Source organism: Paenibacillus cisolokensis, from assembly GCF_050481165.1.
Lineage (GTDB): Bacteria > Bacillota > Bacilli > Paenibacillales > Paenibacillaceae > Paenibacillus_AH > Paenibacillus_AH cisolokensis.
Genome location: NZ_JBCNFP010000041.1, coordinates 1 through 57,671, shown reverse-complemented (window position 1 = coordinate 57,671; position 57,671 = coordinate 1). Strand labels below are relative to the sequence as shown.

Annotated in this window: 51 protein-coding genes and 1 riboswitch (1 of these 52 running past the window's edge); of the genes, 3 read left to right on the top strand and 48 right to left on the bottom strand. The window is 57.9% G+C overall.

Features of this window, described 5'->3' with window-relative positions:
* The 12 genes from atpG to ABEV74_RS07725 form a co-directional block, all read right to left on the bottom strand.
* Positions 1 to 301: the 5' end (the start) of an ATP synthase F1 subunit gamma gene (atpG, locus tag ABEV74_RS07780; protein WP_062490203.1), read on the bottom strand. 569 nt of this gene lie to the left of the window's left edge; 301 of the gene's 870 nt are visible here — the first part of the coding sequence; it begins with the start codon at positions 299 to 301; its stop codon lies off the left edge, out of view.
* Between the two features lie 148 nt (positions 302 to 449).
* Complete coding sequence (gene atpA, locus ABEV74_RS07775; protein ID WP_062490200.1) at positions 450 to 1,964, bottom strand: F0F1 ATP synthase subunit alpha; 1,515 nt, start codon at positions 1,962 to 1,964, stop codon at positions 450 to 452.
* 15 nt (positions 1,965 to 1,979) lie between these two features.
* Positions 1,980 to 2,528, bottom strand: coding sequence for a F0F1 ATP synthase subunit delta (locus ABEV74_RS07770; protein WP_062490198.1), 549 nt, complete (start codon positions 2,526 to 2,528; stop codon positions 1,980 to 1,982).
* Positions 2,525 to 3,007 carry a F0F1 ATP synthase subunit B gene (atpF, locus tag ABEV74_RS07765; RefSeq protein ID WP_062490196.1) on the bottom strand — a complete coding sequence of 161 codons (483 nt, stop codon included), beginning with the start codon at positions 3,005 to 3,007 and terminating at the stop codon, positions 2,525 to 2,527. The genes ABEV74_RS07770 and atpF overlap by 4 nt, the downstream gene beginning before the upstream one ends.
* Positions 3,008 to 3,103: 96 nt before the next feature.
* On the bottom strand, positions 3,104 to 3,316 hold the full coding sequence (atpE, locus tag ABEV74_RS07760; RefSeq protein WP_062490194.1) for a F0F1 ATP synthase subunit C: 213 nt from the start codon (positions 3,314 to 3,316) through the stop codon (positions 3,104 to 3,106).
* Positions 3,317 to 3,443: 127 nt separating this feature from the next.
* Positions 3,444 to 4,205, bottom strand: coding sequence for a F0F1 ATP synthase subunit A (atpB, locus tag ABEV74_RS07755; protein WP_213527211.1), 762 nt, complete (start codon positions 4,203 to 4,205; stop codon positions 3,444 to 3,446).
* A gap of 10 nt (positions 4,206 to 4,215) precedes the next feature.
* A complete protein-coding gene (locus tag ABEV74_RS07750) occupies positions 4,216 to 4,596 on the bottom strand; it encodes an ATP synthase subunit I (protein ID WP_062490190.1) in 381 nt (126 codons plus the stop codon).
* Positions 4,589 to 4,810, bottom strand: coding sequence for a hypothetical protein (locus tag ABEV74_RS07745; protein ID WP_062490187.1), 222 nt, complete (start codon positions 4,808 to 4,810; stop codon positions 4,589 to 4,591). The genes ABEV74_RS07750 and ABEV74_RS07745 overlap by 8 nt, the downstream gene beginning before the upstream one ends.
* Before the next feature lie 202 nt (positions 4,811 to 5,012).
* Positions 5,013 to 6,161 carry a non-hydrolyzing UDP-N-acetylglucosamine 2-epimerase gene (wecB, locus tag ABEV74_RS07740; RefSeq protein ID WP_062490185.1) on the bottom strand — a complete coding sequence of 383 codons (1,149 nt, stop codon included), beginning with the start codon at positions 6,159 to 6,161 and terminating at the stop codon, positions 5,013 to 5,015.
* Positions 6,162 to 6,181: 20 nt separating this feature from the next.
* On the bottom strand, positions 6,182 to 6,811 hold the full coding sequence (upp, locus tag ABEV74_RS07735; RefSeq protein ID WP_062490182.1) for a uracil phosphoribosyltransferase: 630 nt from the start codon (positions 6,809 to 6,811) through the stop codon (positions 6,182 to 6,184).
* A 120-nt stretch (positions 6,812 to 6,931) separates the two neighbouring features.
* On the bottom strand, positions 6,932 to 7,936 hold the full coding sequence (locus ABEV74_RS07730; RefSeq protein ID WP_062490180.1) for a glycine-rich domain-containing protein: 1,005 nt from the start codon (positions 7,934 to 7,936) through the stop codon (positions 6,932 to 6,934).
* A gap of 56 nt (positions 7,937 to 7,992) precedes the next feature.
* The gene (locus ABEV74_RS07725) at positions 7,993 to 8,958 is read right to left on the bottom strand and encodes a ferredoxin family protein (protein ID WP_430144890.1); all 966 of its coding nucleotides are present in this window, start codon (positions 8,956 to 8,958) and stop codon (positions 7,993 to 7,995) included.
* A 241-nt stretch (positions 8,959 to 9,199) separates the two neighbouring features.
* On the opposite strand from ABEV74_RS07725, the gene ABEV74_RS07720 reads away from it, so the two are divergent.
* Complete coding sequence (locus ABEV74_RS07720) at positions 9,200 to 11,599, top strand: glycoside hydrolase family 95 protein (RefSeq protein ID WP_430144887.1); 2,400 nt, start codon at positions 9,200 to 9,202, stop codon at positions 11,597 to 11,599.
* Positions 11,600 to 12,292: 693 nt separating this feature from the next.
* Here ABEV74_RS07720 and ABEV74_RS07715 read toward each other — a convergent pair.
* The 36 genes from ABEV74_RS07715 to ABEV74_RS07540 all read right to left on the bottom strand — a co-directional run bounded on the left by ABEV74_RS07715 (position 12,293) and on the right by ABEV74_RS07540 (position 56,736).
* Entirely contained in the window at positions 12,293 to 13,690 is a 1,398-nt protein-coding gene (locus tag ABEV74_RS07715) for a glycoside hydrolase family 32 protein (protein ID WP_430144884.1), read from the bottom strand.
* Positions 13,691 to 13,734: 44 nt separating this feature from the next.
* Positions 13,735 to 13,926: a hypothetical protein gene (locus ABEV74_RS07710; RefSeq protein ID WP_430144882.1), complete on the bottom strand. Its 192-nt coding sequence runs from the start codon at positions 13,924 to 13,926 to the stop codon at positions 13,735 to 13,737.
* Positions 13,927 to 13,998: 72 nt separating this feature from the next.
* Positions 13,999 to 15,762 (bottom strand): glycoside hydrolase family 2 protein, encoded by a 1,764-nt coding sequence (locus ABEV74_RS07705; RefSeq protein WP_430144880.1) that lies wholly within the window; start codon positions 15,760 to 15,762, stop codon positions 13,999 to 14,001.
* A 33-nt stretch (positions 15,763 to 15,795) separates the two neighbouring features.
* Positions 15,796 to 18,162: a family 43 glycosylhydrolase gene (locus tag ABEV74_RS07700; RefSeq protein ID WP_430144877.1), complete on the bottom strand. Its 2,367-nt coding sequence runs from the start codon at positions 18,160 to 18,162 to the stop codon at positions 15,796 to 15,798.
* Positions 18,163 to 18,167: 5 nt separating this feature from the next.
* Positions 18,168 to 19,007: a carbohydrate ABC transporter permease gene (locus ABEV74_RS07695; RefSeq protein WP_062490163.1), complete on the bottom strand. Its 840-nt coding sequence runs from the start codon at positions 19,005 to 19,007 to the stop codon at positions 18,168 to 18,170.
* Positions 19,008 to 19,022: 15 nt separating this feature from the next.
* Complete coding sequence (locus ABEV74_RS07690) at positions 19,023 to 19,919, bottom strand: carbohydrate ABC transporter permease (RefSeq protein WP_062490161.1); 897 nt, start codon at positions 19,917 to 19,919, stop codon at positions 19,023 to 19,025.
* Between the two features lie 99 nt (positions 19,920 to 20,018).
* A complete protein-coding gene (locus tag ABEV74_RS07685; protein WP_430144874.1) occupies positions 20,019 to 21,434 on the bottom strand; it encodes an ABC transporter substrate-binding protein in 1,416 nt (471 codons plus the stop codon).
* A gap of 250 nt (positions 21,435 to 21,684) precedes the next feature.
* Positions 21,685 to 22,632 (bottom strand): ArsR/SmtB family transcription factor, encoded by a 948-nt coding sequence (locus tag ABEV74_RS07680; RefSeq protein WP_430144871.1) that lies wholly within the window; start codon positions 22,630 to 22,632, stop codon positions 21,685 to 21,687.
* Positions 22,633 to 23,997: 1,365 nt separating this feature from the next.
* Positions 23,998 to 24,339 carry an MmcQ/YjbR family DNA-binding protein gene (locus tag ABEV74_RS07675; RefSeq protein WP_430144868.1) on the bottom strand — a complete coding sequence of 114 codons (342 nt, stop codon included), beginning with the start codon at positions 24,337 to 24,339 and terminating at the stop codon, positions 23,998 to 24,000.
* A gap of 109 nt (positions 24,340 to 24,448) precedes the next feature.
* Positions 24,449 to 25,696, bottom strand: coding sequence for a serine hydroxymethyltransferase (locus ABEV74_RS07670; RefSeq protein ID WP_213528444.1), 1,248 nt, complete (start codon positions 25,694 to 25,696; stop codon positions 24,449 to 24,451).
* A gap of 288 nt (positions 25,697 to 25,984) precedes the next feature.
* Positions 25,985 to 26,581 (bottom strand): TIGR01440 family protein, encoded by a 597-nt coding sequence (locus ABEV74_RS07665; RefSeq protein WP_082655025.1) that lies wholly within the window; start codon positions 26,579 to 26,581, stop codon positions 25,985 to 25,987.
* A 16-nt stretch (positions 26,582 to 26,597) separates the two neighbouring features.
* Positions 26,598 to 27,056: a ribose 5-phosphate isomerase B gene (gene rpiB, locus ABEV74_RS07660; RefSeq protein WP_062490149.1), complete on the bottom strand. Its 459-nt coding sequence runs from the start codon at positions 27,054 to 27,056 to the stop codon at positions 26,598 to 26,600.
* A 129-nt stretch (positions 27,057 to 27,185) separates the two neighbouring features.
* Positions 27,186 to 27,267, bottom strand: a riboswitch (ZMP/ZTP riboswitch).
* A gap of 43 nt (positions 27,268 to 27,310) precedes the next feature.
* A complete protein-coding gene (locus tag ABEV74_RS07655) occupies positions 27,311 to 28,063 on the bottom strand; it encodes a low molecular weight protein arginine phosphatase (protein WP_430144865.1) in 753 nt (250 codons plus the stop codon).
* Between the two features lie 93 nt (positions 28,064 to 28,156).
* Complete coding sequence (locus tag ABEV74_RS07650; RefSeq protein WP_372447078.1) at positions 28,157 to 28,672, bottom strand: manganese efflux pump MntP; 516 nt, start codon at positions 28,670 to 28,672, stop codon at positions 28,157 to 28,159.
* A 203-nt stretch (positions 28,673 to 28,875) separates the two neighbouring features.
* A complete protein-coding gene (locus ABEV74_RS07645; RefSeq protein WP_430144862.1) occupies positions 28,876 to 30,006 on the bottom strand; it encodes an L-threonylcarbamoyladenylate synthase in 1,131 nt (376 codons plus the stop codon).
* A gap of 208 nt (positions 30,007 to 30,214) precedes the next feature.
* Entirely contained in the window at positions 30,215 to 31,210 is a 996-nt protein-coding gene (locus tag ABEV74_RS07640) for a zinc-dependent alcohol dehydrogenase family protein (protein WP_430144859.1), read from the bottom strand.
* Between the two features lie 70 nt (positions 31,211 to 31,280).
* Positions 31,281 to 32,780 carry a xylulokinase gene (xylB, locus tag ABEV74_RS07635; protein WP_430144856.1) on the bottom strand — a complete coding sequence of 500 codons (1,500 nt, stop codon included), beginning with the start codon at positions 32,778 to 32,780 and terminating at the stop codon, positions 31,281 to 31,283.
* Between the two features lie 59 nt (positions 32,781 to 32,839).
* Positions 32,840 to 33,913 carry an NAD(P)-dependent alcohol dehydrogenase gene (locus ABEV74_RS07630; protein WP_244863343.1) on the bottom strand — a complete coding sequence of 358 codons (1,074 nt, stop codon included), beginning with the start codon at positions 33,911 to 33,913 and terminating at the stop codon, positions 32,840 to 32,842.
* A gap of 134 nt (positions 33,914 to 34,047) precedes the next feature.
* Positions 34,048 to 35,781 carry a sensor histidine kinase gene (locus ABEV74_RS07625; RefSeq protein WP_430144854.1) on the bottom strand — a complete coding sequence of 578 codons (1,734 nt, stop codon included), beginning with the start codon at positions 35,779 to 35,781 and terminating at the stop codon, positions 34,048 to 34,050.
* A 30-nt stretch (positions 35,782 to 35,811) separates the two neighbouring features.
* Positions 35,812 to 37,293 (bottom strand): response regulator transcription factor, encoded by a 1,482-nt coding sequence (locus ABEV74_RS07620; RefSeq protein WP_430144851.1) that lies wholly within the window; start codon positions 37,291 to 37,293, stop codon positions 35,812 to 35,814.
* A gap of 94 nt (positions 37,294 to 37,387) precedes the next feature.
* Positions 37,388 to 38,176, bottom strand: a complete 789-nt coding sequence (locus ABEV74_RS07615) for a DeoR/GlpR family DNA-binding transcription regulator (RefSeq protein ID WP_430144848.1) — start codon at positions 38,174 to 38,176, stop codon at positions 37,388 to 37,390.
* Positions 38,177 to 38,280: 104 nt separating this feature from the next.
* Entirely contained in the window at positions 38,281 to 39,324 is a 1,044-nt protein-coding gene (locus ABEV74_RS07610) for a galactitol-1-phosphate 5-dehydrogenase (protein ID WP_430144846.1), read from the bottom strand.
* 5 nt (positions 39,325 to 39,329) lie between these two features.
* Positions 39,330 to 40,832 (bottom strand): xylulokinase, encoded by a 1,503-nt coding sequence (locus ABEV74_RS07605; protein ID WP_430144844.1) that lies wholly within the window; start codon positions 40,830 to 40,832, stop codon positions 39,330 to 39,332.
* A gap of 27 nt (positions 40,833 to 40,859) precedes the next feature.
* Entirely contained in the window at positions 40,860 to 41,714 is an 855-nt protein-coding gene (locus ABEV74_RS07600; RefSeq protein ID WP_430144843.1) for a class II fructose-bisphosphate aldolase, read from the bottom strand.
* A gap of 32 nt (positions 41,715 to 41,746) precedes the next feature.
* Entirely contained in the window at positions 41,747 to 42,679 is a 933-nt protein-coding gene (locus ABEV74_RS07595) for a carbohydrate kinase family protein (RefSeq protein WP_430144841.1), read from the bottom strand.
* Between the two features lie 309 nt (positions 42,680 to 42,988).
* Entirely contained in the window at positions 42,989 to 44,152 is a 1,164-nt protein-coding gene (mmsB, locus tag ABEV74_RS07590) for a multiple monosaccharide ABC transporter permease (RefSeq protein WP_430144937.1), read from the bottom strand.
* Positions 44,152 to 45,684 (bottom strand): multiple monosaccharide ABC transporter ATP-binding protein, encoded by a 1,533-nt coding sequence (mmsA, locus tag ABEV74_RS07585; protein ID WP_430144838.1) that lies wholly within the window; start codon positions 45,682 to 45,684, stop codon positions 44,152 to 44,154. The genes mmsB and mmsA overlap by 1 nt, the downstream gene beginning before the upstream one ends.
* 78 nt (positions 45,685 to 45,762) lie before the next feature.
* Complete coding sequence (gene chvE / locus ABEV74_RS07580; RefSeq protein WP_430144835.1) at positions 45,763 to 46,884, bottom strand: multiple monosaccharide ABC transporter substrate-binding protein; 1,122 nt, start codon at positions 46,882 to 46,884, stop codon at positions 45,763 to 45,765.
* A gap of 102 nt (positions 46,885 to 46,986) precedes the next feature.
* The gene (locus ABEV74_RS07575) at positions 46,987 to 48,207 is read right to left on the bottom strand and encodes a response regulator (RefSeq protein WP_430144832.1); all 1,221 of its coding nucleotides are present in this window, start codon (positions 48,205 to 48,207) and stop codon (positions 46,987 to 46,989) included.
* A 3-nt stretch (positions 48,208 to 48,210) separates the two neighbouring features.
* Positions 48,211 to 49,959: a cache domain-containing sensor histidine kinase gene (locus tag ABEV74_RS07570; protein ID WP_430144829.1), complete on the bottom strand. Its 1,749-nt coding sequence runs from the start codon at positions 49,957 to 49,959 to the stop codon at positions 48,211 to 48,213.
* Positions 49,960 to 50,030: 71 nt separating this feature from the next.
* Positions 50,031 to 51,050 (bottom strand): substrate-binding domain-containing protein, encoded by a 1,020-nt coding sequence (locus tag ABEV74_RS07565; RefSeq protein WP_430144828.1) that lies wholly within the window; start codon positions 51,048 to 51,050, stop codon positions 50,031 to 50,033.
* A 324-nt stretch (positions 51,051 to 51,374) separates the two neighbouring features.
* Positions 51,375 to 52,106: a stage II sporulation protein R gene (spoIIR, locus tag ABEV74_RS07560; protein WP_430144826.1), complete on the bottom strand. Its 732-nt coding sequence runs from the start codon at positions 52,104 to 52,106 to the stop codon at positions 51,375 to 51,377.
* Positions 52,107 to 52,293: 187 nt separating this feature from the next.
* Positions 52,294 to 53,286: a peptide chain release factor N(5)-glutamine methyltransferase gene (gene prmC, locus ABEV74_RS07555; protein WP_062490085.1), complete on the bottom strand. Its 993-nt coding sequence runs from the start codon at positions 53,284 to 53,286 to the stop codon at positions 52,294 to 52,296.
* A 67-nt stretch (positions 53,287 to 53,353) separates the two neighbouring features.
* Positions 53,354 to 54,421 (bottom strand): peptide chain release factor 1, encoded by a 1,068-nt coding sequence (gene prfA / locus ABEV74_RS07550; protein ID WP_062490083.1) that lies wholly within the window; start codon positions 54,419 to 54,421, stop codon positions 53,354 to 53,356.
* A 129-nt stretch (positions 54,422 to 54,550) separates the two neighbouring features.
* On the bottom strand, positions 54,551 to 55,651 hold the full coding sequence (ychF, locus tag ABEV74_RS07545) for a redox-regulated ATPase YchF (RefSeq protein ID WP_430144822.1): 1,101 nt from the start codon (positions 55,649 to 55,651) through the stop codon (positions 54,551 to 54,553).
* A gap of 140 nt (positions 55,652 to 55,791) precedes the next feature.
* Positions 55,792 to 56,736 carry a DUF6612 family protein gene (locus ABEV74_RS07540; protein WP_430144820.1) on the bottom strand — a complete coding sequence of 315 codons (945 nt, stop codon included), beginning with the start codon at positions 56,734 to 56,736 and terminating at the stop codon, positions 55,792 to 55,794.
* 93 nt (positions 56,737 to 56,829) lie between these two features.
* Here ABEV74_RS07540 and ABEV74_RS07535 point away from each other — a divergent pair, with 93 nt between their 5' ends.
* Complete coding sequence (locus ABEV74_RS07535) at positions 56,830 to 56,991, top strand: hypothetical protein (protein ID WP_430144817.1); 162 nt, start codon at positions 56,830 to 56,832, stop codon at positions 56,989 to 56,991.
* Between the two features lie 124 nt (positions 56,992 to 57,115).
* Positions 57,116 to 57,607, top strand: coding sequence for an NUDIX hydrolase (locus ABEV74_RS07530; protein WP_430144815.1), 492 nt, complete (start codon positions 57,116 to 57,118; stop codon positions 57,605 to 57,607).
* The last annotated feature ends 64 nt before the right edge of the window (positions 57,608 to 57,671 follow it).

Sequence of the window (57,671 nt, the reverse complement as noted above, 5' to 3'; positions counted from 1 at the left end):
TCACTTTGCGCAGCAGGTTGGCGTTGTAGCCGCCCGCCAAACCGCGGTCGGACGTGATGACGAGATAGCCGGTACGCTTGATCGGGCGGGATTCCAGCATCGGATGCTTGACGTCCTTCGTGCCGGCCGCGATGTTTTGCACCACTTCCAGCAGCTTATCCGCATACGGACGGGCTGCCTTGGCGGCCTCTTCGGCACGGCGCAGATTAGCCGCCGCGACCATCTCCATCGCTTTCGTGATCTGCTTGGTGTTCTGCGTGCTTTTGATTTTCGATTTGATTTCGCGCATGCCTTTAGCCAATTTGATTCACCCGCCTTTGCTGCTCCGCATATCAGGCGGACGCCGGGTCCGCGCTTAGGCGGCACCCGGCGCGCCGCGATCCGAAGCCTGGTGTTGGTCCGTGCAAGGCCGATCCGCGCACGGGGACGGACGGCCGTTATAACGATATTTAAGCCGTGACGGCAAAGCTTTTCTTGAATTTGTTGATCGCTTCGACAAGCGCCTTCTCGTTTTCGGGAGTCAGGTCCTTCGTATCGCGGATCGAAGCGCCGATTTCCGGATGGTTCGAATCCATGAACGACAGGAACTCCTTCTCGAAACGGCCGACATCCGCAAGCGGGATATCGTCGAGGAAGCCTTTGACCGCCGTATAAATCGACATGACCTGCTTCTCGACCGGCATCGGCTGGTTGACGCCCTGCTTCAAAATTTCCATCGTGCGCGCGCCGCGGTTCAGGCGGGCTTGCGTCGATTTGTCGAGATCGGAGCCGAACTGCGCGAACGCCTGCAGCTCACGGTAGGAAGCAAGGTCCAGACGGAGCGTACCGGCAACCTTCTTCATCGCCTTGATCTGGGCGTTGCCGCCGACCCGGGATACGGAGATACCGACGTTGATAGCCGGACGCTGGCCGGCATAGAACAGATCGGCCTCAAGGAAGATCTGTCCGTCCGTAATCGAGATGACGTTCGTCGGAATATAGGCCGACACGTCGGACGCCTGCGTCTCGATGAACGGCAGCGCCGTCAGCGAACCGCCGCCGCGCGCGTCGCTAAGCTTCGCCGCACGCTCCAGCAAGCGGGAGTGCAGGTAGAAGACGTCGCCCGGATAGGCCTCCCGGCCCGGAGGACGGCGGAGCAGCAGGGACAGCTCGCGGTAAGCGGCAGCCTGCTTCGACAGGTCGTCGTAAATGACAAGCACGTGCTCGCCTTTATACATGAAATATTCGCCCATTGCACAGCCCGCATAAGGCGCGAGATAGAGCAGCGGCGAAGGCTCGGAAGCGGAAGCCGTCACGACGATCGTGTAGTCGAGCGCGCCATGTTTGCGGAGCGTCTCCACGACGTTCGCAACCGTCGACTGCTTCTGACCGATCGCGACGTAAATGCACTTCACGCCGTTGCCTTTCTGGTTGATGATGGCGTCGATCGCGATCGCCGTTTTACCGGTTTGGCGGTCGCCGATAATCAGCTCGCGCTGGCCGCGGCCGATCGGCACCATCGAGTCGATCGCCTTGATGCCGGTCTGCATCGGCTCATGTACCGATTTCCGGTCGATAACACCCGGAGCCGGCGATTCCACAGGGCGGAACTCCGTCGTTTCGATCGGGCCCTTGCCGTCCAGCGGCTGGCCGAGCGTATTGACGACACGGCCGAGAAGCGCCTCGCCGACCGGAACTTCCATGATGCGTCCGGTGCGCTTCACTTGATCGCCTTCGCGGATTTCCGTGTAAGGTCCGAGGATAACGACACCGACGTTGCTTTCTTCGAGGTTAAGCGCCATCCCGACGACACCGTTGGCGAATTCGAGCAGCTCGCCCTGCATCGCGTTCTCCAGGCCGTGCACGCGGGCGATACCGTCGCTAACTTGAATGACCGTGCCGACTTCAACCACTTCGATTTCCGACTTGTATTTTTCGATCTGCTGTTTCAGCAGCGTACTGATTTCATCAGGTCTGATAGCCAATCCGCTCACCCCTATCTACAGTGCTTGTATTCCCATCGATTTAGCCAAACGGTCCAGCTTGCCGGACAGGCTGCCGTCGTACAGCGTGTCGCCAATGCGGACTTTCACGCCGCCGATCAGCGCAGGCTCTACGACTTGCTCGGCCGTAATGCTCTTTCCCGTAACCTGAGCAAAATGCGCCGTCAGCGCATTCAGCTCGTCATTCGACAGTTGCCGCGCCGTATAAACGATCGCTTGCGCCTTGTTCAGCTTCTCGCCCGCAATGCGCACGAACGACTCGTACACTTCCGGAATCAGATGCTGGCGTCCGCGCGCGATGAGCAGCTCCAGCGTATTCATGACGATAGCCGACACGCTGTCCGCGAACGCGCCGCGCAGCAGCTCGACTTTGTTTGCCGACGCAATGCCGGGAGACGCCAGAACTTTCTGCACGTCGGCGTTTTCTCTCAGCGTCTCTGCGATCAGCTTCAACTGTTCTTCCACTTCGGAAACGATGCCTTGCTGCTGCGCGACATCGAACAGCGCCTTGGCGTACCGCTTCGCTGTGACGAGATCCCGGCTCATTTGCTACCAACCTCTTTCAGGTACTGATTAACCAGCTGCTCCTGGGATTTCTCGTCGATCTGCTTTTCGATAATTTTCGATGCGATTTTCACCGACATGCCGCCGACTTCGTTCCGCAGCGCCGCAATCGCCTTGTTCTTCTCGCTCTCGATATCCTTGAGCGCTTCTTCCTTGAGGCGCGCCGCTTCCGCTTTCGCGCTCTGTACAATCTCTTCGGCCTGCTTCGAACTCGTCAAGCGGGACTGCTCGATAATCTCGTATGCTTCCTTCCGCGCCTGCTCAAGCGCTGCTTTCTGTTCCGCCATTTGCGATTCCGCCTGCTTGCGGCTCGCTTCGGCCGCATTCATTTGTTCCAGTACCAGCTGGCGGCGCTTCTCCATAATGCCGAACAACGGGCCGAACGCATACTTATTCAACAGCCAGTAAAGAATGCCGAATGCAACGATTGCGAAAACGAACGTTTCCCAATGCCATGACATCGTTGCCACTCCCTTCTTCTCGCAATTTCCTCAGCAATCAAAACGAAGGCGTGGAGGGCTAAGGCCTTCCCCGCCATGTAATGGGTGACGCTCGTATTAGCTAAAGAACGCCAGGAAGCCGATAACGACGCCGATGATCGGCACGACTTCGACGATACCTACGCCGATGAACATCGTCGTTTGGAGCTTGCCTTGCAGTTCCGGTTGACGGGAGATGCCCTCAACCGTCTTGCTGACGATCAGACCGTTACCGATACCGGCGCCGAGAGCGCCCAGACCTACTGCCAATGCTGCTGCCAATTCTGTCATTGTAATAAATCCTCCTCAAAATGAGTTGTTTAGATTTGGGATATTGCTTATATGGAACCCCGAACAACGCAACCCCCGCAATTCAAGGGCAGGCCGCACGGAATTTAGCCCTGAGAGGAAACAACGATCAATGCTCGGCTCCCTCGTCGTGAATCGTCGCCTGCGAAATATACACCATCGTCAGAATCGTAAAGAGGAACGCCTGGATCGCGCCGACGAAAATACTGAAGCCCTGCCAGACGATCAGGAACGGAATCCCCCAGACGCTGAGCATCAGAATGGTCGCGATCAGAACCTCGCCCGCAAAGATGTTGGCGAAAAGACGAAGCGCGAGCGTAACCGGCTTTGCCAGCTCTTTAATAATGTTGAGCGGCAGGAAATACCAGTACGGTTCGAAGTAGTGTTTCAGATAGTGCTTCGTGTTCTGCTTCAGGCCCAGGTAGTGAACGAGAATGAACACAACCAGCGCCAGGCCGGACGTAACCGACAAATCAGCGGTCGGCGACTTCCACCAAGCCAGCGCATAGTGCTCCTCTTCCTGGATGTCTTCGGACGTGATGCCGAGCCACCCGATCGGATCGTGAACCTCTGTTACAATACCGAACGGAAGACCGAGCAGATTGGAGATGAAGATAAACATGATCAGAGTCATGCCAAGTGCCAGATAAGGCCTTACTTTATTTAGCGGCATCGTGCTGGCGATGACCGAATGGACGAATTCAACGGTCCACTCCAAGAAGTTTTGCAGTTTGCCCGGATTGGTAAGTGACAGGTTGCGCACCGCCAGCCGCGCCAGCACGAACGTAATGACGCAGGAAATGATGATGGCCAAAAACGCCGAAATATCGATGTTCAGGCCTTGCCAGTGAACGATAGGAAAATGATGCATGCGGTTAATTTCACCCCTTTCCGCTGTTGTCTCGTTTATGCTGGAAATACGCTGTTACCAAAATGACAAAGGGCATGATAAAGCAAGCGGACAAAGTCGATACCAGATCAAACTTCTCCGGATAGCGGTAGGCGATCATCACCGCAAGCAGCACCGTCGCAAGACGGCTTGCCAGTCCCACGCCTCTGCGTACGGGTCCTTGTCCCGCCGCGGCGTATCCAATATATTCGGTTCGCCTTCGCAGCAAAAGCGCATTCACGACACTCGCCCCGAGCCCCAGCATACATCCGGCGAATACGGGCTTCCATGCTGGAAGTATTCCCCACAGGAGCAAAAATAAAGCCATGAAGAAGTATGAAACGCGCAGCGAGGCGTTCCACAGTCTATCCATCGGAGTCCTCCAATATGCGCTTGAGCAGGAAGATGCAAGAGAGGATGCCGACAGCAAGTCCCATGACGATGCCGAAGGCGCCCCACCCTCGCGAACCGCCAAGCCAGTCGCCCAGGTAGTAACCCAAAACGGTGCAAATCGCGATATCCAATCCCATGACGCCGACCAGAGCGGCCGCGCGCCACGGATTATCCCCATTGCCTTTCTGTTTCATGATCGGTTACCCCTGTCAATCCTCATATATTTTATCGAAGCGCCGCAAGGTTTGTCAATTGAAATCACTGCAAATTTTTAGCAGTAAAAACGCCCCGAACCCTTGATTCTACAAGCGTTTTTTTCTTACGGAACCGTACAGTGCCACTGTATGCTGTAGTCTTTGGGAAGCGCTGCCCGGCGATGGCGAAACGATGGCGAATCTATGAACGTTCTGTGAACGGCTCCGGCCTTTGCTCCCGGCGTCCGAAAAAGTGCAAAATCGCATCGACAATTCGCACGGAGGCTTGTCCGTCGCCGTACGGATTGGCCGCCTGGCTCATCCGGCTGTAAAGCGCGTCGTCCGACAGCAGCGCCCGCGCGCGGTCGTAAACGCGCTCCTCGGAGGTGCCGACCAGCTCGAGGGTGCCCGCTTCGATGCCTTCCGGCCGTTCGGTCGTATCGCGCAGCACGAGCGTCGGGACGCCGAACGAAGGAGCTTCCTCCTGCAGACCGCCGGAGTCGGTCATAATCATATAGGCATGCGGGTAGAAATTGTGAAATTCGAACACATCGAGCGGTTCGATCAGCTTGACGCGCGGATGCCCGCCGAGAATTTCCCGGGCCGGCTCGCGCACAGCCGGGTTCGGGTGTACGGCATAGACGAAAGCGACGTCGTCGAACTCGTCGGCAATCCGTCTGACCGCCCGGAAAATGTTGCGATGCGGCTCGCCGAGCGCTTCGCGCCGATGAGCGGTCATCAGCACCAGCCGTTTCCCTTTCGCCCAATCGAGCACCGGATGGGAGAACGCCGGATCTACGGTATATTGAAACACGTCCGTTGCCGTGTTGCCGGTGACATAGATCGACGATTCCGGCTTGTTCTCCCGGCGAAGATTGCTTGCGGACCATTCGGTCGGTGCAAAGTGAATGTCGGACAGCACGCCGGTCAGCTGCCGGTTCATCTCTTCCGGATAAGGCGACAGCTTGTTCCATGTGCGCAGGCCCGCTTCCACATGCCCGACCGGAATTTGCTGCAGAAACGCGGCATAGCTGGCCAAAAAGGTCGTCTGCGTATCGCCGTGTACGAGCACGATATCCGGCTTCGCCTCGCGGAGCACCGGCTCCAGCCCTTCCAGTACGCGGACGGTCGTTCCGGTCAGCGTCTGGCGCTCCTTCATGACATTCAAATCGTAATCCGGCCGGATGCGGAAAAACGCAAGCACCTGGTCGAGAATTTGACGATGCTGCGCGGTAACGCACACGATCGATTCGATCTCGTCCTTCCGTTTTTGCAGTTCGAGCACGAGAGGCGCCATCTTGACCGCTTCCGGACGGGTACCGAACACGGTCATCACTTTCAATTTCGCCACTTCAATTCCGCTCCTTTACGTTATTTCGTTCCGAACATCCGGTCTCCGGCATCGCCGAGACCCGGCACGATATAACCGTGTTCGTTCAGACGCTCGTCTACTGCAGCGGTATAAATATCGACGTCGGGATGCGCCGTCTGTACCGCCTTCACGCCTTCCGGCGCGGCGATGAGACACATCAGCTTGATATTGTGGCAGTCGCGTTTTTTCAACGCCGCGATCGCGGCGTTGGCCGAACCACCGGTAGCCAGCATCGGATCGATGACGATCAGCAGCCGATCCTGGGCATCGGACGGCAAATTGATGTAGTACTCCACCGGCTTCAGCGTCTCCGGATCGCGAAACAGGCCGATATGTCCGACCTTCGCGGCCGGAATCAGCTTCAGCATGCCGTCGACCATACCGAGCCCCGCCCGCAGAATCGGAACGAGCCCGAGCATCCGACCGGAAATGACATAGGATTCCGCGTCGCATACCGGCGTGGATACCGTAATTTTTTCCAGCGGAATGCTGCGGGTGATTTCGTAGGCCATCAGCGTGGCTACTTCGTCGACGAGTTCACGGAAGTCTTTGGTATTCGTATTTTTGTCCCGGATATACGTCAATTTGTGCTGAATAAGCGGATGGTCGCAAATGACCAGTTGACTCATAGGGTGTTGTCCCTCCCTGGATGCGGTTGGTTTGGCGCTATGTCCGAACAATAATGAACGCAATCCTGTCTATTATACAACGGTTAAACGGCGATTGCACTTCTTTTGAACCGGTATGGGTCACGAGCTGCAGCCGGATCCGCACGACGAACCGCAGCTGCTGCCGCCGTCCCCGCCGCCGTGATCCCCATTGCCGCCGGCGCCCTTGTCCCCGCCGTGGGCTTTTCCGCCTTCGCCGACGACGGGACCGCTCCAGCTTCCGCAACCGCCCGTTCCGTCGCTGCGGCGGTCATGCAGCCGTTCGTTCATCCGCTCCTGAAACCCGTCGTAATCGACAAGCGAGGCATAGACAAGGAAGCCGGACATCGCACCGACCGTCCACGCGTCACCCGATGCGGGCTCGCTGCGCCTTTCGGCATTGCGCCTGGCTGCAGCGGCCTGCTCCTTGAACCGGCCGATCAAATAGTCGATCACGGCCGCGATATCTTCATGCCGCGCGGCCGTATCGCCGCGAAACCGTTCGGCAAGCCATTCGGTCCGATCCGCCGCCTCCAGCCGCCCGATCAATTCGGGACGCAACGCTGTCCGGAAGAAAGGCCCCCACAACCGGGCGCTGGCCGGAGACGGCGGAAACAGCTCGCCGTAGATCCAATCGAACCAGGCCCGTTCGCTGCGATCCGGCTCCGTCCCGGCGGTATGGGGTGCATGATGGATCATCGCGCCGCAGAAGTTTTGGCAGAACTGTTCGTATTCCCGGGTAAACATCAGCATTTCGTGCCACGCTTCGTCGATCCGTCCGCTATACATCGGCACGCTTCGCGCGATGCCGCTCATCAGAAAGAAACGCTTCAGCTCGAACCATATCCAGTCCCACTCGCCGTCCTTCAGCCCGGGACGGCTGCGGACAACGCGCTCTTTCACCCGGCTTTCGAAATCGCCGCCGAGAGACGCTTCCAGACGTTCCGCAACCGTCCGGGCGGGGTGGTCTGATGGCACTCCGAGCGCTTCCGGCGGCCGTCCCCGGAATGCGGATTTCCCGTCCGCCGCGTTGCGTCTTGCGGCTGCGACCGCTCCGCATACGCCCAATGCGGCGACAATGATACCTGCGATGATGGCTGAAGTCATTCTGGTCTCTCCTTTCCTTTCATCCGCCTGGCCGATCCCTGGCCCATCGATAAACGTCAATTTGCCGCCGGCCGTCTCACGATCTCTTCGACGCGGTACTGCGGCACCCATTCGGGCTCATGATAATCGCAGCCGATAATGGCGACGGGAGCGGTCTCCCGTACGATGCCTTCGTATGCCCCGGATACGGAGCCGTCCGCCGACCGGAATTCGACCGTGGCGCGCACGCCGCCGGACGGCAGAGGTTCGGACGAGCCGGTCTTCAAATAATCCGCCCAGCCGGCCCCTTCCCTCAGCCACGCTTCGCGCTCCAGCAGCTGTTCCGGCGGCCTGAGGCCGCCCCATCCGCGGTAATGCGCCGCCAGATCGGACAGATGGGCTCCCGGCTCCAGCACCGCCTCCAATCGTTCCGGACGGACATGCGCCCAAAAGCGGCCGGACGGGAAATCGATCAGCGTCGGCGCGAGCCGGTGTCCGCCGATATGGCTTACCCGCCATACCCGGATGCCGCTTTCCGACAGTTCGCCGCATCGGCGATCGAGCGCTTCGTACACGGCGTAACCGTGCAGTCCGCAGCAGCGGTCCCGTCTGCCGTGCGTACAGACGAACACGTTTCGACCGGCGCCGGCGACGCGGTATTCCGCAAATTCGGCCGGGCGCGGCTGCGCCAGCACGGCGGCCGCCAGCGCGGCCAGCCGATCATGCGGCACGACGTATTCTTCTTGCTCGAATCGGGCGAATGGCCCGTCAGGCCGCCGGTATACGATCATGCGCCGCATGCCTTGCGGCGAGGCGTGCCTGGCCGAAGCGATGCCGAGCACGCGGCAGCCGGCGCCAGCCGCAAGGACGGCCTCGCCGAGCGCCGGCGGAAAATGCGGCGACTTCATGATATCCCGCTCCCAGGGAAACGGCGTTTCCACCAGAAGATAAATGCCGTACGCTCCTGCGGTGCCGCCGGGATCTTCCCCTGCCGCCATCGACGCAAGCGAGCACATGCCGCGCCGCTCTGCCTGCTGTTCCATACGCAATTCGCTCCTATCCACTCTTTTTCTTTCTACTATACACGATACCGGAGCGAAATGCCTGTATTTCGCCGCGACAAACCGCATGATATTCCGTCTGGAAATGTTGTGCCGGATCAAACAGGAAATACCGGATAAGGCGGCGAACTTTTCTATCTTATAAGGATGTCTCGTTTCAGATCGAACGATTACGCCGGCTCATGCCGCTGTACCGATGCTGCAACTCGAAGGAGGCTGCCAAATGAAGCTGTATTACAAGATGCCCGCGCGCGTATGGACCGAAGCGCTGCCTGTCGGCAACGGCCGGTTGGGCGCGATGGTTCACGGGGGCATTGAAGTCGAAAGGCTGGAACTGAACGAGGATACGCTATGGTCCGGCTGCCCGAAGGACGGCAGCAACCCGCAGGCGCTTTCCGTTCTCCCCGAAGTGCGCAGGCTGCTTGCCGCGAAGCGATACGCCGAAGCCGACAAGGCGGCTCGCGGAATGCTCGGCCCCTATACGCAATCCTATCTGCCGCTGGGCGAGCTGAAGCTGCGGTTCGGCCACGACGGCGATACAAGCGATTACAGCCGGACGCTCGATTTGGCGACCGGCATTGCCCGCACAGTCTATACGGTCGGCGGCACGCGCTATATCCGCGAGACGTTCTGCTCTTATCCCGATCAGGTCATCGTCACGCATATTCAAGCCGAAGGACCCGGCACCGTCGAGCTGGAGGCTTCGTTCGGCTGCCAGCTGCGGCATGAGGTGAAAGCGGAAGACGGGCGTCTCGTCCTGAGAGGACGTTGCCCGGATCATGTCGACCCGAATTATTACAACACGGAACGGCCGGTCGTCTATCGCGAAGACGGAGAAGCGGACGGAATGCCGTTCGAAGGCAGGCTTGCCGCTTCCGTCGATGGCGGCAGCTGCCGCGTCGAAGGGGAACGGCTGCTGATCGAAGGCGCGAAGTCGGCGACGCTGATTTTCGGTGCGGCTACCGGTTTTGCCGGATTCGACCGTTCGCCCGGACGACATGGACGCGATCCGGCGCCCATCGTCGAGCGAACCGTCGGCGCGGCTTTGACGAAAGCGTATGCCGAGCTTCTGGCCGCGCATACGGCCGATCACAAGGCCCTGTTCGACCGGGTGGAGCTAAGGCTCGGCAGCGACAAGGCTGAAGCCGGCATCCCGGACGGCTTGACGACCGATCGCCGGATCGCCGAGTTCGGCGCCCGGGATACCGGACTCGTGGAGCTGCTGTTCCAGTACGGCCGCTATCTGATGATCGCCAGCTCCCGGCCGGGGACGCAGCCGGCCAATTTGCAGGGCATATGGAACCGGGACATGCGTCCGCCATGGAGCAGCAACTATACGCTCAACATCAATACCGAGATGAACTACTGGCCGGTCGAGACCTGCAATTTGGCGGAATGCCACGGCCCACTGCTCGACTATATCGACGCCCTGGCCGTCACCGGCCGGCGGATCGCCCGCGTCAACTACGGATGCGGCGGGTGGGTTGCGCATCATAACGGCGACATTTGGGCGCATGCGGCGCCGGCCGGCGATTTCGGCCACGGCGATCCCGTCTGGGCGCTCTGGCCGATGGGCGGCATCTGGCTGTGCCAGCATTTGTGGGAGCATTACCAGTTTGGCCGCGACGAACAGTTTTTGCGGGACAAGGCGTTTCCGATCATGAAGGAAGCGGCGCGGTTCGCTCTCGACTTCCTGATCGAAGACGATCAGGGCCGGCTGATCACCTCGCCTTCGACTTCGCCCGAACATAAATTCCGCACGCCGGACGGAGAGCTTGCGGCCGTCGGCACAGCCAGCACGATGGATATGCAGCTGCTGTGGGAATTGTTCAGCAACTGTCTGGAAGCGATTGAAGTGCTGGGCGGCGAGGAGCAACTGCGCAAGGAAATTGCGGATGCCCGCGAGCGGCTCCTGCCGATGCGCATCGGCAAATACGGGCAGTTGCAGGAATGGCCGAATGATTATGAAGACGAGGACGTCCACCACCGCCATGTCTCCCATCTGTTCGGCGTCTACCCGGGACGGCAGCTGACCCCGGAGGCGACACCCGAGCTGTTCGCCGCGGCGAAGAAGTCGCTGGAACGGCGCGGCGACGACGGAACGGGCTGGAGCCTCGGCTGGAAAGTCGGCTTGTGGGCGCGCTTCCGCGACGGCAACCGGGCGCTGGCGCTGATCGGCAATTTGCTGCGCCTTGTGGATGAAGCGGCTGAAACCAATTACCATCACGGCGGCGTGTATCCGAATCTGTTCGACGCTCACCCGCCATTCCAGATTGACGGCAATTTCGGCGTGACGGCCGGCATTGCGGAGATGCTGCTGCAGTCGCATGACGGCATCCTGCGGCTGCTTCCGGCGCTGCCGGACGCCTGGCCGGAAGGACGCGTAAGCGGGCTGCGCGCCCGCGGCGGATACGAGGTGTCGATCCGCTGGAGCGGCGGCGCGCTGGCGGCGGCCTCGGTCTTGTCGGCGCATGGCGGACCTTGCGTCGTGCACGCCGGTACGCCGGTTGCCGTCACATGCGGCGGCCGCGAGATCAGAACCGAGCGGCGCGAAGACGGCTCGATCGCGTTTGCGGCCGAGGCCGGTCGGCTATACGATATCTCGCCCGGCGCCGTGTTCTAACGGCGGCCGTGGAAGCCGGACTGCCGCGTATGACTCGGCAGCCCAGCTTTTCCGCGGCCGCGCAGCCCTCTCCGCCGCCCTATAACGACAAATTAAAGGGGCTGTCCCAAAAGGTCTTGAATGACCCAGGGACAACCCTTCTTTTTTGTCTTATAGCGGTCGTCCGCCACCGGACATTGAGGCAGAAGAGCAGCCGTCGCGATTATGTTGCTGTCGGGCCACTCCAGCGGGGCACTGATGTCGCTGGCGATAGCCGAGGATGGCTATGCCCGCGGGCCGCAATGTTACCGGCGATAGCCGAGGATAGCTATATCAGCGGGGCACGATGTCGCCGGCGATAGCCGATCGCCCCTTTTCCGACGGGGCAGGGGCGCCGGTAACAGCTGAAGAACGGTGAATACTGCAAAAGTGCAGGATTTTTGCCCCCGACAGATGTCTTTGGCTCTAATTACTGCGAAAGTGCAGGATTTTTTGATCATTTTCGCCTTTCACGTCACTTGGAGGCAAAAATACTGTATTATCGCAGGAACTTTAGCGTTCGGGCTGTCAATATCAGGAAAAAACTGCACTTTTGCAGTATTGGTTTTGAACCGGGAAAACTTTTCGAATACCCCTCGCACACCAAGCTGATAAATGAGCCATGAATATGTGAGACAGCCTCATTTTCGAATCCGTTGACAGAAGAAAGCGTCCCTACTCGGTACGGATTTCCGCCGCCTTCATCTCCCATATTTTCATACTGGAGACGACCGCTTCGCCGCTCGAACGCAGCTCAATGCCGTTGCTGTCTTCCAAGGAAGGATACACCCTCGCCGTGAGGCAAGTTTCGTCATCCGCAAACACTTCGATGATCGACCGGTCCGCGAAAATCCGCAGTCTCAGCAGCCCGGCGCCGCCCGCAGGCGGCAAGTCCCCCTTGATCGGAGATTTATGGACGTTCGGGAACAAGCTCGAATTCGAACGATCGATGACGATCGAATTCGTCGCCAAATCCAGGCGCACGTCGGTACGTTCCCGGCCGCACGGCGAAGCGAAAACGGAAACGGTCAGCTCGCCGGTCTTCAAGGTCCGTCTGTCGATTTCCAGCGAGCATTCGAAGGACGTCGAACGAACCCCCGTATTCATAGGAACTGGCCCGACGCGCACATCCGCAAAGCTTCGCTCCTCGCCCCGCAGCGTCTCCAGCTCGGGAACCGGCGACATCGCGAGCGCGCCGCTTGGCTTCAGATCGACAAGACGCGGCAGCGCCAGCGCCCCCGACCAGTCCAGGCTTGCCGGGAAGTCCTTGCCTCTTCCTTCGGGCACCCATCCGAGCAGCACGCGCCGCCCCTTCTCGTCGACGAAGCCGGTCGAGACGTAGAAGCCTTCCAAGCCGCTGTAGTCGACGGTGCCGTGCCGCAGAACGTCCGTCAATCTGTCCCCCTCGATCGTGCCGGAGACATAGCGAACCGGCCCGCTCGGGGAGTAGAACAGAACGGCTTTATCGCCGAAGCGGAACAGATGCGGACACTCCCAGATCCATTCGTCGCCGCGGTGGAAAATCCCTTTGAAACTCCACTGTTCCAAATCGTCGGATCGATAAATCATGCCGCAGCCTTTGCCGTTGACTCTCCCTCCGAGCAGCATGCGCCATCCGTCTTGCTCTTTCCAGGCGTAAGGGTCTCTCCATTCCGTTATCCGAAGCTCCCCGTGCAGCTCGGCGGTCAACACGGGATTGATGTCCGGCTTGCGCCAGGTGCGCAGATCGTTCCCTTTGGCCATCCACTGCTGGGCTCCGCTCGTCGCGTTCCGTTCTCCTTCGCCGATGCTCGTATAAAACAACGTCACCTCGCCGCCGTTTACGACCGAGCAACCCGAGTAGCAATGGCGCTCCCCGAGCTCGCGGGAAGGGGCAAGCGCGACCGGCAGATGCGTCCAGTTCACCAGATCGAGACTTTTGGCGTGTCCCCAGTGGATATCGCCCCATTCCGTAGCCGAAGGATTATGCTGGTAGAACAAATGATATTCGCCGCCCGACTGGAAGGGGCCGTTCGGATCGTTCATCCAGTTGCGCGGCGGCGTAAAGTGATACCTCGGTCTGTAGCGATCCATCCGATCACTCCTAGTTTGTTCTGATCCATTCGACGTTGTCGATGTCAATCGCCGTTGTTCAGCTTCAGAAGCCTCGGGTACCACACGCCCCCGGAAGAAGGCGCGTAAGCCGTGATCGAATCGGTCGGCCAAGCCATGCCCGCGGTCGAAGCGGCAGCGAAACCCGCGGGAAGAATTCCCGCGATCAAGGCGACAAGCAACAGAATGCGCGTGACGGTTTGAACGCTTTTCCCCATCCTTTTCCCCTCTCCCCTGCTTATATGGAAGCCGACCTTCCGGGAGACCGGCTTCCGGTTTTCCGAACGGCTTTACCCCAAATTGATGTCCCGGATTTTCTCCGGCGGCACCTTCGGTTTGCGGTCTTCCGTCAGCAGCCCGTTCACCTCTTGCTGCACGTCGGTCAACTGGGTATAACAGTAGCCTACAATATAGTCCGTTTCCTTGATCGCCTCGTGGATGCCGCGAAAACGCGCGAGATACTCCTCTTCCGAAGCGACCTGGTTGCCATAACCCCAGCCTTTGTCCGACCGGAAGGCGATGCCGCCGAATTCGCTGACGATGATCGGCTGCCCGGCGTACGAATAACCTTTTGCGAAAGCGTACTTCCATCTGTTGAACGCTTTTTCGTTATTTACGATTTCGTCTTTGTTCGCGTAGTTTCGAAGGAACTCTTCCTTCGTCTCGACATAATCATGCAAGGTCAAAATGTCGGAAACGGTATGCTCCCACCCGTCGTTCGCGATGACCGGACGGGTCGGATCGAATGCCTTGGTCAAATGGTACACCGCTTCCGTCAGCTTCTGCTGCCTGCGGTCGTGCATGATGTTCATGACGCCCCACGACTCGTTGAACGGGACCCACGTGATGATGCATGGATGGTTGTACTGCTGCCGGACGACTTCCATCCACTCCGACGTGAACTTCTGGATCGCGTTGTCGTTGAACTCGAACGTCGCGGCCATCTCCGACCAGACGAGCACCCCTTTGACGTCGCACCAGTACAGGAAGCGCGCGTCCTCTACCTTCATATGCTTGCGGACCCCGTTATAGCCCATCTCCAGCAGCTTGTCGATGTCTTCGATGATGGCCGCGTCCGACGGAGGCGTCAGATGGCTGTCCGGCCAGTAGCCTTGGTCGAGTACGAGCCGCTGGTAGATCGGCACGTTGTTCAGCAGCACTTTGCCTTTTTCGATCGAAATTTTCCGCATCCCGAAGTAAGAGTACACGCGGTCGACCTCTTCGTCGCCGTGATAAAGAACGAACTCCACATCGTATAAATTCGGGTGGGCCGGCGACCAGAGACAATGCTTCCAGGGGCCGTTCATCTCGTGTACGAGATCGACGTCGAGTTGAAGCCACCGCCGGTCGATCGCGAGGCTCGCTTGCTTGACCTGGCGCCCCTTCAGCGTAATGAGCGTCTCGAGCCGATATCTTCCGCCTGCATGCTCGCCTCCATTGACCTGATATTCGAAACGGACGGATTGAGCGTCGACGTCCGGCGTAATTTTCACGGAATCGATGTGGACCGGCGAGACGAATTCCAGCCATACCGATTGCCAAATGCCGGTCGTCTGCACATAAAAACATTCGAAGTTGTCCGGCACCCATCTTTGCTTCCCGCGCGGCTGCGTCGCATCCGTGCTGTCCTCGGCCTTCACCGTCAGCTCGTTGGTGCCGCCGAATGTCACGTGCGGCGTAATATCGAACGAGAACGCCGTATAGCCTCCGTCGTGGCGTCCGACATAACTGCCATTGATCCACACCTTCGCGGTATAGTCGACCGCCTGGAAATGGAGCAGAACGCGCTTGCCTTCCTCGGCGGCCGGCACGACGAACGAACGATTGTACCAGACGCTCCGATGATGGGCTTCCTCCCCGATGCCGCTCGCCTTCGTCTCGTAGGTGAACGGTACGACGATCTTCCGGTCGCCGCCGAAATTGTACGGCCACCCATCCGCCTCCCCCCGATCATTATCGTCGAAGCCGAAGCGCCATTCCCCGTTCAAGTCGACCCACCGCTCCCGCACGAATTGGGGCCTCGGGTAGCCCGGGGTGTACATCTTTGTTGTCATCTTTTTTCTCCCGCTCCTCTTGTCTTCACTTTTCTATTTAAAAGATGAAATCGTTAACGGCGAAACCGTCCAAGCTTCCGATAAGCCGCGCTTTCCGACGCGGCCGTGAAGAAAGGCGTTCGGATCCGTCCACGTAAGGATCGGCTCCTCGCCGCCGTCCGCGAACACCGACAGCGCCGCGCCGCGAAGCTTCGCAACGACGCGCTTCGTCTCGCCAGGGGCGATCGCAAGTATGCCCGATTCGACTTCTTCCACGTTTTCGTAGCTCACCCGGTACAGAACGACCCTGCCGTTGCGGAACGTCAATTGATAGCCCATGAACGAATCCGCCACCTGGTCCGGAAATTCCGACTCGTTCGTCGTGCGCAGCAGCACGCTCGTCTCGTCAATCGTCTCTTCGTTCAGAGTCACGTCGAACGAGACGTCATAATCGGTCCAGCCGGCATCGCCGCCGAACCGCTTGTCGGTGCCGACTTCCGTCGGCTCGACGATCACATTGTCCGGCACGGCGGCCGCTTCGGCCGCTTCGACGTAACGAAGAGCTACTTCCCCGCCGCCGCCGGCGAGCCGCACGGTAATCCGCCGGGTTCCCGCCTCCAGCTCGAACAAGCCGAGGGGTACTTTGGTCCACTCCCCGTCGTCCGCGAATAAGGAAGGCTCCAGCTTGCGCTTTACCGTCTTCCCTCCCGCTTCGATCGCAAGCAGAGAGCCCGCGGAAGCGTTCGAGACGGAAGCCGACAGCAAGTAATCGCCGGAACGCGCGACGTGAACCGGGAACGAGACTCCGTCCCCTTTGTGCGCAAGCACGAGCGCGCCGCTGCCGTCCGGCGTTATGCCGAAACGCTCCTCCGGTCTGCCGATCGGCGTCCCGTGCACGGCTTCCATCGAGCCGGGAACGGGCTTGATCGCCTTGCGGTCGCTGCTGCCCCCCGCTTCGTTCGAGAAAGCCGTATAGCGCAGCCGCGGATTCGCCCCTGCGTTCCATGCGTAACCGATTTTTCCGCCGCGCGCCTGAAATCCCTTCCGCTCGATTCGCAGCAATCCGTCCCAATACAGCTTGACGGAATCGCCGTCCGATTCGGCCCGAACCGTATGCAGCTTCGTCAAATCCATGCCGTCCGGCAGCGGTCCGCTCGCCTCGATCTTCTCGATGCCGTCTTCGACTTCGACCAGCGACAGCGTCATACTCGCTTCGTCCAGCCGCGCCGCGCGATATTCGCCTTCGTTCTCGTAGGCGAATATCATATCGAGCGTAGCCTCTTCCCGCGCGCCGTCGCCCGCTTCCCCGCGGAGCACGAAATTAAATTCCGCCGTATGGCGTTCTTCCGCAGCAGATCGGGACAGCCAGCCCCGGCCGTCGCCGACTTGCTCCCACTTGTCCGCAGGCGGCGCGTATTCGGGAATGTCGGCGAAAGCCGGCGGCGCGGGCGCTTGCACGGGCGTTCCGTGCGTCGGTCCGAGCACGCTCAGCTTGTCGCCGTTGAACGCCAGCCGGTCGATGTTCAGCCGGCGAACGGGAGGGCCTTCCGCCGACCTTCCGGCCAAGTCGTGATAGACCAAATAATAAGAGTCCATATCCGGTCCCATGACCGTCGAGCTGTGGCCGAGTCCGTTAAAACCGTCGGCGGTCGAGATCAGCAGCGGATTATTCTCCGGAATCGCGTACACGCCGTCCGGCGCTTCGCGGCTCACCCCATAGTTCACGCGGTAGCCTTTGCTGAAGACGTGATTGCCCGTATACGTAATGAAGTAACGTCCGTTCCGCTTGACGATCATCGAGCCTTCCGTCCAATGGCCGAGCGACGTGTTCAGCTTCTTCCCCGGTTCGATCGTGAACGGATCGGTCATCGGGGCAGCCATGATGCCGCCCGATTCCGCGTGGGTAAACAGCCACTTCCCGTCATCGTCGATGAACACCGAGCCGTCGATCGTCAGGCCCAGGTTCTCCGTCTTGACGACGAACGGCCCCGTCGGCTTGTCGCTCTGCAGGACGTAATGTCCTTTGCCCGCGGGAGACGTGTACATGTAGAACGAGCCGTTCCAATAGACGACCTCGGGCGCGTAAGCCCCTTCGGTCAGCGGCTCTTCCGTCACCAGGCCCTCGTAGCGCCAGGTGACGAGATCGTCCGAGCTCCAGGCTTTGACGCCGACGCGCCAGTCCTTTGTGCTGCAATACAAATAATACTTCCCGTCGTGCCGAAGCACGAACGGATCTCCGATGCCGTAATCCTCCCATTCCTGCTCCAAGACGAGCGGATTTTGCATCGTCTGTCCGATGGCGATCGTCATATTGTCCGCTCCTTCTTTCTTCGCGGGCCCCCACAGGGCGGCGGCTGCGGCGATGATGACCGCGAGCGCGCCGGCCGAGAGCAAGATCCCGATGCTTGTGCGCCTGTTCATTCGGTTCATCCTTTAATGCCGCTGATGGCCATCGATTCGATGAAGTACCGTTGGGCGAAGAAAAAGACGATAAGAACCGGAAGCAGCGCAATCAAAGATGCCGCCATCATCGATGGGTAATTGGAAGTCGAAATGTAGTTGGATTGCATGCTCGCGATCAGCACCTGGATCGTTTGCTTTTCCGGCGTGTGCAGGTAGATGAGCGGCCCGAGGAAATCGTTCCAGATGCCCATGAAGCCGAGCGCCGCCTGCGCCGCGATTGCAGGCTTCGCGATCGGAAGCGCCACCGTGACGAAGGTGCGGAAGTAGCCCGCTCCGTCGATTTTCGCCGCGTCGATCAGATCGCTTGGAATGGAGCCCTGCATGAATTGGCGGAAAAAGAAAATGGTGACGATGTTTCCGAACAATCCGGGAACGATCAGAGGCAGCAGCGTGTCGACCCAGCCGAGCTCGGAGAAGCCGATGTACTGCGGGATCATGACGACGGAGTACGGGATCATCATCGTGCCGAGCAGCGACATGAAGATCGCATTTTTAAACGGGAATTCGAATTTGGAAAAGGCGTAGGCGGCCATCGCGGAGACGAACAGGCCGACCGACAGCACCGTGACGACGATAATGCCGCTGTTCATAAAGCCGTGCAACAGCGGCGCTTTCGTCCAAACGTCGATATAGTTCGCCCAAGTCAGCGGATCGGGGATCCACTTCGGCGGAATATCGAATACGTGCTGCTGCAGCTTGAGCGAGGTGGATACCGTCCAAGCCAGCGGCCCGAGCATGACGAACGAGCCGGCGATCAGCAGCGCGTAAATCAATACGTTCATGATCGTCCTTTCTCTTGCCATCCCTGCGGCTCCTCTCTAGTCCTGGTAGACCCACCGCCTGGAGAAGCGGAATTGGATCAGCGTGATGATAAAAATAATAACTCCAAGCACCCACGCCACGGCGCTGGCATATCCCATGCTGAAATATTTGAACGCTTCCTGGAAAATGTAGAACACGATCGTCGCTCCGCTGTACTCGGGTCCGCCGTCCGTGGCCATGATGTACATTTGGCTGAACGATTGGAACGTGCCGATGATGCCCATGACGATTACGAAGAAGTGAATCGGCGTCAGCAGCGGAAGCACGATATGTCTGAACTGGTGCCATCGGTTGGCGCCGTCGACCTGCGCGGCCTCGTAGTAAACCGACGAGATGCCCTGCAAACCCGCCAAATAGAGCACCATCGTCCCCCCGATCCCGCTCCAAAGCCCCATAATGACAAAGGAAGGCTTCACCCAGTTCGGGTCGCCGAGCCAGTTCGGTCCCTGCACGCCGAAAATGGTCCAAATGAATTCGTTAATCAAGCCGTAATCGTAATTCAGCATCCACTGCCAAAGCAGCGATACCGCGATGATCGGACTGATGACCGGAATATAGTAAATCGTCCGGAACACGGAGATGCCCTTGAGCGGACGGTTCATCATAATGGCGAGCAGCAGCGAAATGACCATGCCGATCGGGATGCCGATGAGCAGATAGAACGTATTATAGATCGACTTGTAAAATTTTTCGTCCTGAAGCATCTTTTTGAAGTTTTCCGTACCGACGAATGTTGCCGGCGTCAGCATATCCCAAGACGTAAAGCTCAGCCCGAGCGACGTCAGAAGAGGCGCAAGCCCGAAAATCAAAAAGCCGAGGACCGGAGGCGTGACGAACAACAGCGACCACGCGATCTCCTTGCGACGGTATCCCGTCGTTTTATTCCGTTTCATCCGCAATTCCTCCCGGCCGCAAGCGGCGAAAAGGCAAAAGACGAATCGCGGTTGCCCGCCGCCTTTCGCCTTCCCGCCCGCGGGGCGTTTCCTAAGCGATTACTTGTTGCCTTCGTCGTACAACTTTTGAAGTTTCGGCTGTTCTTCTTTCAAGAAATCCGCGGCAGACTTTTTACCCGTCCACACTTGGCTGACATCTTGCCAGAACGTATCGAGCCATTTCGTGTTTTTGGAGCCGACTTCGATCGGCGGACGGCCGTAGTCTTCGATGATATCGAGAAATACTTGCCGGTTCTGCGGCGCTTTTTCCATTTGGAGAAACTCGCCTTTCGCCATGTCGATCAAGTTCGGCACCGCTTGGCCGAGCTCGTAGTTTTGCTTTTGCGAATCGCGGTCCAAGCTGAGGTACGCCGCGAGGGAGAACGCGTCGTCCGGATATTTCGTGTCCTTGGAGACGACGAAGCCGAGAGAGCCGAGCCAAGTCGCCGTTTTCCCCGTGTTCGGGCTCGCCGGCCATGCCGCGATGTCCCAATTGAACGGAAGATCCCAGAAGGCAGGCTGGTCCCAGGGTCCCATCGGGAACATCGCGACTTTGCCCGCCACGAATCTCGAATAACCGTTTTGCGCTTTTTCATCGTCCGGCGAAGGGCTTACTTTGTGGACGAGGCTGAGGTCCGCGACGAATTGAAGCGCTTGCGCGAACTCCGGCGTGTCGATCGTGATCGTGCCTGTGGAGTAGTCGATCCAGTCGCCGCCGTTGGCCCATACCGCGGATTCGAGGCTGTAGCCCGCGACGCCGAACGTGTCGATTTTGCCGCGGTCGTTCACGACCGTCAGCTTTTTGGCGTCGGCGAGCATGTCGTCCCACGTATATTCGCCGGCTTTGGCGCTCGGATAGGACAAGCCCGCCCGATCGAACAAATCCTTGTTGTACGCCATCGCCCACGGACCGACATCCTTCGGCAAGCCGTACAAGTCTCCGCTGCCGACCAGCTTGCCGTCAAAACGGTACCGGTCCAGCGCCGCCTGCCAGACGTTGTCCGGATCGACGATATCGCCGCTGTCGAGCATCGGCTGCAAGTTCATCAGAATGCCGCTGCTTACGAATTTGTTGAATTGAGCGCCGCCTGCATAGAAAACGTCCGGCGTCTTCTTGGCCGCGATCAGCGTGTCGAGCTTCTGATAGTACTCGCCCGGAGGCACAACCGTATATTTGACCTTTTTGTTCGGGTACTTCTGCATGTACGAGTCGATCAGCTTTTGGAATACGGCTTTTTCGCTGTCGCCGCCCCAGCCCATGAACTCGATTTCGGCTTTCGCTTCCGGATCGAAGCCGCCCGTCGCTTCCGCAGACGGTGATTCGGATGACTCAGGCTCTTTTGTCGATACCGTCGGCGGGGCGTTTGACTCGCCCGTTCCGTTATCATTGTTCGATCCGCATCCCGAAAGCACGAATGAAAATGAAAAAAACAACGCGATCATGCCGACGGCCCACTTGTTCTTCCAACCTTTCATCGCTTTCCCCCCAAATTTGGAATAAGCAAACCCTGTAACTCCAAACGAATACTGAACAATACAACGCTTACATCTCCAGCTTGCCGAAGGACATTCTGCGCCGGACAAACGTTCCATATGATGCAAAATCGTTGTTTTGTTACAAATATTCTGTTTATGATCAAAATATAAATTCTTATCGTTCGAATGTCAACGTTTTCTTTCATTTTTATTGAATAATTCAACAAAATTTACGGATATTCTGTTTTTATTACATGAAAACTGTAACATTTCCTTGCTCGTACCGTATTCTCATGATGATGCCCTGCGGATAATCTCCGAAGTTTTTGCCGAACAGATTGATTCCGCCTTGATGCTTCGCATCCGGCTTCAGCCCGATTCTCAGCGTAATGTATGGCTTCTCCTCCAGACGAAGATCGGCCAGCGTCACAGACGAGCACTTTTCGTTGTCGACGGCGCTTCGGTCGTGATTGATCGACCATGTTTTGAGCAGGCCGTGCTGCGTGCTCGAATCGGCCCACCAATCGGGGTTCAGCTTGCCGCGATGGTCGCCGAAATCGCCGGGGGAGATCCATGAGCCGACCTCGACATCGTTGACCCAAACCGTAATTTCCGATGGCCAGTCGTTGTTGTAATTCGGCGCTTCCGAGCATAGCTCCATCGAGAACTCAAGCGATTTCACCTTTGCGTCTTGCGGCAGCTTTTTGGGAAAGCGGTATTCGATCCAGCCTTTGCGGAACCAAATGATTTCCGCCGTCCGGCAGTCCGGGTGATAGAAGCTTTCAGGTTCGTCCTCGGGAATGACCATCTGCGTCGAATTGGCGATGCCGCACGTCGGTTGGATGTCGAATTGAATGAAGTGGCCGATCGGCATTTCGATTTCGAACGTCTTGTCACGGTTCTGGTAGTAGGCAATCGGATTCAGGATGAAGCGGACGTCGTCGAAATTGCGGCTGCACACCTTCATGGCTCCCCGCGTCGCGGGCTGCAGCTCGGTCAGGATCAGCTCCGCCTCCTCGAGCACCTTTACGTTCGTCGCGGCCGTCGAAACCGGGATATCCAGCGCTTCGGCGATTTCGATGATGTTTACGTTAGGCTTGGTCAACAACAGCTTGATAATCCCGATTCTCGTATGCGTGCTTAAGGCATGGGCGACCTTCACGAGACGGTCAGGTTCATTGATCGATAATTCCAGCATGAAGACGGCACCTCCGGATAATCGTGAATACAGTAACTTGATTTAATCATGATTTGTTGATTCCGTCCATCATTTTTGTAATAAAACAGATCATCCATGCAATATCCGATCTCCATCTATCCGATTCGCAGGATCGCCGTCCCGCGGAAGGCCGGTGTGCTGAGATGCCGCCCCGCGGAAGGCAGGCGTGCTGAAGATGCAGCCCCGCTCGGCCACTTGTGCACATGCATTGCTTTATTCGCTATCGCTTTTTCGCGGCTGGCTTGGCCATTTGTGTACTGCAGGGCCCTATTCGCTTTCGCCTCCACGGCCACACGGCCACTTGTGCACCTGCATTGCTTTATTCGCTATCGCTTTTTCGCGGCTGGCTTGGCCATTTGTGTACTGCAGGGCCCTATTCGTCCTCGCCTGCGCGGCCACACGGCCACTTGTGCACCTGCAGGGCCCTACTCGCTTTCGCCTGCGCGGCCACACGGCCACTTATGCACCTGCAGGGCTCTATTCGTCCTCGCCTACTACGCGGCTGCTTTGCCTTTTGCGCACCTGCAGGGCCCTATTCGTCCTCGCCTGCGCGGCCACACGGCCACTTATGCACCTGCAGGGCTCTATTCGTCCTCGCCTGCGCGGCCACACGGCCACTTGCGCACCTGCAGGGCCCTACTCGCTTTCGCCTGCGCGGCGTTGTCGGCGCAACGACCAGCGGCATGTTGAAAAACGACTGGCATCGTATTTGACGAAGCAGTCGAACGCAACCATGGCATTCAAGTGTACTCTGTGCAATGAAATACTTCTATACCGCCTTTCTCGGGCTCATTCATTGCACTCCGTACAGTCAAATGCCCCCATTTCAAGCGATTTGAGCGATTCCGACGAGTTTCATTGTACGTTTTGCAATAAAATGCCTTAGTATCGCCTTTTTTCTGCCACATAACTGTACAATGTACAATTCACTCCAAAATCCGCTTACGTCGGAAACCGAAAAGACCACCCTTTCGTAAACGGAGCTTCCGTCTGCCATTACGAACCGAGTGGTCTCTGTACATTTTTTTGAAAAAATATTGTCGATCTCGGGAGCAATCGCCGGTCTGTTGAACGATGGCCGTTTTTTTGAGGATTAGTCGCCCTTCGGGCAATCGCCGCTTTTTGAAGAACCGCCTGTCTTTTGAGCAAATTGCAGCTTTTTTGAGGATTTGTCGCCTTTTGCGCAATGACCGCTATTTTGAACAATTGACGGTCTTTTGAGCGATCGCCACCTATGGAGCAGTCACCGCTTTGAGGAGTCGCCGCCTTTTGCCCCAATCGCCGCTTTTATGAACAATCGTCGATCCTTTGAGCAACGCCGCCGCTTTTAAAGCAAATCGCCGCTTATTTCAGTTTGGCCCGTTCGGCCTTGGGCAGTCCGCTTACGACGAGGTCGTACGAGTGGCGCACCATATCTGTCAGCTCGGACAGCGTGAAGGTGCCGTCGAGCGCGATCGTGTTCCAGTGCTTTTTGTTCAGATGATAGCCGGGCTTCACCGCGGCGTGCTGCTCCCGCAAACGTTCGGCGATGGCCGGATCGCATTTCAGCGAGATAGCATCTCCGTCGCCGGATAAAAGCGCGAACATTTTGCCCCCGACCTTCATGACCTTCGGGTCCGGTCCGAACGGGAACTCCGCCCGAGCACCGGGCAAGGACAAGCAATAGTCTTCCAGTCTGGAAATCAATCAGCGCCGCCTCCCCATACTTCACGCGAATTGTTACGTTCATGGGAAAGCAGCCCCGGCGATCCGGCGCATACGCGCGGAAACGGTTGCCGAGGCTGCCTGTCCCTGTTTAATAGGTCAAATTCGGATACAACGGGTATTGTGCCGTCAGCTCACGCACCAAACCTCTGGCTTTGGCGAGCGTCGCTTCGTCCTTCGGATTTTTCAGCGTCATGGCGATGATATCGGCGATCGTCTTCATTGCCGTCTCATCCATACCGCGGGAAGTCACCGCCGGCGTGCCGATCCGGATGCCGCTCGTCACAAACGGGCTCGTCGGATCGAACGGAATAGCGTTTTTGTTAACCGTAATGCCGACCGAATCGAGCACATGCTCGGCGTCTTTGCCGGTAATGTTCAAGTTGCGCGTATCGACAAGCATCAGATGGTTGTCGGTGCCGCCGGAAACGAGGTTCAGACCGTGACCGAGCAGCGCGTCTGCCAACGTCTTGGCATTGTTCACCACATTTTGGGCATATTCCTTGAAGGAAGGTTCAAGCGCTTCTCCGAACGCCACCGCCTTGGCCGCGATAATATGCATAAGCGGGCCGCCTTGCGTGCCGGGGAAAACCGCCTTGTCGATGGCGGCGGCCCATGGCTTGGTGCACAGAATCATGCCTCCGCGCGGACCGCGAAGCGTCTTGTGGGTCGTCGTCGTGACAAAATGGGCGTGCGGGACCGGATTCGGATGGAGACCAGCCGCCACAAGACCCGCAATATGCGCCATGTCGACCATGAACAGCGCGCCGACGTCCTGTGCGATGCGGCCGAGCTTCTCGAAATCGATAATGCGCGGATACGCGCTCGCCCCTGCGACGATCAGACGCGGACGATGCTTGAACGCCGCTTTGCGGACTTCTTCATAATCGATCGTAAACGTGTCTTCGCTTACGCCGTACGCGACAAAATTGTAAAGCAGGCCGGACGCGTTAACCGGACTTCCATGCGTCAAATGTCCGCCATGCGCGAGATTCATGCCGAGGACCGTATCGCCCGGTTTGAGCGTCGCGAGGTATACGGCCATATTGGCCTGAGCGCCCGAGTGCGGCTGCACGTTGGCATGCTCGGCGCCGAACAGCTTTTTGGCCCGTTCGCGCGCGATGTCCTCGGCGGTGTCGACATGCTCGCAACCGCCATAATACCGCTTGCCCGGATAGCCTTCCGCATATTTGTTCGTCAGCACGGTGCCCATCGCTTCCAGAACGGCCTCGCTCACGATGTTCTCGGACGCGATCAGCTCGATGTTGTCACGCTGGCGCTGCAGTTCGAGGCCGAGCGCGCGAACCAGTTCGGGATCTTGCTTGCGCAAATGTTCCATTCTCTTCTCCTCCTCCGAATTGAATACTCAACGGTCAGCAATCTGCTTGTCGCCCGTTAGAGCGCTACGGTAAGCGAATGCCCGTTAGAGCGCTACGGTTGACAACCTGTGAGACCGTCCGCTCGCGGTGCTACGGTTAACAACCTGTGCGCACGCCCGCCAGAGCGCTACGGCTCCGCAACCAGTTGGTGCCCGCCCGCTAGGACGTTACGGTTAACAACTTTGTTGGTGCCTGCCCGCCAAAGCGCTACGGCTCCCTGCTTGGCGCACGCCCGCTCGCGGCGCCCGTCATTCACACGCTTCACCGGCACGTTCCGCCGCATCCGCCGCTTCGAGCGAATAGACGGCGCGTGCGCCGCCGATCAGCTTCGGGCGCGTCAGCGCCATCGTCACATGCGCACTTCCGATCGCGCGCACCGTCGGCCGCACCGGCACCGCAACGCGGCGCAGATGCATCCCGATCAGCGTGTCGCCGATGTCGATGCCGGCATGCGCCGATACCGTCTCCACCAGCACGGCGTCGGGCAAATGCCGGTACGCATAGGCGGCCATCGAACCGCCGGCCTTCCGTACCGGAATAGCGGCAACCGGCTCCAGGCCGTAACGTTCGGCCGCCTCGCGCTCGATCACGAGCGCCCGGTTCAGATGCTCGCAGCACTGGTATACCGGATAGAAGCCAAAGTCGCGCCGCGCCGCTTCCACCCCGGCGAAGACCGCAGCCGCCGCCTCCATCGTTCCGGCCGTGCCGATTCTCGCTCCTATCAGTTCGCTCGTACTGACGCCCAGCACAAGCAGTTGACCCGGCCGCAGCTTTGCCGCAACCGCCAACTCGCGGACGATCGTCTCGACATCCGCCGTCACGCCGCTCCACGATATTCCGCTCATGGCCGCGCCTCCCGGATCAGGGGCGAACCGCATAACGGTCTTCGATCGCCTTCACTTTGCCGATGCGCCCGACATGGCGCTCGCCGCCCGAAAACGGCGTTTCCAGCCATATGCGGATAATTTCCTGCGCGACGCCGGGGCCGATAACCCGCTCGCCCATAGCCAGCACGTTGGAATCGTTGTGCTCGCGCGTCGCTTGAGCGGAGAACAGATCGTGCACCAGCGCGCAGCGAATGCCCGGCACCTTGTTGGCGGCAATGGTCATGCCGATACCCGTGCCGCATATCAAAATGCCGCGGTCGGCTTCTCCGGCAACGACTGCGTCGCATACGGGAAGCGCGTAATCGGGATAATCGACCGACTGCTCGCAATTGCAGCCGACATCATGCACCTCGTGGCCGAGCGATTCGATAAACGGTACCAGAACGTCTTTCAGGCGGTATCCGGCGTGGTCCGCGCCAATGGCGATTTTCATATCCACATCCTCCTTCAAGGTAAACCGTTCTTTTGCTAAGAACGGAAAGTGTCGAAATACGTTACCTTTAGTATACCTGAATTCGCCTTAAAAGACGAAAAAAGAGCAAGACATGCATCGCTGCATGCTGCTCTTTGCCCAGGCGACCGGCCGTATATTCCGATGCTCCACCGTGGTTTCGCCCACTTCGTCGCCAGTCACATCGGAACCCATTTGTCGAATCGAGTTAATCATACCCGAGTTTGTGAAAAAAATCAATCGTCTTTGTTCCCGTCTTTACCTTCGAATTCGCCCTTTTCGCCCTTATCGTCGCCTTCGCTGCCTTCAACTTCGCTCTCGTTTTTACCTTCATTACCTATATTTTTACCTTCGTCTTTGCCGCCTTCATCTTTTCCTTCGTTTGCACCCTCGACTTCGCCCTCGTCCTGCCCCTGCATTTCCTGCAGCTTGTCGAGCAGCCGGCGCAAGGCGTCCTCAATTTCGTTGGCGCAGCTATGATATTCCTCTAGCGAACCGCCAAACGGATCGGCAATATCAAAACTCGGAATGCGCCGCTCCAGCTCCAATAGCCGCGTCCGCTCCGCTTCGCCCAGTTGCTCGCCGAGCGCGGCTTTCATATGCAGCTCGGAATAAAGCCGCTCCACCTCCTCCAGATCGGAGAGGACCGACGAATCGCGGTCGACGAATTCCTTGAGCGTATGGGTTTTGTTCACCGCTTCCGGAAACCGCTCCAGCAGCATCCGCTTATGGCTGACCGTCATCGTCAGAATGAGATCGGCCCAGCCGACGGCTTCTCCGCTGATTGCGGAGGATCGTCCGTCGTAAGCCACTTTTCGGTCGGCCAGCACCTTGGACGCGTGAGCGGATACCGGCAGGCCGTTCACCGTCGATACGCCCGCCGAGCGGACCTCCACCGGAAACCCTCGGCCTTCCGCCATGCTTCGAAGCATCGCTTCGGCCATCGGAGAGCGGCACGTATTACCGGTACATACAAACAGAATACGCATAGCCAATGCAGAGCTCCTTTTCGAAACCGGCGGCGTCTTGACCGATGCCGCCGTTCTTGTGATGGATTTGCGCTTCTACTGCGGTTACTCCGTTTATACCAAAAACAGTATGCCGAAAGCAAGCAAAATGACTCCGCCGCACGCTTCGCCGTAATCCCCGAGGTTGACGCTGACGCGCCGGCCGAGCAGCAAGCCGAGAACGGACATGAGCCCGCCGAATGCCCCGAACAGCAAAATGGTCATCATCATATCCGCGGCGAACAGCCCGAGTGAAATGCCGACCGAGAACGAATCGACGCTTACGCCGAACGCAAAGAGCGTCATCCCCCAAACGCTGCGGTGATTGAACGATCGGGCGTGATCGCCGCGCATCGAGCTGTAGATCATATGTCCGCCAAGCACCAGCAGCAGCCCTCCTGCCGCCATCGTGGCGACATGGCCGAGCAATACGCCCATGTAGCGGCCGGCCACAATTCCGGCGAGCGGCATCCACACATGAAACAGCGCGATGACGGAGCTAAGCTTCAGAATATCCCGCAGCCGGATCCCCTTCAGACCGATGCCAATGCCGAGTGAAAAGGCGTCCATTCCGAGCGCGAACGCCATCATGAGCAGCGTCACAAAATGACCGCTTTGCAAATTGGCGACGTCCAAAGTCCATCTCCCCCGATTCCCGTTGGCGTTCACTACCCAACATATGCGGACGAGCAAGGAAAGATGACCAAGCTTTCGGCAATGGGAATGGAATCACCGCACAGGCCGGAATGAATTCCGACGCACAGGAGAGCTGTACATACCGGATACGGACCGGGCTACACCCGGACGATCCGGTGGGCGGCCGCCTTGGCCAGCCGGTTCAGGAGGGCAAGTCCGATGCCCGTCTGCGGGCAAGCTTCGGCCCATATGCGGTCGATGCCGCGCGCGTCGAACTCGCGAAGCGAGCCGTACAGACGCCGGGCCGCCGTCTCCAGCCGCGCCAGACTGCCGCAGGCGATCACGGCGTCGGCGTCGTACCCGGCCGCCCTTTCCTCGTACGTGAGCACGCCGGTCCGTTCGCCGCGCCGCCGCGCTTCTTCGACCGCCTCAAGAATATAGGCCCGCACGGCCGAAGGTTCCCCCTGCACGAGCTCCATGACGCCCCGTGGAGCGTAATGGGCGTATTTCATGCCGGGGGAGCGCGGCGCGCCATGCGCGGCTTCCGCGGCTTCGTCTTCACGCCATGACGCGGACGGCTCCTCGCCCGGCTGCAGCGAGACACTCGGGAGGCCAAGACCGAGCGACGGATCGAGCAGCACCTCGTCCGCCGTCTCCCGCAGCTGCTCCGCGGTTACCCCGCCCGGGCGCAAAATGCGGACCGAGCCGGGTCCGGCGATTTCCACCACCGTCGACTCCACGCCGACGCCCGTCGGACCGCCGTCGACAATCCCGTCGATCCGGCCGTTCAAATCGTCGATGACATGCGCCGCCTCCGTCGGGCTGGGCCGTCCGGAGCTGTTGGCGCTCGGAGCGGCAATCGGCCTGCCCGCCTCGGCAATGAGCCGCAGCGCCAGGTCGTGGTGCGGCATGCGCAGCGCCACCGTATCCAGACCGGCCGTTACGCGCGGCGAAACCGCACCGGGACGGACGGGCAGCACCAGCGTCAGCGGGCCGGGCCAGAAGCGCTCCATCAGCCGGCTTGCCAATTCGCCGTACGGCAGGACAAGCGCGTCCAGTTGCCCTGTGTCGGCAATATGGACGATAAGCGGATTGTCGGCCGGACGCCCCTTGGCCGCGAATATCCGCTCCACCGCCGCCGTGTCGGCCGCGTCGGCGCCAAGCCCGTATACGGTTTCCGTCGGAAAGGCGACAATTCCGCCGTCCCGCAGCATGCGGGCCGCTTCCGCGATCGCCCGCTCCCGGCCGCCCGGCTCGAGCGCCCGCCATATTTTCGTATTTGCAGTCATACCAACGTCAATCCTTGTCTGTCGTTTCTCGCCAAACGTCAAGCGAGCCGCCCGATTCGGGGCGGCGTCGCATCATGCCTGCTTTATTATATCATATTGCAGCCAAAAAACCTCAATTCGAAGACGTTGAAACCGGGACGTTCGGCAGCGCGGGCATACGCTGTGATTTGCAGGCCAACAATTCCTATTGCTTGATCGCCGCCTCCCCCTACAGTTTGATCTGGACCTTCAACAAGCCCGGATCTTTATGTCCGCTGAAAAATGCCGGCGCATCCTCCAGCGCGATAACTTTGGAAAGCAGCGGCTTCACGTCGACCCGCCCTTCCTTAATCCAGTGAAAGGCGGGATAAAACGTCTGGTTGGTCGCTTTTGTGCCGATAATCGTCCAATCCTTGTTAAACAAATCGAACGGACTGAACCGGATCCGATCATCGTTGTTCGTCACGCCGAACTGCAAATACCTGGAGCCGGGGCCCATATAGGCAAACGCCTGTTCAATAACGGACGGAATCCCTGTCGCCTCGACGACGACGTCGAAGCCTCCGGGGAAGTCATCCGGCGACAAATCCCGGCTGAGCACCCCTCTCGTCGCGCCGAATCGCAGCGCAAGATCGAGTTTTTCCCGGGATACGTCGACGACCACAAGTTCGGACGCTCCCGACCTCGCGATCGTCTGCACCAACTGCTGGCCCATCGCTCCCGCGCCGAACAGGATCACCCGCTCCCCTACCTGGAGCTGCAACCGGTTCATCCCGTACACCACGCAAGCCATCGGTTCGATAAACGCGCCTTCCTCGAACGTCATGGCATCCGGCAGCTTGAGCACATTTTGCATCGGCACGCGCACATATTCGGCCATGCTTCCGTCCAGACTGACCCCGATCCCCTTCCAGTTGCTGCACAGATTTCCCCGGCGGGTCAGGCAATACGCGCAACGTCCGCAACCAATATTCGGTTCGGCGCTAACCCGGTCGCCCACCTTCAGATCCGGCACGCCTTCGCCAACCTCATGGATAACGCCGGAAAACTCGTGGCCAGGTACGATCGGGTAGGAAGCAATGAATTTCCCCTCGTAGATATGTACATCTGTGCCGCAAATGCCGACGTTGTGCACCTTTATCGTCACTTCCCCGTATCCCGGCTTCGGATAGGGTACTTCCCTGATTGTCGCATGAAACGGTTTTTCGATCACGAAAGCTTTCATTTTTGTCCCTCCGTTGAACGACTGTCCGTTTATGGCGGCGCCGAGCGCCGATAAGACATTTGAATGCCATTCAGCCTTTGCCGGTCCAGACGGTAAACAGCTCTTTGTTGCGAGCGTACACTTCTTGAAACAAGCCGTAATAATGCTCGTATATCGGTTGCGCCGCCGGATCGGGCTCGAACTGTCGGCCGGTCATGGACACCGCTTGACGGCAACCTTCCGCCAATGACCGATATGCGCCGATTCCCGTTCCGGCTATGATCGCCGCGCCGACACAGGCTTCCTCTTCGATTCGGGTTGTATAGACCGGCTTGCCGAAGATGTCGGCCTGAGCTTGCAGCCATACCTCGTGTTTGGAGCCTCCGCCGGACGCCAGAATGCGGTCAACTTTAATCCCTTGTTCCTCGATCGTCTCGAGCGAGCTGCGAAGCGCGTAAACCACCCCTTCCACCACCGCTTTCACGATATGCTCCTTGCGGTGCTTCAGGGTCATGCCGAAAAAACAAGCCCGCGCGTTCGGATCCATATGCGGAGTCCGTTCCCCGATCAAATACGGCAGGAACAGTACACCTTCGCTGCCCGCACGGACGCGCGTCGCCAGTTCCAACAGGCTGTTGAAGTCGGATGTCTGAAGCACATTTTCCTTCAGCCACTTCAAGGCAAGGCCGCTGTTCAGGTTGGAGCCCTGTATGACCCAGGAGCCCTTGAAGACATGGCAAAACGTGTTCAGTCTCCATTGAAGGTCATAGAGCGGTTCGGCCGTCATCGAGGAGACCTGTCCGCCCGTGCCGATATTGGAAATGACCCATCCCGGCTCGATCACCCCGTTGCCTACCGCTTGCATCGTTTGGTCGGAACCGCCGAAAACAACGGGCGTGCCCCGACGCAGCCCGGTTTCAAGTGCAGCCGATTCCTGAATTTCACCGGCAATATCCATGGGCTCGAAGCATTCGGGAAAAATGGACGGAGGCAAGCCAAGCGCCTCGATAAGCGGATGGCACCACTGCCGTTCCCGGGTATTAAATGCCAGCGTGCTTGAAGCGTCAGTCGCTTCGCACGCGATTCTTCCCGTTAATTTGTACCGGATATAGTCTTTCGGCAGCAGCACCTTGTCGATGGCCGCGAAAACTTCCGGTTCGTTCTCCTTCACCCACAGCAGCGAAGCGACCGCAAAGCCGGCGGACGCCCGATTCATCGTTTGCGGCGCAAGCTGCTGCTCATGCAGCAAATCGTTGATCGATCGGACCTGCTTTTTCGCTCGTTGGTCGGACCATATGATGGCGGGCCGAATAGGTTCCCCGCTCCGGTTCAGGACAACCAGACCGTGCATCTGGCCGGACAGCCCTACCCCGCGAATACGCTCCGCTTCGACCCCCGATTCGGACAAGAGCTTCCGTATGACCCGTGTTGTCGCAGACCACCATCTGTCTGGCGGCTGCTCCGCCCACTCTTCTTGGGGAACTTCAATCGGATACTGCTCATGGCAAATGCCGTACGTCTTCCCGGTTACGTCCATTAACAAAGCTTTCACGCTTGATGTGCCCAAATCAATCCCGAGCAAGAAAGTCACATGCATGACCCCCTTTGTCTTTTACGTTCCTTTGCACACGCTGCGCATAAATGGGCAACCTATTCGATTGCGCCGTTCGGATACACGACAATTTTCAGACACTCGCTCTTGTGGTTAAGCGCCCGCTCCATCGCCGCTTGCGTCTGTTCAAGCGGAAACTTGTCCGTGACGATCGCGCTCGCATCCACCAAGCCGGACGACAGAAACGCAATGCCTCTCGGATAGACGTTGGCATAGCGGAAAATGCCGTAAATATCCACTTCATTGTCGGCAATAAACGGGATGTTCAGCGCGATGTCGGCTTGGGCCGGCAATCCGACGATCGCAAGCTTGCCTCCCCGCCGAAGCGATGCCAGGGCGGCTTGAAGCGCCTTCGGATTACCGGCCGTCTCCCATGCGACATCAACCCCGTCACCGTTCGTTAACCGTCTGATTTCCTCTACCGGGTCCTGTTCCCGGATGTTGATCGCGTGGCTTGCGCCGAGCCGTGTTGCGGCTTCCAGCCGCAACGGCTCAAGATCGGTCACGATGATCGTGCCCGCACCGTATGCTCTCGCTGCCGCCACAGCCATCAGTCCGACCGGCCCCATCCCCATGATCGCGACGGTGGAGCCGGGCTGCAGGCGCGTGCGGACGGCCGCATGCAAGCCGACCGAAAACGGCTCCACCAAAGCCGCCTCCTCGTAGGACAAATGATCCGGAATCGGAAAAACGAAGTCTTGCCGCATTTTAATATATTGCGCGAACGCGCCATCGTAAGGAGGGGTTGCCAGAAACTTTACATCCGGACACAGATTGTATCGGCCGCTCTTGCAAGCGTCGCAACGTCCGCATGTCACGCCCGGTTCGACCGCAACCCGGTCGCCTACCCGGAATTTCCGGACGTTCTCACCGACCGCGGCAATGTCGCCGGAGCACTCGTGTCCCAAAATAAACGGTTTGTCCACCACATATTTCCCGATACGGCCATGTGCGTAATAATGCAAGTCGGATCCGCATATCCCGACCGCCATCACCTTGATCAGCACCTCGTCAGGTCCGATGGCGGGGACCGCCATCTCCTCAATGCGAATTTCCCGTGTTTGATGCATCACAGCCGCTTTCATCGCCGCGGGCAATTGGCTCGTCGTCATCGCTCCCAGTTCCTTTCTCCAAAGAAATTCGTAAGCAAAGGTTCAAAAGCGCTTACATGTTGATTCTGTTATCATTTTAGCTTTTGCCATCGGGAATAAAAATGAAAAATCTTTGAGTTTGTTGCGCTTTCTTTTTATACTTGCTCGCGATACTTTTTAGGCAGAACGATCGTCATTTCCGTCCCCTTTCCGCTAACGCTCCGAATTCGAAGGCAGTAAGGCTCGCCGAAATACAGCTTGATTCGCTCCTCCACATTTTTGAGGCCGATTCCGGTATGCATCTTTTTATCTTTCCCTGCTCCGCTCTTCCACTCCTTCTCGTCCATGCCCGCCCCGTTGTCGATGACGCTGATTTCTAAAAGTACGCCGTTTCGGACATGCGCTTCGATTCGTATCAGGCCGCCTTCTTCCTTCGACTCCATCCCGTGGTAAATCGCATTTTCGACCAGCGGTTGCAGAATCAGGTTCAAAACGCAGCACTCCCAAGCCTCGTCCCCAATATCATACACCACTTCAAAAATATCGCCATAGCGGTATTTCTGAATGGTGATGTAATTTTTGATCATGTTGATTTCTTCCTCCAAGGTGACAACCCGGCCCTTGTGAGAAATGCTGTACTTCAGCAATTGGATAAGCGAGGTAGTCATATGGCCGATATTTTCCACGTTTTGAATGACCGCAAGCCATCGGATCGAATCCAGCGTGTTATACAGAAAATGAGGATTAATCTGCGATTGAAGCAGCTGGAATTCCATTTCGCTTTTTTTCTGTTCCTGCTCGATCGCGGTCTTCAACAGAGAATCCAGTTTCACGACCATTTTATTGAAGGAGTTGCTCAATTGCCCCAATTCGTCGGTCCGGGTAATTTCAATTCTCGTATCCATATCACCTTTCTCGAATTGTTTGATCTTGCGGTTCAATTCGATAATCGGGGTCGTAAAGTAAATCGACAACCGGTACGAAGCGAGAAACGAAACGATTAGAAAGAACAGCAGCGCGAACAGCCCGATTTGGCCCAATTGATTCATCGACGTATTAATTTTGGCCGTATCGATCATCCGCACAATTCGCCAATTGCTGTAGCTGATGGAATCGGAGACGATAATGCTTTCCTTGCCGAAAATCTTGCCGTTGATCCGGGTTTGATTCATGTCCAACAACTGGGGATATTGCACGATGATTTCGCTTAGGTTAGCGGTGTAGGGATAACTGAGGACCGTTTCGTTTGCGGCTGTGACGATCAGCACCTTTTCGTCGGCTCCGCCCGTCGTCGTCGCCACAATCTCCTCCAGATAGGACCGGTTGATATCGATCACGAGAAAACCGATCCGATAGCCCGACTGCGGCTGGAAGATCGGGACGACAAACGAAATGACTTTGTCGTTTACGCACAAGAAGTAATAGGCTTCCGCCGCGTCCTTGTAACAATTCTTCAGCATGGCCTCAATCTCCGCATTTCGTTCGCCGATCCGTCCCTCCACGTCGTCGAAGACGGTGCTGAAGTAGGCGCCATTCTCGCGGTTTCCGATAATCTCGATTTTCCGGATATACTCGTGGACGGAAACCAGATTGTAAATGAGGGAATTGACGACCGTACGCGAATTCTCCTCCTCTTCCGCGCCAAGGTAAGAGGCGCCGCTTAGCGCATGGATGACATTCGCATTTCTGCTGATCGAGCTCACCGTCTTGTTCATAAAACTTAGAATCAGCTCGACGCTTTGCTTGGTCCCGTTGGAATAGCGGACAGCGCTGTCCATTTCCTTTTCCCGCATCGTTTGAAAAAAGTAAAAGTAGACGATGACGCTGATCGAGATCAGCATCATCACGACCAGGGATGAAATATAGAGAAAAATCTTTTTTTGAATCAAGCTGCCACCTGCTTTTGGGATGTTGGCCGCTTACCCGTTATGTTCGAGCGGAGCGGACGATTTTTTGAACTCCTGGCAACTCATCCCCGTCGTTTCTTTGAACACCTTGCTGAAGTAATACGGATTGTCGAAGCCGACCATTTTCGCGATTTCGTACGCCTTGTAGTTGGTATGAAGCAGCAGTTCCTTCGCTTTTTCGATGCGGATATTGTTCAGGTAGCTCGTAAAGTTCACGCCGATTTCCTGCTTGAACAACAGGCTGAGATAGCTCTTGTTGATCTGCAAATAGTCCGCCAATTGCGACAGCGAGATATTCTCGTCATAGTGTTGCTGCAAAAACCGGAGGCTTTTCGCGATATGGACGGAGCAGATGTTGCGCTCGCCGTGCTGGCATATCTTTTTATAAACGTCGATCACATAGTTTTTCACTTCGTCGAATCCGGAAAAGTCGGCAAACGACTGCTGATTCAAAATCAGATTGTTCGAGTCGAACAGCTCCGCATTCTCGCGGATCAGCTTGCCGAATGCATTTTGCACCGTATCGACAGATTTTCGATTGTACAGCGAATGAAACACGTCCTCCAGAAACTTCTCCACCCGCTCGGCGTCCTTCAGCCGAACCAGCTTGTTCAACTGTTCCATATCGAGATGAAGGCTTCCGCATCCGTCAGGCGCATTCGTCCGGTCTTCGGCATAAATCGCGATCTCGTTCGTGAAGAAGCTCTGCTCCCGGGCGCAGCGGGACTGATCATAGAGCAGGCGCAATTGGTCGGGCGCGAAGCCGATGCTGCTGATGCCGATGAAGAGATGCTGGTTCAAAAACTGCTTCGTATTGTTTCGGACCGTCTGCACCATCCTTTTGATCCGCTCCGGCATGCCGTCCATCGTTTCGCCGCCGCTCAAAATGAAAATGATTTCATTTTTGCACAAGACGGAAAACACCTGAAACTCCTTGCTCTTGAGCGTCTCCAAAGCCATCGATTCGATCGTCTCTTCTTTGGTCAAATCCCATTTTTCCGCTCCCGGTTCAGCGAAATTCAGCAGCATGGAAATAACGGCGAACGGGGGGCCTTGCAGCTTCCCGCTTAAGGCCGCAAGAATGCCTTCCCTTTCCCGCTCCGTTAGATTATCCTTAAAAAGACGGTACAAATTGGCGTGGAAGCCTTCGTGTTTCTTGTCGTTGACGGGCAGCGGCCGTTCGCTGTGAAAGGGTCCGGCCAAACTTTCAAGCGCTTCCAAAACTTTTTCCGCCGAAATCTCATGCTTCAGAATATACGCATTGACGCCCAGTTGAATCCCTTTCTGGGCATATTTGAAATCGTCATAGTTGGAAAGAATGATGACTTTTAACGACGGGCGTCTGCTCTTGAGTATCCGGATAAGCTCCAACCCGTCCATGAACGGCATCGAGATGTCGGTCAGCAAAATGTCCGGCTCGGTTTCGTTGAAAATTTCGATGGCTTCCGCCCCGTTCTTGGCGTCGCCCAACAACGTATAGCCTTTCTCTTCCAAAAATATTTTACCAAATAATAGAAAAGACCCTTTCGGGTCATCGCCAATTTCTATCGTTGGACGACGCCAGGAAAGAGTCTTGAAAGTAAGTATGTCAGGTTACAATCACCCGAATGCCCCGCTCTCGAAGCTGGTCCAGCTGATCCGGCGGCGCCTTCGAGTCGGTAATGACGGTGTGTACCTGATGGGAGTCCACGATCCGGTAAAAGGCGAACGTGTCGAATTTGCTGTGATCGACAAGCGCCACGACATGCCTGGCGTTATCGATCAGCTTCCGCACCACTCTCGCCTCCTCCATGCTGGGCGTAGTAAAGCCTTTCTCCACACCGAAGCCGTTCGCGCCGAAGAACACATACTCCGTATAGACGCCGTCAAGCGATTTTTCGGCCGTTTCGCCGATCAGCGCGAACGTGTTGGGCCGCAAACGGCCGCCTGTCATAAACAGCTCGATGCCGGGGCGGCCCATAAGCGCCGTGGCCACGTTAACCGCGTTGGTGACGACCGTCAGCGAGGAACGGTCCCGAATATGCTCGGTTATCCGGCCGGCGGTCGTTCCCGGAGCGATCGCTACGACCATTCCGTCCCGAATCAGCTTGGCGGCCTCGGCGGCAATCGCCGATTTCTCGGCCGCCAGCCGATCCTCCTTCTCGACAAAGGACGGTTCGATAAACAGCTTCTCGTTGAGCACAGCCCCGCCATGACTTCTGATCAGCCAATTGTCCTGCTCGAGCTTCTCGAGATCTTTTCGCACCGTCACCTCGGACACCGACAGCGCGGAGCTGAGAAACGACACATCGACGCTTTTATGGCTTTTCAAATAATCGAGAATAAACTGCTGCCTTTCCAGGCTGCGCATCTTTCGTTGCTTCCGCGGCTCGCCCATCGCTGATTTTCCTTTCCATGATCCGAGCTGACGCCATCGATCGGCTCCGGAGGGTTTCGTTGCGGCACAGTTTCTAGTATAGGAAATTTGAAGCAGGCAGGCAATCAGCCGGGAAGCAGCATCAATTTGCCTTTGACGCCGCCGGGCGTCCGGTACAAATCGAAGGCCGCGTTAATTTCATCAAGCGGAAATGTCCGGTCGATCAGATCCTTGAAATTCAATTTGCCTTGCTTCAGAAAATGCAGCGTCGTCTCCCATTCCTTGCCGGGAAACGGGGCGCTGTAGGACATCCACGAGCCGGTCAGCGTAAATTCCTTGCGGTTCATCAGCTCAAACCGTTTCGGAGAAAACGTCAAATCCCGCACAGGCGTCCCGATAAAGCAAACTTTCGCCTTGTTCGCGGCGAGCTCGAAGCTTTGCTTTATCGTCGCATCGGAACCGGCCGTTTCGAGAACGACCTCATAACCTCTGCCGCCCGTAATCTGTCTCCAGCTTTCCTCAGTGGCAGCCCGCAGATTGTTCAGCACATAGTCCGCGCCCAACTTTCGGGCCAGTGCCAGCCGGTCATCGTCAATATCGAACACGGTGACCTCCCGGGCGCCCATCAGTTTGACCCATTGCAACGCCAGCAGGCCGATATTGCCGCCGCCGAGAATGGCCACTTGTCCGCCGCCTTCGAAACGAATGTGCTGCAGAGCATGAAGCGCCACGGAGGCCGGTTCGACGAAGGCGGCTTCTTCGAAGCTGACCGCATCGTCGAGCGGGATCGCGTTCATTTCCGGCAGGACGACGTATTCCGCCCAGCTTCCGTTCACCCGCGAACCGATAAACGAGTAAGATTTGCACTGCGCATAATTTCCGGCCTGACAATCGTGGCAGCGGAAGCAAGGCAGGAGCGGCACGCCCGCTACGCGATCGCCGACCTTCACCCTGGAAACGCCTGCTCCGATCCGTTCCACCACGCCGGAAAATTCGTGACCGAGCACGATGGGATAATGATGGGCCGCATTGCCGAGCACTCTCGGCAGGTCCGAACCGCAAATGCCTGTCGCCTTCACCTTCACCAAAATTTCATGCGGCTGAAGAGACGGAACCGCAACGTCCTCCACCCGGATTACATTCCGCGCATGCAGCACCGCTGCTTTCATATGCGTCACCCACCCATCCTTGGAAAAAGATCTTTCAGCCGTTCGTAGCATTCCAGATAAAGCTCGAAGACGTCGCGGTAAATTCGTTCGTTGTTCGCGATCGGCGTCTGTTCGCGCTGTATCCGAACCGTCCTTGCGACCGCATCCTCGCCGTTCTTGTAAACGCCGGCGCCGATACCGGCCAAAATGGCCGCGCCCAAGGCCGCCGCCGAATCGGAGGACGGAATTTTAAACGTCTTGCCGGTGACATCCGCTTTGATCTGCGTCCACAGCGTGCTGTTGGCCGCTCCGCCGACGCTGTGCAGCGCATTCACGGGAACGCCGGAAGCTTCGGCCGTGACCAGATTATGCCTCAGCGCCATGGCGCAGCCTTCCATGATCGCCCGGATCATATGGCCTTTCGTCGTTTCGAAGCTTAAGCCGAGAAACACGCCGCGAGCATGCGGGTCCCAGATCGGCGAGCGTTCGCCCGCCATGTAGGGCAGAAACAGCAGCCCCTCGCTGCCGGGGCGGATTCGCGAAGCCGCTTCGTTCGCCGCTGCGAAGAAATCGTCCTGCGCATCGCCGGCTAACTCCCTTTTCAGCCAATTCAGGCTGCCGCCGCCGACCGTTCCGCCCTGAAGAATCCATCGATCCGGCAGCACATAGCCGCTGAGAATCAGCTTGTCGTTTTTGACCGGGCGATCCATCACAATGCTCATGCCGCCGGCTTGCCCGCCTTGCTCCTGCACCTCGCCCGGCAGAACCGCGCCGGCTCCCAGTGCGGCGCATGCCGCATCCAATCCGCCCGCGACGACAGGCGTCCCGGCTGCCAGTCCGGTTTCCGCAGCTGCCGCAAGCGTGACCTCGCCGACTACATCGCTGCACCGACAGATCGGCGGGAGCAGCTCGGGGGCGATGCCCATCCGCTCGCACAGCGTCTCGTCCCATGCGAGCGTTTCGATGTTGAACGCATGAAACCCGTTGCCCTGCGATACGTCCAGGGAATAGCGGCCGGTCAGCTTATAGACGATATAGCCGTTGCATTGAAGCACCTTCTCCGTCCGGCTGTAGATATCCGGCTCGTTCTCTTTGATCCACAGCACTTTGCCCGTTACGTACGAAGGCGATATCGGATTGCCCGATACCGCGAACAATCGCTCCGCACCGATCCGCTCCGCGATCGTTTCGCACTGCCTGACCGTTCGCCGATCCAGCCAGATCATGGCGTTGCGCAGCGCCCGGCCTTGCCGGTCCACGGGAACGGCCGCCCCGCTCATGCCGTCCACGCCGATGCCCTTGATGTGTGCCGGATGAATGCCGGTACGGTGAAACATTTGACGGAGGCCGTCGCGAACGGCCTTCCACCAGTCCCCGGGATTTTGCTCGACGCTGCCGGGCTGCGGGTAATGCGTCGGATAGCGGGTCGTTCCCTGGAACAGAATGTCGCCGTCCGGCGTAAACAATGCGATTTTGCAGCCTGATGTCCCGACGTCGATGCCGACCAAATACGAATTCGCGATGTCCATCGCCCCCTTTCCCGATTACCGGGCAGGCTACGCTTTGCCCGCGCATCCGCTCAACCGCATTTTCTCCTGCGCCAAACGTTTGACGGCTTGCTTGGCTGCCGACATATACGAACGGGGATCGAGATCGTCGGGGTTTGCGGCAAACGATTGCTGCAGCGACAATGAAAATGCGTTCTTCAGTTCGGTCGCCACATTGATTTTGGCCATACCGAGCGATACGCACCGTTTGATCTGCGCCTCCGGAATGCCGGAGCCGCCGTGCAGCACCAGCGGGACTTCGACTTTGCCGGCAATGTCCTCGATCCTTCGAAAATCGATGTCGGGCTCGCCTTTATAAATGCCGTGCGCGGTGCCGATGGCCGGAGCCAGCGTCGGAACCCCCGTCAGTTCGACGAATCGGCGGCACTCCTCCGGATCGGCCAGCGTGGCCTTATCGTCTTCCACACGGATGTCGTCTTCCACGCCGCCGACTTTGCCCAGCTCCGCCTCCACATTGACGTTCAGCGCGCGCGCGACCTCGACGACCTTGCGGGTCATCTCCACATTCCGCTCGAACGGATGCATCGACTGGTCGATCATCACCGAAGTGTAGCCTGCGCGCATACATTGCAAAATCAGTTCGAAGTCCTGGCAATGATCGAGGTGCAGCGCGATCGGCACGCTGGCCCTCCTGGCCGCTGTCTGCGCCGCGCCGACAATATACTCGATGCCCAAATGTTTGACCGTTCCGACCGTCGTTTGCAAGATCAATGGAGAACGGCTCTCCTCGGCCGCTTCCACGACAGCCTGCAGCATTTCAAGCGTATGGACGTTGAAGGCGACGATGCCGTAGCCCCGTTGTCTGGCCTCGATCAGTAACGGAGTTGAAGAAACCAAAGCCATGGCGGATGCCTTCCTTTCTGCAATTCGATTTTTTAGAGGCCGGCAAAGGTCCGGATCGACCGTAAATCCCGGATGCCCTCCATCGGCCCCCGCGCCGTTGTCGAGAGCGCGGCCGCCGCGTTCGCGAAACGGAGCGTCGTCTCCCAGGACCAGCCATGCAAATAACCGTATACGACTCCCGCGTTGAAGATGTCGCCGGCCCCGGTCGGATCGACGCAATCGACCCGGAATCCCGGCGCCGATACGGAAGCGGCGCCGTCGAGATAGACCATGCTGCCCTTCTCCCCCATCTTCCTGACGACCGTGCCGATCCCCTGCTCGTGCAGCCAGGCGGCCGCTTCATCCGCACGGTCGCAGCCCGTTAGCCATTCGAGCTCCTCCCCGCTCGGCAGCAGGATGTCCGTATGTTGAAGCACCGGATCGTACCAGCTCCGCCAGCTTCGGTCCTCGGCCAGCTCAGGCCGCAAATTCGGATCGAAGGTCACTATGCCGCCGTCTTGCTTGACCTGACCGATCGCATCGTAGATGAGGCTGCGGTAAGCTTCGTTGACCGTCAGGCTCGTGCCGCTGATATGCAGCACCTTCGTTCCGGCCAAATATCGGGCGTCCGCGGGATGCCGGACGTCCACGGCGGCGGAATCTTTCATATGGAACAAAAATTCGCGCGAGCCGTCGTCGAAATACGTGACAAACGCCATGCCGGTCGTCCTGGCGCTGCGGTGAACGCAAGAGCAGTCCACGGCATCCCGCTCAAGCCGATCGATGAGGCAGCGTCCGAACGCATCCTGGCCTACCGCCCCGACGATGCCGGCCTGCAATCCCCACTTGGCCGCCGCATCGATGAAGATCGCCGGCGCCCCGCTCGGATAAGGCCCGGCAAACAGCCCCGGCTCCGAAAGCGGGCAATTGGTCTCGGTCCGCATAATCTCGACCAGCATCTCGCCGATTGTAAACACCCGATTCACGCCATCACCCCTCAAGGCTGCCTGACGGCGCCTTTGATGATACCGCCGTTCGCCGCAAGCCGTCGATATCACGAACATCGATATCGCGAACTTGATCGATCGCGGCCCAAAAGTTACGAATCATTTTAAATAATTTCGATTTGTTTCGATTTTATAATAAGACCGCACGTTAACCTCTGTCAACAATTACGTTTTATTTCGAAAAAAATATTTTCGAAAGTTCTTCCTGGATCGCAATAAAGCGGGCGGTTCCGCCGGTCTGTCCAGACCTCGAAACCGCCCGCTTGTTCAGTTGGTTCCAGTATGCCGTTAAGCCCCGCTCTTGTTTTTATTGTAAATGTCAAAGCTGACGGCAAGCAGCAGAACGAGCCCCTTGATTCCCTGCTGCCAGTCGATGCCGAGGCCGATCAGCGACATCCCGTTGTTCATGACGCCCATCACGAGACCGCCGATAATGGCGCCAATGACCGTTCCGATGCCGCCGGAAGCCGAGGCGCCGCCGATAAACGCCGCCGCAATCGCGTCCAGCTCGAAGTTGACGCCCGCCTTGGGCGTGGCGGCATTCAGCCTTGCCGCATAGATCAGGCCGGAAAGCGCGGCCAGCGCGCCCATATTGACGAAAACCCAGAACGTCACCTTCTTCGTTTTGACGCCCGACAGCTTCGCGGCCTTCTCGTTGCCTCCGATCGCGTAGACGTGCCGCCCCATGACCGTCCTTTTCATCACGAACGTATATACCGCGACAAGCGCGAACAGCAGAATCAGAATAAACGGTATACCTTTGTACCGGGCAAGAACAAACGTGAAAATATTGATCACCGCTACCATAACCGCCAGCTTCAGGACGAACCACGGCATCGGCAGCACGTCGAACCCGTACTTTTGCTGGGTGCGCCGGCTGCGGAGTTCCTGGACAACCGTCACGAGCGAGAGCGCAACGCCGACGACAATCGTCAGCATATGAACAGAGTTGCTGCCGAAATCCGGAAGAAAACCGGTGCTGATCTTCTGAAACGCCTTCGGAAAGGGCGCGATCGACTGGCCGTTCAGCACGATCATCGTCAGGCCGCGGAACAACAGCATGCCGGCCAGCGTGACGATGAAGGACGGAATTCTGACATAGGCGACCCAAAACCCTTGCCAAGCGCCCACGGCAGCCCCGATCAACAGCGACAGCACCGTCGCGGCGTAAAACGGCATGCCGTAATCCACCATCATAATAGCGGACAGCGCGCCGACGAATGCGGCGACCGAACCGACAGACAAATCGATGTGGCCGGTAATGATCACCATGACCATCCCGATGGCAAGCACAAGAATGTAGCTGTTCTGTTGAATCAGGTTCGTCACGTTGAGCGGCTTCAGCAAAATGCCGTCCGATAAAAACTGAAACAGCAGCGTGATCAACACCAGCGCGACGATCATTCCGTATTGCCGGATGTTCGTTCGGAACACATTCTTGATGACGTCCATCATTCATTCCCCTTGCCTTTCGTCATATATTTCATCAGCAATTCCTGGCTTGCGTCCTGGCGCCGGACTTCGCCGGTGAGACGGCCCTCGCTCATCGTGTAAATCCGGTCGCACATGCCGAGAATTTCCGGAAGCTCCGAGGAGATGAGCAGCAGGCCCTTTCCTTCCGCGGCCAATTGATTCATAATCGTATAGATTTCATATTTGGCGCCGACGTCGATCCCCCGGGTCGGTTCGTCCAGCATGAGGATATCGGGTTCGGAAAAAATCCACTTGCTGAGCACGACCTTCTGCTGGTTGCCGCCGCTCAGGTTGCCCGTTTTCTGCAGCACCGAGGGCGTTTTGATGTTCATTTTCCGGCGGAATGTCTCGGCGACCACAAACTCCTCGTTTTCGTTCACGACCGTATTGCGGGAAATCCGGACCAGATTGGCGAGCGTCGTGTTCCGCTTGATGTCGTCGATCAGAATAAGGCCGTATTGCTTGCGGTCCTCGGTTACGTAGGCGATCCCGTTGTCGATCGCGTCGCTGACGGTGCGAATCCGCAGCTCCCGGCCGTTCTTGTAGATTTGTCCGCTGATCTGGCGGCCGTACGACCTGCCGAATATACTCATGGCCAGTTCGGTTCGTCCCGCTCCCATCAGCCCGGCAATGCCGACAATTTCGCCCCGGCGTATATGAAAATGGACGTCGTCGATCACTTTGCGGTCCTGCTGCGGATGATAGACATTCCAGTTGCGGACTTCGAAGATCGTTTCTCCGATGTCGGGCGTTCGTTCCGGATAACGGTTCGTCAAATCCCGGCCTACCATCCCTTTAATAATCCGGTCTTCGGTTACATGGTCCGCCCGCATATCCAACGTCTCAATCGTTTTTCCGTCCCGGATAATGGTGATCGAATCCGCCACTTTGGCAATTTCGTTCAGCTTGTGCGAAATGATAATCGAGGAAATGCCCTTTGCTTTTAATTGCAGGATCAGCTTCAGCAAATTTTCGCTGTCTTCTTCGTTGAGCGCGGCCGTCGGTTCGTCCAGAATGAGCAATTGCACCTTTTTGGACAGAGCTTTGGCGATTTCGACCAGCTGCTGCTTGCCGACGCCCAAGCTTTGAATCAATGTGTTCGGATGCTCCTTCAGACCGACGGTTTCCAGCAGCGCCTTCGTTTTGACGAACGTCTCGTTCCAGTCGATAAAACCGCCGCGCTTCTGCTCGTTGCCGAGAAAAATGTTTTCCGCAATCGACAGATACGGAATGAGCGCGAGCTCCTGATGAATGATGACGATGCCCATCTGTTCGCTTTGCTTGATGTCTTTAAACTGGCAAACTCGGCCCTTGAACAGAATTTCGCCTTCGTAGGAGCCGTGCGGGTATACCCCGCTCAGCACTTTCATCAGCGTCGACTTGCCGGCGCCGTTCTCGCCGCAGAGCGCGTGAATTTCGCCCGCCCAAACCTTCAGGTTGACATTCTCCAGCGCCTTGACGCCGGGGAATGTTTTCGTAATCCGTCGCATCTCCAGGATCGCGTCCGTCATATCGTCACCCGGCCTTTCTTCCTTCAGGAAATGATTTAAAACGGGGCCGGAAATAACCCCGGCCCGCAGCTTCCTGCATTATTTCAATTGGTCTTCGGTATAGTAACCCGTGTCGACAAGCGCTTCCTTGTAGTTGGATTGGTCCACGGATACTGGCGTGAGCAGGTAGGAGGGGACGATTTTGACGCCGTTGTCGTACGTCTTCTCGTCGTTGACTTCCGGCGTCTGGCCGTTCAGAATCGCATCGGCCATTTTGACGGCGACTTTGGCCAGCTCCCGGGTATCCTTGAACACCGTTTGCGTCTGCTCGCCGGCGATAATCGACTTGACGGAAGCCAGCTCCGCATCCTGGCCGGTGATGATCGGCAACGGCTTGTCGGCGGAACCGTAGCCTACGCCTTTGAGAGAGGACAGAATGCCGATCGAGATGCCGTCATACGGGGACAGGACCGCGTCGACCCGTTCCGCGGTGTAGTTGGCGCTGAGCAGGTTATCCATCCGGGATTGCGCAACGCCGCCGTCCCAGCGCAGCGTGGCTGCCTGTTCGAACTTCGTCTGTCCGCTGCGGACGACCAGCTTGCCGGAATCGATATACGGCTGAAGCACGCTCAGCGCCCCGTCGAAGAAGAAGTACGCATTGTTGTCGTCCGGCGATCCGGCGAACAGCTCGATGTTGAACGGCCCTTTTCCTTCTTTCAGGCCAAGCTTTTCTTCGATATAAGAGCCTTGCAGCACGCCGACCTTGAAATTGTCGAACGTGGCGTAATAGCTGACATGCTCGGTTTTCTTGATCAACCGGTCGTAAGCGATGACCGGAATATTCTGATCGGCCGCCTTCTGAATGACGTCCGTAAGCGCTTCTCCGTCAATGGAAGCAATGACAAGCAGCTTGACGCCTTTGGTGATCATGTTTTCGATCTGGGAAACCTGGTTTTCGATAATGTCTTCGCCGTATTGAAGGTCCGTCGAGTAGCCGAGCGCCTCGAACTCCTTCACCATGTTGGCGCCGTCGTTCACCCACCGTTCCGACGACTTGGTCGGCATCGCAATCCCGATGGTGCCCTTGCCGCCGCTCTTGCCGCCGGAAGAGCCGTCCGAAGCGGTCCCTTGAGCGCCGCCGTCATGGCCGCTTCCGCAAGCGGCGAGCGCGAGTACGAGTACGAGCGCGATGATCCATACTGCCGGTAATGTTTTCTTCACTTCAAAACTCCCCTTTCGTTTTGACTGAGAAAACTTTATCATGGCAGCGCTTCCATCGTCTTTCGACTAAAACGACACCTTTTTAAGAAAATATAGCTTTCCTTATGCATCCTCGTCGGCGGCTTCGCCTTTCCGGTAACGGTTCGGCGATACGCCTACCGCTTTTTTGAACGCCGTGCTGAAATAGTGCTGCGATTCGTAACCGACCGCTTCCGCAATGTCCGCGATGCTGCGCGCTGTCGACCCGAGCAGCTGGATCGCTTTCGAAATACGAATCTGCGTCAGCAATGCGACGAACGTTGTGCCGAGCTCTTGCTTGAACAGGCGGCTTAAATAGACGGAAGACACCCCGACCGCCTTCGCCACTCGTTCCAGCGACAGCTGCGGATCGTCATAATGGTCGCGCAAATATTGCCGCGCCCTGCGAACGACCGGCGAGATCGACGTTTCCTTGTATACGCCTCCCCGTGCTTTCCGATAGGCGGACTCCACTCCCCGAAAGCCGCCTTCCACCGGTACGGCCTGCGCCACCACGTGCAGCTTCAGATAGCGGACGACCGCTTGCTCGACCGAAGCGAACAAAGCGGTATCGGATGATTCCCATACGATAGCGCAGATGAATCCGAAAGCATCGCGGAACAGCACGTGCGGGGACGGGGCGATCAGTTCTTCGGCGATATTTTCGATCGCAAACAGCATAAGCTGCCGGTCGCGTTCCGAGCGGACGGACTGCCCCAAATCCACTTCCGGCCAGCGTACGATCCCGACCATCGCCGGCGGCGAGTCGGGCAGCAGCAAAAAACGGAGCTGCTCTTCGACTTCCTGAACGCTGATCGCGTTCTCGATCCATTCGTGGCAGAACCGTTCGCGCAGCAGCGGAATGTTTTTGCGAATTTGCTGCGACGCCAGCTTCAGATGCTTCTCCTGCGTCCGGGAACGCTCCAGCTGATCCCGGATGCCGTGCAGCACTTCGGCAAGCTGCTCCGGGGTTGCCGGCTTCAAAATATAATCGTCCACACCGTAACGAATCGCTTGCTGCGCATAACCGAACTCGTCATGCCCCGTCACGATGACGATCCGGCAGTCCGGCAGCTCACGCCTGACTTCCTGAATGAGCGCCATGCCGTTCATGATCGGCATATTCAAGTCCACGAGCATCAGATCCGCTCTGCATGCAAGCGCCAGCTCCAGCGCCTCTTCGCCGTCCTCCGCTTCGCCGGCCACGGCAAAATCCATTTCGTCCCAATCGACGGCATCCCGCAGCCCTTCGCGAATGATCGGTTCGTCGTCAGCGATAATAACCTTCCATTTATATCCATTCACAGGTCATTCCTCCTCCGTCAGCGGGTAGACCAGTTTGACCGTCGTGCCTTTCCCGCGTTCGCTCTCGATGAACAGATCGGCCGCTTCCGCGCCGTAAGTCAGTTTAAGCCGCGCCTGCACATTGGCCAGCCCGTACCCGGAACCTGACGTTTCCATTTGCGCGTCCGTCCCGCGATCCAGCTTGCGGCGAATGTTTCCTAGCCTCTCCTCGTCCATTCCCGCGCCATCGTCGGCGACCGTCAGCACAATGCGGTCTCCCTGCCGCTCGCCTTTGACCGCGACGCTTCCCGGCCCTCTCCGTTCCTTGATACCGTGGTAAATGGCGTTTTCCACAATCGGCTGGAGGATGACCTTCGGCACGAAGCAATGGGCAATGTTCGGATCGAGATCGAGCGTATACTGCAGTTTGTTTTTGTACCGCTGCTTCTGGATTTGCAAATAGCTGCGGACATGTTCGAACTCCTCGGCAAGCGGGACGAATTCGTTTCCTTTGCTCAGCCCGATCCGGAACAGGCGGGACAGCGACTGCACCATCTCGGAGACATCCTCCGCCCCCTGCTTGCGCGCCATCCACTGGATCGTATCGAGCGTATTGTAAAGAAAATGAGGTTTGATCTGCGCCTGCAAAATGCGGAGCTCCGCTTCCCGTTTCTGCTTTTCCTGCTTCTCGGTCAATTGCAGCAAATCGTTGATTTTGGTCAGCAGGCTCGTGTAGCTGCGGCCAAGCATCCCGATTTCATCCCGGCTGTCCCCCCAATAACGCGTCGTCAAGTCGCCTGCCTCCGCCCGCTGCATAAACGTCATCAATCGATGAATCGGCCTTGAGATGGAATGCGACAGTGCGAATGAAGCCGTTATGCCGAGGAAACAGACCACGAACACGAACGTTCCGACATACAGACGGATCCGCCGCGCTTCCGGCGCCGCCTCTTTCGTCGAAAACACGCCGATCGTCGACCAGCCCGTAAACGGGGATTTCCGGAAAATAAACTGCAGCTTTCGCCCGTTAACCGATTTCACGAATTCGCCGGACAGCTGCCCGTTCAGCCATTGGTTCGGAATGTTTTGAAACCCGAGCTGCTTCGGCACATAAATCGGATCGCCTTTTTCGTCCAGCACCATCAGCACCCCCGTTTTGCCCAAGCGAACATCCTTCGCCGTCTCCGCGACAACCCGCAGCTTCAGGTCGATTAATACGACGCCCAGTACCTTCTGCGTCTCCGGGTCCAGAATCGCCCTGACGGCGGACACGACTTCGCTGTCCTTGTAGTTGGCGTGCGTCGTCACGCTCCGCTTGTACGGATGGCCGACGATTTTGAATATGCCTCTTGCGGCCACCGCCTCCTGGTACCATGTCTCCAGCGTCAGATCTCCCGGAGCTTTGGCGTACATGTCGTTGCTCAAATACTCCCCTCTCGCGTTGACGACCATAAGTCCGGCGATTTCGGTCTGCAGCGTCGGAAAGCCGCGCAAAAATTGCAGCGCTTTCTCTCTGGCGGCCGCATCCAGCGGTTCCCGGCTCAGAAACCGGCGAATTTCCGGGTTGTAGGAAAGGAGATAGGTCGTGTTTTGGGCGCTGCTCATGTAAAATTCGAGCGACTTGTTCACTTTCGCGATGAGCTGCAGCGTATTTTCGTTCAATTGCCGTTCGATGACCCGATTGACGACCCAGTCCGTCAGGACGCCGAGCATCAGCGACGGGACGATCGTGATGAACAGAAAATGAATAAGCAGCTTGTAGCGGATCGGCAAAGCTTCATCTGCAAACGCTGGAAAAAAGGGACACCTTCATATCCGTTCATATCTTCCCGTTCCTTTCCCGTCTACCTGGCGTAAAAAAGCTCGACGTTGTCTTGGGTGACGATCGTAATGCCGGTATCGATAAAGGGAGGGAGCGGGTGAACGCCGCCTTTCTCCTCGCTGCTCGGCTGGACAATCCCGTGCCGCAGATGAAACAGACCCAGCAGCGACCAGTAGCCCATATTCCAGGTGCCTTGCGCGAGCGTGGCGTCGATCGTCCCGTCCTTGACCATGTCCAGCGTTCCCTTGTCCGTATCGAAGCCGATGACGATCTTGCGGCTAGGCAGCTTCAGCTTCTTCATCGCCTGGCCGATGCCGACGCCGCCATTGGCTTGCGTGGCGAAGAAGCCGTCGAGTTCCGGATGGCGCGCGACGATGTCTTCGGCCGCTTGCCTGGAGGCGTCGATCGTCCCTTTCCCGTCAGCCACCTCCACAATGCTTAAGCCGGAAAACTCCTTGGCGATCGTGTCCTGGAAACCTTCGGTCCGCTGCCGGTGGTTCAACTGGTTCGGCTGCGTAATGACCGCGACGGTTCCACGGCCGCTGAGTCGCCTGGCCAATTCGCGGGCGGCGACGGCCCCGGCGCGGTAGTTGTCCGTTCCGACAAAGGACTGCGCGCCGCTTCCTTCCGCTCCCGAATCGAACAGCACAAGCGGAATGCCCGCCTTCGCCGCCTTGCCGATCGCTTCGTTCAGCTTTTCCGGATCGATCGCCGTGACGGCGATTCCGGCCGGCTTTCTGGCAATTACCTGTTCAAGCACCGTAATTTGTTCGATCGGATCGTACTGCGTCGCCCCCCGGAAATCGACCGCGACATTCAGCTTTGCGGCTGCATCCTCGAACCCTTTCATGACGGGCCGCCAATAGTCGATATTCGACTGAAACGTCACCATCACGTACTGCTCCTCCACGTCGCCGACCAGACCGTCGGACGGCTCGCCAAGGCCGTCCTCTCCGCTGTTCCGGATGCCGTATTGCCAAAGAAAAAGCAAAAAGGCCAACGTCAGTAATCCATACACGAACAGCAACAAAGACTTTTTCAAGGGAAAACCTCCTCGAGCGGTTATTTTTCGGCACGCCGAAGCACCGGTTTGAGATCGCTTTTTCTTAAACCGGCAAAGACTTTGCTTTCGGCAAAAAATGATAGCGCTTGCAAATCGGTTGCAGGACGGCTTCGAAGTGCTGTCGGAACGATGGGAAAATCATGCTCTACTTATGATCATTCACAAGTCATGTTACTGGTAATTCGATAAAATCGCGGGAAAGGCCTGCCTGGAAAACTTTTTTACCAGCCGTCTGAGACAAAAAAAGCCGCCCCGCAGGTTTACCCAACCTCCGGGACAGCTTCAAGCGGCTTGCTATTCTGTTTAGACGAACAAGCTGCGAATAAACGACAGTATCGATTGGATCAATTCCCACAGGAAGAAACGGGCTTCCGGCGTTTGCGCGCCGGCGGCTTCGCCCCGGTCTTCCATGGAAGAGACGGAGCCGTCCGCGGTCGCCGAAGCGGCGGTCGCTTCTCCGGTCACGCTGTCCACGAAGCAGAGCGGCGGAAACAGCACGCACCACCAGTTTTGCCCTTGCCCTTCGCCCAGCGTGATGCGCAGCGCCTCGTAATCGCCGGCCGGGTAAACCCGCTTGCCGTAAATTTTGGTCGGAAACGGCACGACGGCCAGCTCCGCGCGAAATCCGTAAGCAAAGCCGCGGCTTCTCAATTCGGCTTCGACGATTCGTTCGATGTCCGCCATCCGCGACCGGATCTCGGCACGCGCTTCCCCGATCGTCTGCGGGCCGGACACCCAGCCGTTCATCGCTTCCACGACGGCATCGCGGACATGCCGCTTGACCGCCTGATCGGCGGCGGAATCCGAATTGGCCAATATGCGCAGCCGAATCGACTGCTCGGGAATGGCGGCGTCCGCAACGGCAGCGTCGGTCCGCTGCGTCTCCCAACTCATGACGAGCACGCACAGTGTGACGAACAGATACAGATAGGATAACCGAAAAGGATAACGATAATGGCGGATCATCCAACACAAGCCCCTCTCGCGCACCCGTCGGTGCATCAGCTTGCGTTCCGGAACGTTTCTATCCGTCATTATTTCCGGCTAACCTGTCTTCTAAACTATCATTCGGAAAAAAAGAAAGTAGATTCGGCTTTCCGCTGCCGGCCGTACGGCAAACCGCCGCCAAAGGCCGGCTGACGAACGGCCGATCTGTTTTGCGCCATCTTTATGCGGTTCCGCCCTGTTGCCGCCGTTCTGCTGCGGACCTTGTCCGGGAGTGTCAGCTCCCGTCATCGCTATGCCGGACGGCCAGCACATGGCGCTCGATGCCAGCATAGTCGCGCACGATCCGGATCTCGTCCCATGCGCCGAACCGGCGCAGCATGCCGGCCACCTCCGGGGCTTGACCCAGGCCGAGCTCGAAGGCGACGATGCGCGGAATGCGGGCGAGCTGCGGCAGCATGCCGATCATGCGGCGGTAGGGCGTCAGACCGTCGTCTCCGCCGTCGAGCGCGAGACGCGGCTCGTAATCGCGCACCTCTCGCTGCAGGCCGGGCAGGTCGCCGGACGGGATGTACGGCGGGTTCGACACCAATACGTCGATCCCCAGGCCTGCGGCGGGCGGGCGTTCATCTCCGCGCGCCCGCCGCGTTCCCTCGCGCCCGACGAACGGCGCGAGCAGGTCGCCCTGCACGAACGCTATGCGCGACGCGACGTTGTGGCGCTCCGCGTTCGTGCGGGCGACCGCAAGCGCGTCCGCCGACAGGTCGGACGCGCATACGCGCCAGCGCGGACGCTGCACCGCCAGCGTCACGGCGATGGCGCCGCTGCCCGTGCCGACGTCGGCCACCGTCGGCACGATCGCCGCGCCGCCCGGCGCATCGCCCGGGCGCGCGGCCTGCGCAGGCGGCCAGCATGCATCGGCCGCCTCCAGCACCGCCTCGACGAGCAATTCCGTCTCGGGGCGCGGAATCAGCACGGCCGGCGTCACCGTGAACGCCAGGCCGTAAAACCATTGCTCGCCCGCGATATATTGCACTGGCTCGCCGGCCGCCTTGCGCGCGACGAGTCGCTCCCAGCGGGCGGCTTCTTCCTGCGGGAACGGCTCCCGCCAATCCCGCAGCAGCTCCGCGCGCGTCGCTCCCAGCAGATGCATGAGCAGCCGCTCCGCATTCGCGCGCGCCTCCTCCACGCCGCATGACGCCAAAAACGAGGAAGCCTGCATGCAGGCTTCCCCAATCGTCGTCCCCGGCGCCGTCCTAAACTGGCTCATCCCTGTTCCTCCCGGGCACCGTTCTGTTTTGTCATGTCTCTGCAGCGCCGCGCCCCGCTTCGACGGTTCACACGCTCTGCTCGAGCAGCTCCGCCTGCTCCGTCAGCGTCAGCGCGTTAATAATTTCATCCAGCTCGCCGTTCATGATCGCGTCGAGCTTGTGCAGCGTCAGGCCGATCCGGTGATCGGTCACCCGGCTCTGCGGAAAATTGTACGTGCGGATCCGCTCGCTCCGGTCGCCCGTTCCGACCTTGCTTTTGCGCTCGCCCGCGTATTTCGCTTCTTCCTCCTGCCGGCGCATGTCGTAGATGCGAGCCCGCAGCACCTGCAGCGCCTTGGCCTTGTTGTCGTTCTGCGATTTGCCGTCCTGGCATGTCGCCACGATGCCGGTCGGGATATGCGTGACGCGCACCGCCGACTTCGTCGTGTTGACGGACTGGCCGCCGGCGCCGCTCGAACAGAACGTATCGATGCGAATGTCTTTGTCCAGAATTTCGACCTCGATCTCTTCCACCTCGGGCATGACCGCCACCGTCGAGGTCGACGTATGAATGCGGCCGCCGGATTCCGTAACCGGCACCCGCTGCACCCGGTGGGCGCCGCTTTCGAATTTCAGCTTGCTGTAAGCGCCTTTGCCGGACACCATGAAAATAACTTCCTTGAAGCCGCCCAGGTCGCTCTCGTTCGCTTCCAGCAGCTCGACGCGCCAGCCCTGGGAGTCGGCGTATTTGGTGTACATCCGGTACAGATCGGCCGCGAACAGCGCCGCCTCGTCCCCGCCCGCCGCGCCGCGGATCTCGATAATGACATTTTTGTCATCGTTCGGGTCCTTCGGCAGCATCAGCACGCGAATGCGCTCTTCCAGCGCCGCACGGCGGGCGGTCAGCTCCTCGATTTCCAGCTTGACCATCTCGCGCATCTCGTCGTCGAGCTTCTCGCCCAGCATCGCTTTGGCATCGTCGAGCTGCGCCAGCACCTCTTTATATTCCGTATAGGCCGTGTAAGCTTCCTGCAGATCCGACTGCTCCTTGGAATACTCCCGCAGACGCTTCGGATCGTTTGCTACATCCGGATCGCACAGCAGCTCGCTGAGCTTCTCATACCGGTCGGCCAACGATTGTAAACGGTCCAACACCGTATTTCACCCCTAAGTTTTCTGCAAAAATGTCGTCTCTCCATTATACCACAAACCTGCCGCAGGCGATACGGACAGTCGGAAACGGCAAGGCCGGCTTCCGCAGCGGGAAGCCGGCCTTGTTCGGTTTTAGACGTTGAAGCGGAAATGCATAATGTCGCCGTCCTGGACGACGTAATCTTTGCCTTCGAGGCGAAGCTGGCCTCGCTCGCGCACCGCGTTCATCGAACCCGCGGCAACGAGATCGTCATAGGAGACGACCTCCGCGCGGATAAAGCCGCGCTCGAAGTCGCTGTGGATAACGCCTGCCGCCTGCGGCGCCTTGGTGCCCTTGCGAATCGTCCAGGCGCGCACTTCCTGCACCCCGGCGGTGAAATACGTATACAGTCCGAGCAGCTTGTACGCCGCTTTGATCAGCCGGTTCAGGCCCGATTCCGCTAGTCCCAGCTCTTCGAGAAACAGCTTCTTGTCATCGCCGTCCAGCTCGGCAATTTCGGCCTCCACCCGGGCGCTGATCGGCACGACTTCGGCTCCTTCCGCCGCCGCGAACTCGCGGACTTGCTGCACGAACGGATTGTTGTCCGCATCGGCCGCCTCCGATTCGCTGACGTTCGCGGCATACAGCACCGGCTTCATCGTAAGCAGATGCAGGTCGCGGACGACCAGCCGCTCCTCGTCGGACAGCTCTACGCTGCGCGCCGGCTTGTCGTTGTACAGCGCCTCCTTGAGCCTCTCCAGCACCGCCAGCTCCTGGGCCGGTTTCTTGTCCCCGCCCTTCATGCTTTTGCGGGTCCGCTCCATACGCTTCTCGACCGTATCCAGATCGGCCAGAATCAGCTCCAGATTGATCGTCTGGATGTCGCTGAGCGGGTCGACCCTTCCCGCCACATGCGTAATATTATCGTCGCGGAAGCAGCGGACGACATGCACGATGGCGTCGACTTCGCGGATATGGGCCAGAAACTTGTTGCCGAGCCCTTCGCCTTTGCTCGCCCCGGCGACCAGGCCGGCAATATCGACGAATTCGAAAGCCGTCGGTACCGTCCGGTTCGGCTTCACGATCTCGGTCAGCTTGTTCAGCCGCTCGTCAGGCACTTCCACGACGCCGACGTTCGGATCGATGGTGCAGAACGGATAGTTGGCAGATTCGGCCCCTGCCTGCGTAATCGCATTAAACAAGGTCGACTTGCCTACGTTCGGCAATCCGACGATTCCACAAGAAAGTGGCATGACGAAAACACTCCTCTAACATGACATGGTCTTTCGCCATTATACTCGAAGAACAGGGTGAGCGAAAGACCGGGCGTGCGGCCGCTAACGCACAACAGCTAATCATGCATCGCTATGACCGGCCGCTAATGTCCGGCCGCCTATTCCTCCAACAGCTTCTCCAGCTCTTCCATCGTTTCGGCGTCCGGAATGATGACCTCCGGCGCCCGCTTCGCTTCGTCCGGCACGTCCGCCTCGAACGGTTCTCCCCAGTCATCGTACCGGACGCTCATCGTCTGCGTCAGCTTCGACGGATGGCCCGGCTCGAATTCGAGCGTCAGATCGGCGGTCACATCGACCGTTACCGGACGCGCGGTGTCCGGGTCGAGCACGATCCGGTAACTCATCGTTTCGGTCTCGATGCTGTCCTCGACCCCTTCCGGGAGCGCGCCTCCTCCCAGCGTAACGGTCAGAACGTCGATCAGCAGCGCGCGGGCGTCCTCTCCCGCGCCGTCGCCTTCGTAAGCGAGCACGACGTTCCCTTCATCATCTTTCGTCGCCGAGAACGCGGCGGCATGTCGGGCAAGCCGCTTCATCTGATCGGCGGGCGCGATTTGATAGTCGGACATCGACGCCTTGATTTTCGGCAGCTCCGATTCGTCCATCCGGCTCCACTCGCCGGTTACTAGGTCCTGTGTAAAGTAACCGTCCGGCGTCAAATACGCAGCGAGCTTATCCGTCTGGCCGTCAAACGTCGATTCGACCGTCTGCCTCATGACAAGCGGCTCGATCGACACGTTGCCCTCATTGGCTATGACAAGCTCGGACGTCTGCCCGTCCGTCGTCAGCCGCTGGTCCAGCTTCATATCGATGCCGAAAACGTCCACGCCTTTGAACGAAGCGGCCGCTTTGTCCAGCCACTCCTTCGCATCGCCGGCCCGAACGGCGGCCTCCGTATGACTCCCTCCCGATTTATCGCCGCTTGCCGGGCTCTCTTGCCTTTCATTGGAACAGGCGGCCGCCAGCGCCACCGCCGCCGCCAGCAGCGCGGCAACCGCCAGCAGCCGGACCGCCCGGATTTTCACCTTTTTCGCTTTGTGCGGCACATCGATCGCCTCCCTGGATGTCCTGCCGCGCATTCGCGCGGAATGCCGTATCTCCCGCCGGGAATACTACGTCCGGACAAGGAGGTGACGGCAATGGAAAACCAATCCCACAAAAACAACTATAAAGGAACTACCCGTATGAATGCCAAGAACCAAGATATGGCTTTTGTCAACGACACGGTCGAGGACGCCAAATCGACAAGCAACTTTTCGCCAAAAAAGAAAACGCTGTTTTCGAAAAATTGTTGCTATTGAGTCAATTACAAAATAAGGATAAAATTAATTATGGAAATCAATTATTACTCCACTGAACTAAACCAGCAGGAAAGTGCGAATAGAATAATTATACAAACGATACCGCATAAGGAGGTTGTAATATATGCCATTTCCAACGCACATCGTATCAGCAGGAGGATATGTGGAAGACGGGCAAGGAAATATCCTTTTAGTAAAAACTCGTGACGGTGGTTGGGTTTGCCCTGGTGGGCAAGTGGAAGTTGGTGAAAATCTGATAGATGCTTTGGTTCGTGAAATCAAAGAGGAAAGCGGAATTGACGCTTCAGTTAGCTATTTAGTTGGTGTAAGCTCGAATACAGGGATTTTTAAATGGTATGATGGCGTGACGGATGTTCCTACGCAAGTTATATTTGATTTCGTATGTAAACCCGTTGGTGGGGAGTTGTTAGCTGTCACTGAAGAAACAACCGATAGCCGCTGGGTGGCGAAAGATAAAGTTCTTGATTTCATTACACATCCAGCTATTCGTGCTCGCTATCAGGCTTATTTGGATTTTAATGGAGCGGTAAATTACATGGAGTATGTAACACACCCCGAGTTCATAATAAAACATGAAACATATATATCGAAGTAGATTGTTTCACGGTATTGAACAAACGAAGAAAAGAGTTAATGAATAGTTGAGTCCGTATAATTGT

Excerpts from the sequence above, each read along its gene's own strand:
- ABEV74_RS07615 (WP_430144848.1), bottom strand. The coding sequence starts at position 38,176 with ATGGGCGAGCCGCGGAAGCAACGAAAGATGCGCAGCCTGGAAAGGCAG.
- ABEV74_RS07720 (WP_430144887.1), top strand. The coding sequence starts at position 9,200 with ATGAAGCTGTATTACAAGATGCCCGCGCGCGTATGGACCGAAGCGCTG.
- ABEV74_RS07680 (WP_430144871.1), bottom strand. The coding sequence starts at position 22,632 with ATGCTGGAATTATCGATCAATGAACCTGACCGTCTCGTGAAGGTCGCC.
- ABEV74_RS07665 (WP_082655025.1), bottom strand. The coding sequence starts at position 26,581 with ATGAGCGGAATATCGTGGAGCGGCGTGACGGCGGATGTCGAGACGATC.
- rpiB (WP_062490149.1), bottom strand. The coding sequence starts at position 27,056 with ATGAAAATCGCCATTGGCGCGGACCACGCCGGATACCGCCTGAAAGAC.
- spoIIR (WP_430144826.1), bottom strand. The coding sequence starts at position 52,106 with ATGACGGATAGAAACGTTCCGGAACGCAAGCTGATGCACCGACGGGTG.
- ABEV74_RS07710 (WP_430144882.1), bottom strand. The coding sequence starts at position 13,926 with ATGGGGAAAAGCGTTCAAACCGTCACGCGCATTCTGTTGCTTGTCGCC.
- ABEV74_RS07685 (WP_430144874.1), bottom strand. The coding sequence starts at position 21,434 with ATGAAAGGTTGGAAGAACAAGTGGGCCGTCGGCATGATCGCGTTGTTT.
- ABEV74_RS07745 (WP_062490187.1), bottom strand. The coding sequence starts at position 4,810 with ATGAAACAGAAAGGCAATGGGGATAATCCGTGGCGCGCGGCCGCTCTG.
- ABEV74_RS07535 (WP_430144817.1), top strand. The coding sequence starts at position 56,830 with ATGGAAAACCAATCCCACAAAAACAACTATAAAGGAACTACCCGTATG.
- ABEV74_RS07610 (WP_430144846.1), bottom strand. The coding sequence starts at position 39,324 with ATGAAAGCAGCGGTGCTGCATGCGCGGAATGTAATCCGGGTGGAGGAC.
- ABEV74_RS07530 (WP_430144815.1), top strand. The coding sequence starts at position 57,116 with ATGCCATTTCCAACGCACATCGTATCAGCAGGAGGATATGTGGAAGAC.
- ychF (WP_430144822.1), bottom strand. The coding sequence starts at position 55,651 with ATGCCACTTTCTTGTGGAATCGTCGGATTGCCGAACGTAGGCAAGTCG.
- ABEV74_RS07690 (WP_062490161.1), bottom strand. The coding sequence starts at position 19,919 with ATGAAACGGAATAAAACGACGGGATACCGTCGCAAGGAGATCGCGTGG.
- atpF (WP_062490196.1), bottom strand. The coding sequence starts at position 3,007 with ATGTCATGGCATTGGGAAACGTTCGTTTTCGCAATCGTTGCATTCGGC.
- ABEV74_RS07725 (WP_430144890.1), bottom strand. The coding sequence starts at position 8,958 with ATGGAACAGCAGGCAGAGCGGCGCGGCATGTGCTCGCTTGCGTCGATG.
- atpE (WP_062490194.1), bottom strand. The coding sequence starts at position 3,316 with ATGACAGAATTGGCAGCAGCATTGGCAGTAGGTCTGGGCGCTCTCGGC.
- ABEV74_RS07655 (WP_430144865.1), bottom strand. The coding sequence starts at position 28,063 with ATGCGTATTCTGTTTGTATGTACCGGTAATACGTGCCGCTCTCCGATG.
- ABEV74_RS07645 (WP_430144862.1), bottom strand. The coding sequence starts at position 30,006 with ATGACTGCAAATACGAAAATATGGCGGGCGCTCGAGCCGGGCGGCCGG.
- ABEV74_RS07715 (WP_430144884.1), bottom strand. The coding sequence starts at position 13,690 with ATGGATCGCTACAGACCGAGGTATCACTTTACGCCGCCGCGCAACTGG.
- mmsB (WP_430144937.1), bottom strand. The coding sequence starts at position 44,152 with ATGGACGTCATCAAGAATGTGTTCCGAACGAACATCCGGCAATACGGA.
- ABEV74_RS07730 (WP_062490180.1), bottom strand. The coding sequence starts at position 7,936 with ATGACTTCAGCCATCATCGCAGGTATCATTGTCGCCGCATTGGGCGTA.
- ABEV74_RS07770 (WP_062490198.1), bottom strand. The coding sequence starts at position 2,528 with ATGAGCCGGGATCTCGTCACAGCGAAGCGGTACGCCAAGGCGCTGTTC.
- mmsA (WP_430144838.1), bottom strand. The coding sequence starts at position 45,684 with ATGACGGACGCGATCCTGGAGATGCGACGGATTACGAAAACATTCCCC.
- ABEV74_RS07600 (WP_430144843.1), bottom strand. The coding sequence starts at position 41,714 with ATGGCTTTGGTTTCTTCAACTCCGTTACTGATCGAGGCCAGACAACGG.
- atpB (WP_213527211.1), bottom strand. The coding sequence starts at position 4,205 with ATGCATCATTTTCCTATCGTTCACTGGCAAGGCCTGAACATCGATATT.
- ABEV74_RS07750 (WP_062490190.1), bottom strand. The coding sequence starts at position 4,596 with ATGGATAGACTGTGGAACGCCTCGCTGCGCGTTTCATACTTCTTCATG.
- ABEV74_RS07630 (WP_244863343.1), bottom strand. The coding sequence starts at position 33,913 with ATGACGACGAGCCAATTGCCCGCGGCGATGAAAGCGGCTGTGATGCAT.
- ABEV74_RS07650 (WP_372447078.1), bottom strand. The coding sequence starts at position 28,672 with ATGATGGCGTTCGCGCTCGGAATGGACGCCTTTTCACTCGGCATTGGC.
- ABEV74_RS07670 (WP_213528444.1), bottom strand. The coding sequence starts at position 25,696 with ATGGAACATTTGCGCAAGCAAGATCCCGAACTGGTTCGCGCGCTCGGC.
- ABEV74_RS07705 (WP_430144880.1), bottom strand. The coding sequence starts at position 15,762 with ATGACAACAAAGATGTACACCCCGGGCTACCCGAGGCCCCAATTCGTG.
- ABEV74_RS07640 (WP_430144859.1), bottom strand. The coding sequence starts at position 31,210 with ATGAAAGCTTTCGTGATCGAAAAACCGTTTCATGCGACAATCAGGGAA.
- upp (WP_062490182.1), bottom strand. The coding sequence starts at position 6,811 with ATGAGTCAACTGGTCATTTGCGACCATCCGCTTATTCAGCACAAATTG.
- ABEV74_RS07700 (WP_430144877.1), bottom strand. The coding sequence starts at position 18,162 with ATGAACAGGCGCACAAGCATCGGGATCTTGCTCTCGGCCGGCGCGCTC.
- prmC (WP_062490085.1), bottom strand. The coding sequence starts at position 53,286 with ATGAGCCAGTTTAGGACGGCGCCGGGGACGACGATTGGGGAAGCCTGC.
- ABEV74_RS07695 (WP_062490163.1), bottom strand. The coding sequence starts at position 19,007 with ATGGCAAGAGAAAGGACGATCATGAACGTATTGATTTACGCGCTGCTG.
- ABEV74_RS07605 (WP_430144844.1), bottom strand. The coding sequence starts at position 40,832 with ATGGACATCGCGAATTCGTATTTGGTCGGCATCGACGTCGGGACATCA.